This window comes from Pseudomonas sp. NPDC086566, from assembly GCF_050280885.1.
GTDB lineage: Bacteria > Pseudomonadota > Gammaproteobacteria > Pseudomonadales > Pseudomonadaceae > Aquipseudomonas > Aquipseudomonas vlassakiae.
The window spans coordinates 1-56,274 of the sequence record NZ_JBNNWD010000004.1 but is presented as its reverse complement, the minus strand read 5'-3'; the positions used below and the strand labels follow the sequence as shown (position 1 = coordinate 56,274).

General features: G+C 63.2%; 51 protein-coding genes, 1 other RNA gene and 1 pseudogene. 16 read left to right on the top strand and 37 right to left on the bottom strand.

The features are described 5' to 3' along the window. Positions 1-71: 71 nt before the first annotated feature. Complete coding sequence (locus tag ACQKPS_RS10215) at positions 72-1,433, bottom strand: aspartate aminotransferase family protein (protein ID WP_283724649.1); 1,362 nt, start codon at positions 1,431-1,433, stop codon at positions 72-74. 46 nt (positions 1,434-1,479) lie between these two features. After that, complete coding sequence (locus tag ACQKPS_RS10210) at positions 1,480-2,838, bottom strand: glutamine synthetase family protein (protein ID WP_427603886.1); 1,359 nt, start codon at positions 2,836-2,838, stop codon at positions 1,480-1,482. Between the two features lie 50 nt (positions 2,839-2,888). Between ACQKPS_RS10210 and ACQKPS_RS10205 the strand changes: the two genes are divergently transcribed. Beyond that, positions 2,889-3,140, top strand: a complete 252-nt coding sequence (locus ACQKPS_RS10205; RefSeq protein WP_254482567.1) for a hypothetical protein — start codon at positions 2,889-2,891, stop codon at positions 3,138-3,140. A 272-nt stretch (positions 3,141-3,412) separates the two neighbouring features. Beyond that, positions 3,413-4,789, top strand: a complete 1,377-nt coding sequence (locus ACQKPS_RS10200) for a glutamine synthetase family protein (protein ID WP_014592784.1) — start codon at positions 3,413-3,415, stop codon at positions 4,787-4,789. An 89-nt stretch (positions 4,790-4,878) separates the two neighbouring features. Here ACQKPS_RS10200 and argA read toward each other — a convergent pair whose 3' ends face one another. Then, positions 4,879-6,177 (bottom strand): amino-acid N-acetyltransferase, encoded by a 1,299-nt coding sequence (argA, locus tag ACQKPS_RS10195; RefSeq protein WP_254482566.1) that lies wholly within the window; start codon positions 6,175-6,177, stop codon positions 4,879-4,881. 125 nt (positions 6,178-6,302) lie between these two features. After that, on the bottom strand, positions 6,303-7,445 hold the full coding sequence (gene argE / locus ACQKPS_RS10190) for an acetylornithine deacetylase (RefSeq protein WP_427603884.1): 1,143 nt from the start codon (positions 7,443-7,445) through the stop codon (positions 6,303-6,305). A gap of 114 nt (positions 7,446-7,559) precedes the next feature. Here argE and ACQKPS_RS10185 point away from each other — a divergent pair, with 114 nt between their 5' ends. Next, a complete protein-coding gene (locus ACQKPS_RS10185; protein WP_254482564.1) occupies positions 7,560-8,927 on the top strand; it encodes a CYTH domain-containing protein in 1,368 nt (455 codons plus the stop codon). 93 nt (positions 8,928-9,020) lie between these two features. Here the strand turns inward: ACQKPS_RS10185 and ACQKPS_RS10180 are convergent, their stop codons facing one another. Further along, a complete protein-coding gene (locus ACQKPS_RS10180; RefSeq protein ID WP_079230134.1) occupies positions 9,021-9,491 on the bottom strand; it encodes an Lrp/AsnC family transcriptional regulator in 471 nt (156 codons plus the stop codon). Positions 9,492-9,618: 127 nt separating this feature from the next. Here ACQKPS_RS10180 and ACQKPS_RS10175 point away from each other — a divergent pair, with 127 nt between their 5' ends. The 3 genes from ACQKPS_RS10175 (at position 9,619) to ACQKPS_RS10165 (ending at position 12,117) form a co-directional block, all read left to right on the top strand. Beyond that, a complete protein-coding gene (locus ACQKPS_RS10175; RefSeq protein WP_427603881.1) occupies positions 9,619-9,936 on the top strand; it encodes a hypothetical protein in 318 nt (105 codons plus the stop codon). A 99-nt stretch (positions 9,937-10,035) separates the two neighbouring features. Beyond that, on the top strand, positions 10,036-11,712 hold the full coding sequence (locus ACQKPS_RS10170) for a GspE/PulE family protein (RefSeq protein WP_283724645.1): 1,677 nt from the start codon (positions 10,036-10,038) through the stop codon (positions 11,710-11,712). 90 nt (positions 11,713-11,802) lie between these two features. After that, complete coding sequence (locus tag ACQKPS_RS10165) at positions 11,803-12,117, top strand: DUF2388 domain-containing protein (protein ID WP_427603880.1); 315 nt, start codon at positions 11,803-11,805, stop codon at positions 12,115-12,117. An 83-nt stretch (positions 12,118-12,200) separates the two neighbouring features. Here ACQKPS_RS10165 and gcvP read toward each other — a convergent pair whose 3' ends face one another. The 10 genes from gcvP to ACQKPS_RS10115 all read right to left on the bottom strand — a co-directional run bounded on the left by gcvP (position 12,201) and on the right by ACQKPS_RS10115 (position 24,542). Further along, entirely contained in the window at positions 12,201-15,074 is a 2,874-nt protein-coding gene (gene gcvP, locus ACQKPS_RS10160) for an aminomethyl-transferring glycine dehydrogenase (protein ID WP_427603878.1), read from the bottom strand. A gap of 194 nt (positions 15,075-15,268) precedes the next feature. Continuing rightward, a complete protein-coding gene (gene gcvH, locus ACQKPS_RS10155) occupies positions 15,269-15,652 on the bottom strand; it encodes a glycine cleavage system protein GcvH (RefSeq protein WP_254482558.1) in 384 nt (127 codons plus the stop codon). Positions 15,653-15,700: 48 nt separating this feature from the next. Next, complete coding sequence (gene gcvT / locus ACQKPS_RS10150) at positions 15,701-16,783, bottom strand: glycine cleavage system aminomethyltransferase GcvT (RefSeq protein WP_427603876.1); 1,083 nt, start codon at positions 16,781-16,783, stop codon at positions 15,701-15,703. Between the two features lie 123 nt (positions 16,784-16,906). After that, positions 16,907-18,529 carry an ABC transporter permease gene (locus ACQKPS_RS10145; protein ID WP_427603874.1) on the bottom strand — a complete coding sequence of 541 codons (1,623 nt, stop codon included), beginning with the start codon at positions 18,527-18,529 and terminating at the stop codon, positions 16,907-16,909. An 81-nt stretch (positions 18,530-18,610) separates the two neighbouring features. After that, positions 18,611-19,612, bottom strand: coding sequence for an extracellular solute-binding protein (locus ACQKPS_RS10140; protein WP_254482554.1), 1,002 nt, complete (start codon positions 19,610-19,612; stop codon positions 18,611-18,613). Between the two features lie 116 nt (positions 19,613-19,728). Further along, positions 19,729-20,946, bottom strand: a complete 1,218-nt coding sequence (locus ACQKPS_RS10135; RefSeq protein WP_427604245.1) for a 2-octaprenyl-3-methyl-6-methoxy-1,4-benzoquinol hydroxylase — start codon at positions 20,944-20,946, stop codon at positions 19,729-19,731. 9 nt (positions 20,947-20,955) lie between these two features. Continuing rightward, positions 20,956-21,438 carry a DUF4442 domain-containing protein gene (locus ACQKPS_RS10130; protein WP_254482553.1) on the bottom strand — a complete coding sequence of 161 codons (483 nt, stop codon included), beginning with the start codon at positions 21,436-21,438 and terminating at the stop codon, positions 20,956-20,958. Next, entirely contained in the window at positions 21,435-22,634 is a 1,200-nt protein-coding gene (gene ubiH, locus ACQKPS_RS10125; protein ID WP_254482552.1) for a 2-octaprenyl-6-methoxyphenyl hydroxylase, read from the bottom strand. The genes ACQKPS_RS10130 and ubiH overlap by 4 nt, the downstream gene beginning before the upstream one ends. After that, positions 22,631-23,965: a Xaa-Pro aminopeptidase gene (gene pepP / locus ACQKPS_RS10120; RefSeq protein WP_313202453.1), complete on the bottom strand. Its 1,335-nt coding sequence runs from the start codon at positions 23,963-23,965 to the stop codon at positions 22,631-22,633. The genes ubiH and pepP overlap by 4 nt, the downstream gene beginning before the upstream one ends. 22 nt (positions 23,966-23,987) lie before the next feature. Then, on the bottom strand, positions 23,988-24,542 hold the full coding sequence (locus ACQKPS_RS10115) for a YecA family protein (RefSeq protein WP_254482550.1): 555 nt from the start codon (positions 24,540-24,542) through the stop codon (positions 23,988-23,990). A gap of 182 nt (positions 24,543-24,724) precedes the next feature. Between ACQKPS_RS10115 and ACQKPS_RS10110 the strand changes: the two genes are divergently transcribed. From ACQKPS_RS10110 to ACQKPS_RS10095, 4 genes are all read left to right on the top strand, one after another. Next, positions 24,725-24,907: a TIGR02449 family protein gene (locus ACQKPS_RS10110; RefSeq protein ID WP_031322377.1), complete on the top strand. Its 183-nt coding sequence runs from the start codon at positions 24,725-24,727 to the stop codon at positions 24,905-24,907. Then, positions 24,904-25,224, top strand: a complete 321-nt coding sequence (locus ACQKPS_RS10105) for a cell division protein ZapA (protein WP_427603870.1) — start codon at positions 24,904-24,906, stop codon at positions 25,222-25,224. The genes ACQKPS_RS10110 and ACQKPS_RS10105 overlap by 4 nt, the downstream gene beginning before the upstream one ends. Before the next feature lie 17 nt (positions 25,225-25,241). Next, positions 25,242-25,421, top strand: a non-coding RNA gene (gene ssrS, locus ACQKPS_RS10100) — 6S RNA. 56 nt (positions 25,422-25,477) lie between these two features. Beyond that, positions 25,478-26,086, top strand: a complete 609-nt coding sequence (locus tag ACQKPS_RS10095; protein ID WP_254482549.1) for a 5-formyltetrahydrofolate cyclo-ligase — start codon at positions 25,478-25,480, stop codon at positions 26,084-26,086. Between the two features lie 5 nt (positions 26,087-26,091). Here the strand turns inward: ACQKPS_RS10095 and ACQKPS_RS10090 are convergent, their stop codons facing one another. Next, complete coding sequence (locus tag ACQKPS_RS10090) at positions 26,092-26,241, bottom strand: hypothetical protein (protein WP_283724638.1); 150 nt, start codon at positions 26,239-26,241, stop codon at positions 26,092-26,094. A gap of 180 nt (positions 26,242-26,421) precedes the next feature. Between ACQKPS_RS10090 and ACQKPS_RS10085 the strand changes: the two genes are divergently transcribed. Further along, positions 26,422-26,874, top strand: a complete 453-nt coding sequence (locus ACQKPS_RS10085) for an EVE domain-containing protein (protein WP_313202451.1) — start codon at positions 26,422-26,424, stop codon at positions 26,872-26,874. 467 nt (positions 26,875-27,341) lie between these two features. Here the strand turns inward: ACQKPS_RS10085 and ACQKPS_RS10080 are convergent, their stop codons facing one another. Continuing rightward, the gene (locus tag ACQKPS_RS10080) at positions 27,342-27,746 is read right to left on the bottom strand and encodes a flagellar basal body-associated protein FliL (RefSeq protein WP_254482546.1); all 405 of its coding nucleotides are present in this window, start codon (positions 27,744-27,746) and stop codon (positions 27,342-27,344) included. A gap of 156 nt (positions 27,747-27,902) precedes the next feature. Here ACQKPS_RS10080 and ACQKPS_RS10075 point away from each other — a divergent pair, with 156 nt between their 5' ends. Next, entirely contained in the window at positions 27,903-28,880 is a 978-nt protein-coding gene (locus tag ACQKPS_RS10075) for an NADPH:quinone oxidoreductase family protein (RefSeq protein WP_427603867.1), read from the top strand. A 94-nt stretch (positions 28,881-28,974) separates the two neighbouring features. Here ACQKPS_RS10075 and ACQKPS_RS10070 read toward each other — a convergent pair whose 3' ends face one another. The 5 genes from ACQKPS_RS10070 to trxA all read right to left on the bottom strand — a co-directional run bounded on the left by ACQKPS_RS10070 (position 28,975) and on the right by trxA (position 34,286). Then, on the bottom strand, positions 28,975-29,625 hold the full coding sequence (locus ACQKPS_RS10070) for a gamma-glutamylcyclotransferase (RefSeq protein ID WP_283724636.1): 651 nt from the start codon (positions 29,623-29,625) through the stop codon (positions 28,975-28,977). Positions 29,626-29,871: 246 nt separating this feature from the next. Beyond that, a complete protein-coding gene (locus tag ACQKPS_RS10065) occupies positions 29,872-30,840 on the bottom strand; it encodes a CDP-6-deoxy-delta-3,4-glucoseen reductase (protein ID WP_054883902.1) in 969 nt (322 codons plus the stop codon). Further along, entirely contained in the window at positions 30,840-32,306 is a 1,467-nt protein-coding gene (gene ubiD, locus ACQKPS_RS10060) for a 4-hydroxy-3-polyprenylbenzoate decarboxylase (RefSeq protein ID WP_060513169.1), read from the bottom strand. The genes ACQKPS_RS10065 and ubiD overlap by 1 nt, the downstream gene beginning before the upstream one ends. Positions 32,307-32,466: 160 nt before the next feature. Further along, positions 32,467-33,726, bottom strand: coding sequence for a transcription termination factor Rho (gene rho / locus ACQKPS_RS10055; RefSeq protein ID WP_003253661.1), 1,260 nt, complete (start codon positions 33,724-33,726; stop codon positions 32,467-32,469). Between the two features lie 230 nt (positions 33,727-33,956). Next, a complete protein-coding gene (gene trxA / locus ACQKPS_RS10050) occupies positions 33,957-34,286 on the bottom strand; it encodes a thioredoxin TrxA (RefSeq protein ID WP_254482541.1) in 330 nt (109 codons plus the stop codon). A 242-nt stretch (positions 34,287-34,528) separates the two neighbouring features. Here trxA and ppx point away from each other — a divergent pair, with 242 nt between their 5' ends. Beyond that, positions 34,529-36,031: an exopolyphosphatase gene (ppx, locus tag ACQKPS_RS10045; RefSeq protein WP_254482539.1), complete on the top strand. Its 1,503-nt coding sequence runs from the start codon at positions 34,529-34,531 to the stop codon at positions 36,029-36,031. Here ppx and ppk1 read toward each other — a convergent pair. Next, the gene (ppk1, locus tag ACQKPS_RS10040) at positions 36,018-38,249 is read right to left on the bottom strand and encodes a polyphosphate kinase 1 (protein ID WP_254482537.1); all 2,232 of its coding nucleotides are present in this window, start codon (positions 38,247-38,249) and stop codon (positions 36,018-36,020) included. The two genes, ppx and ppk1, sit on opposite strands and share 14 nt — an antisense overlap. Positions 38,250-38,462: 213 nt before the next feature. Between ppk1 and ACQKPS_RS10035 the strand changes: the two genes are divergently transcribed. After that, on the top strand, positions 38,463-39,107 hold the full coding sequence (locus ACQKPS_RS10035; RefSeq protein WP_254482536.1) for a DedA family protein: 645 nt from the start codon (positions 38,463-38,465) through the stop codon (positions 39,105-39,107). 501 nt (positions 39,108-39,608) lie between these two features. Here the strand turns inward: ACQKPS_RS10035 and ACQKPS_RS10030 are convergent. Continuing rightward, positions 39,609-40,178: pseudogene (locus ACQKPS_RS10030) on the bottom strand (sterol desaturase family protein); the annotation flags it as partial. A 170-nt stretch (positions 40,179-40,348) separates the two neighbouring features. Between ACQKPS_RS10030 and elbB the strand changes: the two are divergent. After that, entirely contained in the window at positions 40,349-41,014 is a 666-nt protein-coding gene (gene elbB, locus ACQKPS_RS10025; protein WP_427603862.1) for an isoprenoid biosynthesis glyoxalase ElbB, read from the top strand. Here the strand turns inward: elbB and ACQKPS_RS10020 are convergent, their stop codons facing one another. The 8 genes from ACQKPS_RS10020 to ACQKPS_RS09985 all read right to left on the bottom strand — a co-directional run bounded on the left by ACQKPS_RS10020 (position 41,015) and on the right by ACQKPS_RS09985 (position 49,963). Beyond that, the gene (locus ACQKPS_RS10020; RefSeq protein ID WP_254482535.1) at positions 41,015-41,467 is read right to left on the bottom strand and encodes a YaiI/YqxD family protein; all 453 of its coding nucleotides are present in this window, start codon (positions 41,465-41,467) and stop codon (positions 41,015-41,017) included. Positions 41,468-41,592: 125 nt separating this feature from the next. Further along, a complete protein-coding gene (locus tag ACQKPS_RS10015; protein ID WP_427603860.1) occupies positions 41,593-43,536 on the bottom strand; it encodes an FTR1 family protein in 1,944 nt (647 codons plus the stop codon). A gap of 494 nt (positions 43,537-44,030) precedes the next feature. Beyond that, entirely contained in the window at positions 44,031-45,449 is a 1,419-nt protein-coding gene (locus tag ACQKPS_RS10010; protein WP_254482533.1) for an efflux transporter outer membrane subunit, read from the bottom strand. Continuing rightward, positions 45,446-46,321: an efflux RND transporter periplasmic adaptor subunit gene (locus ACQKPS_RS10005; protein WP_054883917.1), complete on the bottom strand. Its 876-nt coding sequence runs from the start codon at positions 46,319-46,321 to the stop codon at positions 45,446-45,448. Before ACQKPS_RS10005 ends, ACQKPS_RS10010 begins: the two co-directional genes overlap by 4 nt. Then, entirely contained in the window at positions 46,318-46,530 is a 213-nt protein-coding gene (locus ACQKPS_RS10000; protein WP_016392395.1) for a DUF1656 domain-containing protein, read from the bottom strand. The genes ACQKPS_RS10005 and ACQKPS_RS10000 overlap by 4 nt, the downstream gene beginning before the upstream one ends. After that, entirely contained in the window at positions 46,527-48,614 is a 2,088-nt protein-coding gene (locus ACQKPS_RS09995) for an FUSC family protein (RefSeq protein WP_427603857.1), read from the bottom strand. Before ACQKPS_RS09995 ends, ACQKPS_RS10000 begins: the two co-directional genes overlap by 4 nt. Next, the gene (locus ACQKPS_RS09990) at positions 48,611-49,063 is read right to left on the bottom strand and encodes a MarR family winged helix-turn-helix transcriptional regulator (protein WP_176509382.1); all 453 of its coding nucleotides are present in this window, start codon (positions 49,061-49,063) and stop codon (positions 48,611-48,613) included. The genes ACQKPS_RS09995 and ACQKPS_RS09990 overlap by 4 nt, the downstream gene beginning before the upstream one ends. 105 nt (positions 49,064-49,168) lie before the next feature. Continuing rightward, on the bottom strand, positions 49,169-49,963 hold the full coding sequence (locus tag ACQKPS_RS09985) for a tetratricopeptide repeat protein (RefSeq protein WP_283724631.1): 795 nt from the start codon (positions 49,961-49,963) through the stop codon (positions 49,169-49,171). Between the two features lie 206 nt (positions 49,964-50,169). On the opposite strand from ACQKPS_RS09985, the gene ACQKPS_RS09980 reads away from it, so the two are divergent. Further along, positions 50,170-50,724 carry a WYL domain-containing protein gene (locus ACQKPS_RS09980; protein ID WP_283724630.1) on the top strand — a complete coding sequence of 185 codons (555 nt, stop codon included), beginning with the start codon at positions 50,170-50,172 and terminating at the stop codon, positions 50,722-50,724. An 89-nt stretch (positions 50,725-50,813) separates the two neighbouring features. On the opposite strand, the gene ACQKPS_RS09975 is transcribed toward ACQKPS_RS09980, so the two are convergent. The 5 genes from ACQKPS_RS09975 to ACQKPS_RS09955 all read right to left on the bottom strand — a co-directional run bounded on the left by ACQKPS_RS09975 (position 50,814) and on the right by ACQKPS_RS09955 (position 56,144). Continuing rightward, entirely contained in the window at positions 50,814-51,677 is an 864-nt protein-coding gene (locus ACQKPS_RS09975; RefSeq protein ID WP_027919390.1) for an ABC transporter permease, read from the bottom strand. A 12-nt stretch (positions 51,678-51,689) separates the two neighbouring features. Further along, positions 51,690-52,553, bottom strand: a complete 864-nt coding sequence (locus ACQKPS_RS09970; RefSeq protein WP_254482527.1) for an ABC transporter ATP-binding protein — start codon at positions 52,551-52,553, stop codon at positions 51,690-51,692. Between the two features lie 6 nt (positions 52,554-52,559). Beyond that, positions 52,560-53,579: an ABC transporter substrate-binding protein gene (locus tag ACQKPS_RS09965; RefSeq protein WP_186601951.1), complete on the bottom strand. Its 1,020-nt coding sequence runs from the start codon at positions 53,577-53,579 to the stop codon at positions 52,560-52,562. Between the two features lie 17 nt (positions 53,580-53,596). Further along, complete coding sequence (locus tag ACQKPS_RS09960; protein ID WP_283724628.1) at positions 53,597-54,496, bottom strand: TauD/TfdA dioxygenase family protein; 900 nt, start codon at positions 54,494-54,496, stop codon at positions 53,597-53,599. Positions 54,497-54,767: 271 nt separating this feature from the next. Continuing rightward, positions 54,768-56,144, bottom strand: coding sequence for an HlyD family type I secretion periplasmic adaptor subunit (locus tag ACQKPS_RS09955; RefSeq protein WP_427603853.1), 1,377 nt, complete (start codon positions 56,142-56,144; stop codon positions 54,768-54,770). Positions 56,145-56,274 lie beyond the last annotated feature (130 nt).

Here is a 56,274-nt window from a genome sequence, read left to right as displayed (position 1 = left end):
TACAAGGCGCTGTTTCAAGGAAAGCAGCCCCTTGTAACCACTTAATGTCACATCGCTAGCCTAGCAAACGCTCAACGGATCGCTTCGAGGGTCAGGTCGAGGCACTTGCGCGCCTTTTCCACGAGCTCGTCGACTTCCTCGCGGCTGATCACCAACGGTGGCGCGATGATCATGGTGTCGCCCACCGCGCGCATGATCAGGCCGTTTTCAAAGCAGAAGTTGCGGCACACCATGCCCACGCCCTTGCCTTCGTAACGGCTGCGGGTGGCCTTGTCCTTGACCAGCTCGATCGCACCGAGCAGGCCCAGGCCGCGCACCTCGCCTACCAGCGGATGGTCCTGCAGCTCGCGCAGACGCTTTTGCAAGTAGGGTGCCACTTCCGTGCGCGCCTTCTCGATGATCTGCTCGTCGCGCAGGATGCGCAGGTTTTCCAGGCCCACTGCGGCCGCCACCGGGTGGCCGGAATAGGTGAAGCCGTGGTTGAAGTCGCCACCTTCGCTGATCACCTTGGCCACCTTGTCACGTACGATCACACCGCCCATGGGGATGTAACCGGACGTGAGACCCTTGGCGATGGTCATCAGATCGGGCTTGAGATCGTAGTAGTCGGAGCCGAACCACTCGCCGGTGCGGCCGAAGCCACAGATCACTTCGTCGGCGACGAACAGGATGTCGTACTTGGCGAGGATCTCCTTGACCTTCGGCCAGTAGGTTTCCGGCGGAATGATCACCCCACCGGCGCCCTGGATCGGCTCGGCGATGAAGGCGGCGACGTTGTCTTCGCCGACTTCAAGAATCTTTTTCTCAAGCTGTTCGGCGGCCCAGACGCCGAACTCGTCCGGGTTCATGTCACCGCCTTCGCCGAACCAGTACGGCTGAGGGATATGCACGATGCCCGGGATCGGCAGGCCGCCCTGCTCGTGCATGCCGCTCATGCCGCCCAGGCACGCTCCCGCGAAGGTGGAGCCGTGGTAACCGTTGATGCGGCCGATGATGGTCTGCTTGTGCGGCTTGCCCTTCAGCGCCCAGTAATGGCGAACCATGCGCAGCACGGTGTCGTTGCCTTCGGAGCCGGAGCCGGTGAAGAACACATGGGTCATGCCTTCGGGCGCCACGTCGGTGATCGCCTTTGCCAGCTCCAGCGCTGGCGGGTGAGCGGTCTGGAAGAACAAGTTGTAATAGGGCAGCTCGCGCATCTGTTTTTCCGCCGCTTGCACCAGTTCTTCACGGCCATAGCCGACCGCCACGCACCACAGGCCGGCCATGCCGTCGAGGATCTTGTGCCCCTCGCTGTCCCACAAATGCACACCCTGCGCCTTGGTGATGATGCGCGGCCCCTTCGCCTTCAGCTGTTTGTAGTCAGAGAAAGGTGCAAGGTGGTGCTCGCCGCTCAGGGTTTGCCATTCACGGGTTTGCGGGTTGTTGACGCTCATGTGCCTCTCCATTTTCCGGCGGCCGCACCCGCGGCCTCAGGGTTGATCAGACAGCGAACAGCAGGAACTCACGCTCCCAGGAGCTGATGACGCGCTTGAAGTTCTCGTGCTCGGCGCGTTTGGTGGCGACGTAGCCGGTGATGAACTTCTTGCCCAGGTACTGCACCAGCGCACGGCTGTTTTCCATGCGCTCGAGGGCGTCCTCGATGGTCAGCGGCAGGCGCAGGTTGCGGCGCTCGTAGCCACGGCCCTGGACCGGCGCGCTGGCCTGGATGCCCTCGACCATGCCGATATAGCCGCACAGCAGGCTGGCGGCGATGGCCAGGTAAGGGTTGGCATCGGCGCCTGGGAGGCGGTTCTCGACGCGGCGGTTTTGCGGGCCGGCATCCGGTACGCGCAGGCCGACGGTGCGGTTTTCCTCACCCCACTCGACGTTGACCGGTGCCGACGTGTCAGGCAGGAAGCGGCGGAACGAGTTGACGTTGGGGGCGAACAGCGGCAGTGCTTCGGGGATGAACTTCTGCAGGCCACCGATGTGGTGCAGGAACAGTTCGCTCATGCTGCCGTCTTCATTGCTGAAGATGTTCTTGCCAGTGATCACGTCAACCACGCTCTGGTGCAGGTGCATGGCGCTGCCCGGCTCGCCGGTCATCGGCTTGGCCATGAAGGTGGCGGCCACGTTGTGCTTGAGCGCGGCCTCACGCATGGTGCGCTTGAACACCAGGATCTGGTCGGCCAGGTGCAGGGCATCGCCGTGACGGAAGTTGATTTCCATCTGCGCCGTGCCGTCTTCGTGGATCAGCGTGTCGAGGTCCAGGCGCTGCAGTTCGCACCAGTCGTAGACGTCTTCGAAAAGCGGGTCGAATTCGTTGGCGGCTTCGATCGAGAACGACTGGCGACCGGTTTCCGGGCGGCCCGAGCGGCCAACCGGCGGCTGCAGCGGGAAGTCCGGATCTTCGCTGCGCTTGGTCAGGTAGAACTCCATCTCCGGCGCGACGATAGGCTGCCAGCCCTTGTCGGCGTACAGCTTGAGCACTTTCTTCAGGACGTTGCGCGGCGACAGTTCGACCGGGTTGCCTTTCTTGTCGTAGGTATCGTGGATCACCTGGGCGGTCGGCTCGATGGCCCACGGCACCAGGAACACGGCGTCCTGGTCGGGGCGGCAGATCATGTCGATGTCGGCCGGGTCGAGCAGGTCGTAATAGATGTCATCGTCGACATAATCGCCGGTCACGGTCTGCAGCAGCACGCTCTCGGGCAGGCGCATGCCTTTTTCGGCGATGAATTTGTTGGTCGGCGAGATCTTGCCGCGGGTGATGCCGGTCAGGTCGCTGATCAGGCATTCGACTTCGGTGATCTTGTGCTCTTTCAACCAATCGGTGAGCTGGTCGAGGTTGTTACTCATAAATACCTCAGGAGGTAAGGTGGTCCGCGCCCTGATTCTGGATGGAGTAGATGGCTAAAGCAAAAACCCACGCGCAGGCGCACTGTGGATACACTGAAAATGAGCGTGTCCGCAGCGGTTTCAAAGGGCAGATAGACGAGAAGAGCAACGAAAAAGCGTTACGAGGTGTGGTCCGGGTACGCAAAGCGTCAATTATTGCGGCCATGCGGGCCACAGCTCGACTGATGCGTGCGGGAACGGCAGGGATACCCGACTGCACTGCGCAGGCAGCGCATTCAGGTCGCGACAAGCGGACCATGTGACCCTCGTATTATTGTGTTCTGGGTTGAGTCCGAGCTTAGCCTTGTTAATTTTTTTACACAACACCTCCGTAAAAAATAAAACACGGCCGGTCGGAGATAGCCCTTTGCGTGGGAAATAGCGGATAATGGCACGCCCCGATATGCAGCAAATCTGCCGTCGATGTGCCATTTCGAGGCATCATGGGGTTGGCTTGACATCAGTTTGTCTTTTCGATTGACTGGTCCTGCAAGCCCCCCTTGATTGATATTTTTAACAACAAAGGTGTTGCATCATGTCGGTACCCCCGCGTGCCGTTCAGCTTAACGAAGCGAACGCGTTCCTTAAGGAACATCCTGAGGTTCTCTACGTTGACCTTCTGATTGCAGATATGAATGGTGTGGTGCGTGGCAAGCGCATTGAGCGCACCAGCCTCCACAAGGTTTACGAGAAAGGCATCAATCTGCCGGCCTCCCTTTTCGCCCTGGACATCAACGGTTCCACCGTCGAAAGCACCGGGCTGGGCCTGGACATCGGCGATGCTGACCGCATCTGCTATCCAATCCCCGACACACTCTGTAATGAGCCGTGGCAAAAGCGCCCGACCGCGCAGCTGCTGATGACCATGCACGAACTGGAAGGCGAGCCGTTCTTCGCCGACCCGCGCGAAGTGCTGCGTCAGGTGGTGAGCAAATTCACCGATATGGGCCTGACCATCTGCGCCGCGTTCGAGCTGGAGTTCTACCTGATCGACCAGGAGAACGTGAACGGCCGCCCGCAGCCGCCACGCTCGCCAATTTCGGGCAAGCGCCCACAGTCGACCCAGGTGTACCTGATCGACGACCTCGACGAATATGCCGACTGCCTGCAGGACATCCTTGAAGGCGCGAAGGAGCAAGGCATTCCGGCTGACGCCATCGTCAAGGAAAGCGCCCCGGCGCAGTTCGAAGTCAACCTGCACCACGTTGCCGACCCGCTCAAGGCCTGTGACTACGCGGTGCTGCTCAAGCGGTTGATCAAGAACATCGCCTACGACCATGAAATGGACACCACTTTCATGGCCAAGCCCTACCCGGGCCAGGCTGGCAACGGCCTGCATGTGCACATTTCCGTGCTGGACAAAGATGGCAACAACATCTTCACCAGCGAGGATCCCGAGCAGAACGCCGCGCTACGTCACGCTGTCGGCGGTGTGCTCGAGACCCTGCCCGCTTCCATGGCTTTCCTCTGCCCGAACGTCAACTCGTACCGCCGTTTCGGTGCACAGTTCTACGTGCCGAACGCACCGAGCTGGGGCCTGGACAACCGCACCGTGGCCCTGCGCGTGCCGACCGGCTCTGCAGATGCCGTACGTATCGAGCACCGCGTGGCCGGCGCCGACGCCAACCCGTACCTGATGATGGCTGCGGTGCTGGCAGGCGTGCACCATGGCCTGACCAACAAGATCGAGCCAGGCGCGCCCATCGAAGGCAACTCTTACGAGCAGTTGGAGCAAAGCCTGCCGAACAACCTGCGCGATGCCCTGCGCGAGCTGGACGACAGCGAGATCCTGAACAAGTACATCGATCCGAAGTACATCGACATCTTCGTCGCGTGCAAGGAGAGCGAGCTGGAGGAGTTCGAGCACTCGATCTCCGACCTCGAGTACAACTGGTATCTGCATACCGTGTAAACAAAAAACGCCGCCCCGTGGGGCGGCGTTTTTCATTCCGGACCGCGTCGCCTGCTTCGCGGGTTTACCCGCGAAGAGGCAGTACAGGCTTACAGGGATTTCTCGAAAATCTTCGAATTGCGCTGGTAGTTGTACAGCGAAGCCCTTGCCGCCGGCAGGCGCTCGACACTGCTAGGCGCAAACCCGCGTTCACGGAACCAGTGCGCCGTGCGCGTGGTAAGCACGAACAAGGTATTCAACCCCATCTGCTTCGCCCGCCCCTCGATGCGTTCGAGCAGCTCGTCCCCGCGCCCGCCATGGCGGTACTCCGGGTTCACCGCCAGGCACGCCAGCTCACCCGCCTGGGAGTCGGCAATTGGATACAGCGCCGCACAGGCGATGATCATGCCCTCGCGCTCGACCACACTGAATTGCTCGATCTCACGCTCCAGCACCTCACGTGAACGACGCACCAGAATACCCTGCTCTTCCAGCGGGCTGATCAACTCCAGCAAGCCACCGACATCGTCGATGGTCGCTTCGCGCACCACTTCGAACTGCTCCTGCGACACCAGCGTACCGCCCCCTTCGCGGGTGAACAGCTCGGTCAGCAGCGCGCCATCCTCGGCATAACTGACGATATGGCTACGCGCCACGCCGCCTTTGCAGGCCTCGGCGGCGGCATCCAGCAGCTCGCCCTGGTAATCGCTGCCCAGGCGCGCCAGGTGCGGGGCGATCTGCTGTGGGCGCAGTTCACGCACCAGCTTGCCGTTTTCGTCCAGCAGGCCAGGCTCAGCGCCGAACAGAAGCAGCTTGTCGGCGCCTAGCTCGATGGCTGCACGAGTGGCGACGTCTTCGCAGGCCAGGTTGAAAATTTCCCCGGTCGGCGAATAACCCAGTGGCGACAGCAGCACGATGGAGCGCTCGTCGAGCAGGCGGCTGATGCCCTTGCGGTCGACCCGGCGCACTTCGCCGGTATGGTGGTAGTCCACCCCTTCCAGCACACCAATCGGCCGTGCCGTGACCAGGTTGCCGGAGGCGACGCGCAGCCGAGAGCCTTGCATCGGCGAGGCAGCGATGTCCATCGACAGGCGCGCCTCGATGGCCAGGCGAAGGGCGCCGACAGCGTCGATCACGCAGTCCAGGGTGGCGGCATCGGTAATGCGCATGCCCCGGTGGTAATGCGGGGTGAGGCCGCGATCCGCGAGGCGGCTTTCGATCTGCGGGCGCGAACCATGCACCAGCACCAGGCGCACACCCAGGCTGTGCAGCAGCACCAGGTCGTGGACGATGTTGCCGAAATTCGGGTGTTCAACCCCATCGCCGGGAAGCATGACCACGAACGTGCAATCGCGATGGGCATTGATGTAGGGGGAAGCATGACGCAGCCAGTTGACGTATTCGGGCATGACAGGGCCTGTGGATAAAGTGGACGGAGAACGGTGAATGACACGGCGTTCAGGATCATCGTCGGAACAGGCTTGCGGTCACGCGCGGTCTCCTCTAGGCAAGAACGAATCAACAGGGTGGACGTTTAGCTCAGGCAATAATGCCGGATCAGGTCACGCAATAGACGCACGGTAGGCTCGATTCGTGACATTTCAAGGTATTCGCCAGGCTGGTGGGCGCAGGCAATGTCGCCAGGGCCCAGTACGATGGTCTGGCAACCAAGCTGCTGAAGATAAGGCGCTTCGGTACCGAATGCTACCGCTTCGGCGCGGTGCCCCGTGAGGCGCTCGGCCACTTGTACCAGTTCGGCATCGGCGGCCTGCTCGAACGGTGGCACCTCGGGGAACAGCGGCGCGTAGTCGATACGCACTTCATGGCGCTCGGCCACCGGTTGCAGCTTGCCACGGATGGCGGCACGCAGCTGTTCGACATCCATGCCTGGCAGGGGGCGCAGGTCGAACTCCAGGGCGCACTGGCCGCAAATGCGGTTGGGGTTGTCACCGCCATGGATGCAGCCGAAGTTCAGGGTTGGCGTGGGTACGGTGAACTGCGGGTTGCTGAAGGTCGCCTGCCACTGCCGGCGCAGCCCCATCAACTCACCCATCACCTCATGCATGGCCTCCATCGCGCTATGGCCCAGGCTCGGGTCGGACGAATGGCCGCTGCGCCCAAGGATATCGATGCGATCCATGAGGATGCCCTTGTGCATGCGGATCGGCCGCAAGCCCGTGGGCTCGCCGATCACCGCCGCGCGACCGAGCGGCTGGCCAGCAGCAGCCAGAGCGCGAGCGCCGGACATGGAGCTTTCTTCATCACAGGTGGCGAGAATCAGCAGCGGCTGCTTGAAGTCGTGCTCCAACAGCGGGATCACCGCCTCGATGACCAAGGCGAAAAAGCCTTTCATGTCGCAGCTACCCAGGCCCACCCAGCGGCCATCAACCTCAGTGAGCTTGAGCGGGTCGCTGGACCACAGCTGTTCATCGTAGGGCACCGTGTCACTGTGACCGGCCAGCACCAGGCCGCCAGGGCCGCTACCGCGGCTAGCCAGCAGATTGAACTTGCCAGGGCTGACTTGCCGCATGTCACAACTGAAGCCCAGATCGCCCAGCCAACCGGCCAACAGCTCGATGACCTGGCGGTTGGACTGGTCCAGGGCGGCTTGGGTACAACTGACCGAGGGCGCGGCGATCAAGGCGGCAAACTGGTCTTTCAGCGTCGGCAACGGCATGCGCATACTCCTCGGAAGCGTTGCCCATCATAGGGCTATCCGCCGTCTGGAATAAACCGTTGGCGGCCGACTCCTGTAGACTGCCCGGCAACGACGCCCTCCTTCGAGCCTGTGATGCACAAAGAAACCGAACTCAAGCTCCGCGCCAGCCGCGATACCCTGGCCGCCCTGCGCGAACACCCCTTGCTGAAAAAGCGCAACAAGTCCGGATGGCAGACCCGCGAGCTGCTTAACCAGTACTTCGACACCCCCGAGCGCGACCTCTCCGCCGCCCGTGTCGCCCTGCGCCTGCGCCGCGACGGCGAGGAGGTCATCCAGACCCTGAAGTGCCGCGGCCAGAGCGTTGCCGGGCTGTCCGAACGCAACGAATACGAGTGGCACCTGGAAAAGGTCAAGCTGGACCTGAAAAAACTCGACGCCACCTGCTGGCCGGAGCAGCTGGCCGAGCTGGACAAAAAAACCATCAAGCCGCTGTTCACCACCGACTTCACCCGCGAATACGCTGAAATCAGCTGGGGCCGTGGCAAGAGCAAGGTGGTGATCGAGGCGGCGCTGGACCAGGGCTTCGTGATCGCTGGCAAACGCAAGGAAGAAATCTGCGAAGTGGAGCTGGAGCTGCGCGAAGGTGCCCCTGAAGCGCTGCTGGAGCTGGCCGCCGAGTTGGCCGCGAGCCTGCCATTGATGCCGTGCGACATCAGCAAGGCCGAACGCGGCTACCGCCTGCTCGAGCCCGACAGCTACGAGCTGGGCCTGCCGGCGACCGAGCTGAACCCCGAAATGGCCGTGGACGATGCCTTCACCGCACTCGCCTGGCAACTGCTGGGCAGCAGCCAGCGCCTGGCCGAGCAGTACCGCCACAATGGCCACTGGCGCCTGCTGCAGGACTGGGTGCAGTGCCTGGCCGAACTGCGCGCACTGGTCGCCAGCCTGGGCCAGGCCGCTCCACGCGCCACCACCCGCGAACTGCGCGCCAGCCTCGATGCGCTGCTGGAAGACTGGCGCCCACTGGTGCAGGCCGGCAATGACGACGAAGACATCCGCCGTGCGGCGCCCGAGCAGTTCATCGAAGAACTCGAAGACGTACGTTGGGGCCAGTTCTCCCTGGAGACCTCGCGCTGGCTGCTGGCCCGGGCCTGGACCGTGGAGCGCAAGGGCCGTGGCGAGCGCCAGGGCAAGGCGCAGCTGGCCAGCTGGCTGGCACACCTGCTGGGCGATGAAGGCCGCTCGCTGAAGCTGCCGTTGTACACCCAGCGCCCGGAAGACCTGGCCGAGCAGCTGCCGCGTATCGAACAGCTGCTGGCCTGGCTGCACCATGCCCGCCAGGTGCTCGAAGCACCGCAGATGGACCGCCTGTATGGCGACCTGAAAAAGCTGCACGAACTGGCGGAACTGCCGATCAGCGATGAAGTGCTGGAAGCGCGGATCGAGCAGGCTCGGGCCGTGGATCAGAGCCGGGGCTGGAAGCACCTGCTCAAGGCCTGATACCGCTTCGCGGATAAATCCGCTCCTACAGGCCCTGCGCAGCCTTCAGGCTTCGTGCAATCCCTGTGGGAGCGGGTTCACCCGCGAATGCCTTTATCTCGATAGCGGCAAACTGGTAGTAGATTTGATTTCCGACAGCGCCACAATCGAGTTCACTTCCTGAATCCCCGGCACGTTCGATAATTTTTCGAAGAAGAAGCGCTCATAAGCCTCGATATCCGAGGTGACGATGCGCAGCAAAAAATCCACCGCCCCCATCAGTACATAGCACTCCAGCACTTCCGGAAAGCCGCGAATCGCCTCGGTGAATTCAGTGAAGTTGGAGCGGCCGTGGGCGTTGAGTTTCACCTCGGCAAAGATCTGCGTGTTCAAACCGACCTTCTTGCGATCCAGCAGGGTCACTTGCCCGCGAATCACCCCTTCCTCTTTCAAGCGCTGAATCCTGCGCCAGCAGGGCGATTGCGACAGCCCCACACGCTCGGCGATCTGCGCGCTGGACAGCGACGCGTCCTCTTGCAGGAGCTCGAGAATACGCCGGTCGTAGGCATCCAGTTCACCTTGCATGAATAATTCCCCAAAATACACTTGTTCGAATTGATCTATCTGCAACATGCGCAAATCGATGGAATCATAGCGAAAAAATACCGGCTTCGACGTGCAAGAATTTCTCCCACATTCGCGGAGACCCAGCATGAACGTACTCGAACGCCCCCTGCCCCGCAGCGATGCCTGGGCCGCCAACGCCAGCCACAGCACCGTGCGCTATCGCCTGCAGGCCGAAGCCGAGCCAGATACCCTGTGCCGGGTGCTCAACCTGTTTGCCTTGCAGTTCCTCACGCCGCACAGCGTGCAGGTCAGCCAGCAGGACGACTGGCTCGACATCGAGGTCGGCATCGGCGGGTTGAGCTGGCATCGGGCGGAGGTGATTGCGCAAAAACTGCGCAACCTGGTGTGTGTCGGGGACGTGAGCCTTGAAAACCTGGCGCGCCTGGAGCTGGCGGTGATCTGACCTCCGGCGGCGCAAAATCCTGAAAACCTTTCCCGCGCCTCACCCAGCCGGGCCCGGCTAGCCTTGCCCCAGGACTTCCCCGAAGGCACGGACGCCGCTATGTTCCTCCCCAACGAGCAACCCCTCGACCTCAAAAGCCTGTTGGACGCGTTGCAAGCCGACCAGCACCTGAATGCCAACGATTGCTGCCAGGTTCGAGAACAGGCGTCTCGCTACAGTGCTCATCACCCGCTTGAAACCATCGCGGCCGTGGGCCTGGAAGACCGCAGTCAGCCCGGCCGATGGCTGAATCTGGACACCCTCTGCCAATGGTTGGCGCGAAAGGTCGGCCAACCTTACCTGCACATCGACCCCATGCAACTCGACCTGGCCCAGGTCAATGGCCTGATCTCACCCGCCTTCGCGCAACGCCACGGCATCCTGATCGTGGCCAACGACGCCAACGCCATCACCGTGGCCAGCGCCGAACCCTGTCAACAGCTGTGGCAGGCCGATCTGGCGCGCAGTCTGGGCAAGCCCATCCGCCGCGTACTGGCCAGCCCGCAGCAGATCCGCCAACTGGGCCAGTCGCTTTTTCGCCTGGCCCACTCGGTACAAGGTGCGCAGCACCAGCAAGCCGCCAGCCTGGGCGAGCTGGAACACTTGCTTGAACTCGGCAAACGTCAGGCGGAGGCCACCGCAGACGACGCACACATCGTGCATATCGTCGACTGGCTGCTGCAGCACGCCATCGAACAACGCGCCAGCGATATCCATCTGGAGCCGCGTCGCCAACAAGGCCACCTGCGCTACCGCATCGACGGCCTGCTGCACACGGTCTACACCTTTCCGGCCAACGTCACGCTCGCGGTGGTCAGCCGCCTGAAACACCTGGGCCGCATGGATGTTGCGGAAAAGCGCCGGCCGCAGGATGGCCGGGTGAAGAGCAGCCTGCCAGGCGGTAGCGAGGTGGAGCTGCGCCTCTCGACACTGCCCACGCCTTTTGGTGAAAAGCTGGTGCTGCGCTTGTTCGACCCGCGGCAATTACAGGAAGACTTCGATCAGTTGGGCCTGGAGGGCGAACAATTGGCCCAGTGGCAAACGCTGCTGCAACGCCGCCAAGGCATCCTGCTGGTCACCGGGCCTACTGGCTCCGGCAAGACCAGCACGCTCTACGCCAGCCTCAAGCAACTGGCTACGCCACAGGTCAATCTGTGCACCATCGAAGACCCGATAGAACGGCTGGAGCCTGCATTCAACCAGTTGCAGGTACAGCCTGCCCTAGGCCTGGGTTTTGCCGATGGCGTGCGCGCTCTGCTGCGTCAGGACCCAGACATCATCATGATCGGCGAAATTCGCGACCGTGAGACGGCACTGGTGGCAGTTCAGGCTGCACTCACCGGGCACCTGGTGCTATCGACCCTGCACACCAATGACACGTGTAGCGCCATTACCCGCTTGCTGGAGCTTGGCGTGGCCGACTACCTGATCCGTGCGACCTTGGGCGGGGTCATGGCCCAACGCCTGGTGCGCTTGTCGTGCCAAACGTGCCAAGGCCTCCCATCGAGTGATCCTTGCCAGGCCTGTCGGGGGACCGGCTACCGTGGCCGCACAGGCTTGTTCGAATTGCTGACCCCGAGCGAAAGCCTGCGTGCACGGATAAGCGCCAGCAGCGACCTGGCAGAACTGCAGCGACAGGCTCTAGCTGACGGGTTACAGGATCTACGTAGCTGCGGGGAGGCGAAAGCGGCCCGTGGACTGACCCGTCCCGAGGAGGTGATGAGGGTCTGCTCTTGAGCAAAAAACCCTTGTATTCAAGGAACTTGCGCCCGTTTTACGGGATCAAAGCGGCCATCCCCCAACCCTCACCCTTCGAGGTGTTTCATCATGCGTGTCAAAACCGCCATTGCAGCGGCTGCCCTGCTTTCGCTGCCTGTTGGCTCTGCCATGGCCGATACCTTCTGGCGTAACGTAATGACCTCCGGCGCGACCACCGCGTCGAGCTATATCACTTCGCACGATCACAAGCTGGTACTCGCGGCGCAGGATGACGCCGGCAGCTTCGTCGCCAGCGAGGGCGCAATTCGCGGGCCGTTCCTGGAGCAGGCGCTGCAGCAGGTGCGCGCTGAAAACCCAGGCCTTGAGACCTCGGACATGGATCTGGCCAACGCCATCCTGGCCAAGAACGCGGTAGCCGAATAACCGCGCCGCCCGCTCCCACAAGCTTTGCGCAATACCTGTAGGAGCGGGCGCGCCCGCGAAGCATCCCGCACCGATCCCAAGCCTTATCGGTAAGCCTCCACCGGCACGCAAGCACAGAACAGATTCCTGTCCCCATACACATTGTCGACCCGGTTCACCGCTGGCCAGTACTTGTGCAAGCGCACGTGGGCACTGGGCGCAACCGCCTGCTCCAGGCTGTAAGGCCGGGTCCAGGGTGCCAATACATCGGCCAGCGTGTGTGGCGCATGCTTGAGCGGATTGTCTTCTGCCGGCCAGTTGCCCTCCTGCACCTCGGCAATCTCTGCCCGAATCGCCAACATCGCTTCGACAAAACGGTCCAGCTCGGCCTTCGACTCGCTTTCCGTGGGCTCAACCATCAAGGTTCCCGGCACCGGGAATGACATGGTCGGGGCATGGAAGCCATAGTCCATCAGGCGTTTGGCAACGTCCTCCTCGGTAATGCCGGTCTGCGCCTTGAGCGGCCGCAGGTCGAGGATGCACTCATGGGCCACGCGCTGATTGCGCCCTCGATACAGCACCGGGAACGCGCCACCGAGCTGGCTGGCCAGGTAGTTGGCCGAGAGGATCGCCACCTCGCTGGCGTCGGCAAGCTGCGGGCCCATCATGGCGATATACATCCAGCTGATCGGCAGGATGCTCGCACTGCCCCAGGGCGCGGCGCTGACTGCGGTGTTGTTCGGGTCCAGCCCCGGCACCGGGACAACCGGATGGCTGGCGACGAACGGCTTCAGATGAGCACGAATGCCAATCGGCCCCATGCCTGGGCCACCACCGCCATGGGGGATGCAGAACGTCTTGTGCAGGTTCATGTGTGAAACATCGGCGCCAATGTCCGCCGGCCGCGCCAGACCGACCTGGGCGTTGAGGTTGGCGCCATCCATGTACACCTGGCCACCGTGCTGGTGAACCACTTCGCAGATTTCACGGATGCCCTCTTCATACACACCATGGGTCGAGGGATAGGTGATCATCAGGCACGACAGCCCGGCCCCGGCGGCATGGGCCTTGGCCTTGAGGTCTTCGAGGTCGACGTTGCCCGCATCGTCGCAATCGACGATCACCACCTCCATGCCCGCCATCTGCGCCGAGGCCGGGTTGGTGCCGTGGGCCGATGACGGGATCAGGCACAGCGTGCGCTGGGGCTCATGGCGGCTGCGGTGATAACGGGTGATGGCCATCAGCCCGGCGTATTCACCTTGGGCCCCGGAGTTGGGCTGCATGCAGATGGCGTCGAAGCCGGTAATCGCGCACAACCAGCTTTCCAGCTCATCGATCATCGCCTTGTAGCCCATAGCCTGCGTGGCGGGAGCAAAGGGGTGAAGCTGGGCGAAGGCTGGCCAGGTGATGGGAATCATCTCGCTGGTGGCATTGAGCTTCATGGTGCAGGAGCCGAGCGGGATCATCGACTGGTTCAGCGCCAGGTCCTTGTTTTCCAGCTGCTTGAGGTAGCGCAGCATCTCGGTTTCGCTGTGATGCTGGTTGAACACCGGGTGGCTGAGGAACGGCGTGCGTCGCACCAGCGCAGCGGGGATGCCTTCGGGCAGCACCTGCTGGTCGAGCGCGGCGATGTCCAGGCCGTGATCGACGCCCAGGAAAATGTCGAGCAGCCGCAGCACGGTGGCTTCGTTGCAGGTTTCGTCCAGGCTCACGCCCAGGTGGCCACGCCCGAGGATGCGCAGGTTGATGCGGGCGGCCTCGGCGCTTTCAATGATGGCTGCCTGGGCGCCACCGACATCAAGGGTCAGGGTGTCGAAAAAGTGCTGGTTGAGGCGCTTGATGCCTTTGGCCTCAAGGCCTGCGGCCAGCACGAAGGTCAGCCGGTGAACCCGCTGGGCGATGCGCTGCAGGCCCTCCGGGCCGTGATACACCGCATAGAAACCGGCGATGTTGGCCAGCAGCACCTGAGCGGTGCAGATGTTGGAGTTGGCCTTTTCGCGGCGGATATGCTGCTCGCGCGTCTGCAGGGCCATACGCAGTGCAGTGTTGCCACGGGCATCGCGGGACACGCCGATGATGCGCCCGGGCATCGCCCGCTTGTAGTCGTCACGGCAGGCGAAATAGGCCGCGTGCGGGCCACCGTAGCCCATCGGTACGCCAAAGCGCTGGGTCGAACCCAGCACCACATCGGCACCGAGCTCGCCGGGCGGAGTCAGCACCACCAGGCTCAGCAGGTCGGCAGCCACGCAGGCCAAGGCCTGCTGGCTGTGCAACTGGTCGATCAACGGGCGCAGGTCGCGCACCTCGCCGTGGGTATCCGGATATTGCAGCAAGGCACCGAAGACCTGGTGATTGGCGAGGTTATCCACAGCGTCGACGATCAACTGGAAACCAAACCCTTCGGCGCGGGTTTTCAGTACCGACAAAGTCTGTGGATGGCAGTGCTCATCGGCAAAGAACGCGTTGCTCTTGTTGCGCGCCACTCGCTTGGCCAGGGCCATGGCTTCGGCAGCTGCCGTGGCCTCATCGAGCAATGACGCGTTAGCCAGCGCCAGGCCAGTGAGGTCGATGACCATCTGCTGGAAGTTGAGCAGCGCCTCCAGGCGGCCCTGAGCGATTTCGGGCTGATAGGGCGTGTACGCGGTGTACCAGCCGGGGTTTTCCAGCACATTGCGCAGGATGACCGTGGGCGTGACAGTGCCGTGGTAACCCATGCCGATGAGGCTGGTCCACACCTGGTTCTGCTCGGCGAAGCCTGCGAGTTTGGCCAACGCGGCCTGTTCATCCAGGGCCGGCGGCAGGTCGAGGGCGCGGTTGAAGCGGATGCCTGGCGGCACGGTCTGCTCGATCAGCTCGCTGCGGCTGTTGAGGCCAAGGGTGCTGAGCATTGCCTGCTGCTCCGAGGCATCAGGCCCCAGATGGCGGCGCATGAAAGGGTTGAGCTCTTGCAGTTGATGCAGGGATGGCGACTGGGACATGTCGACGCTCTCTTCCTAGCCAGGTCTCATGGAGACTTACAAGTCTAGGAAGGGATCGGCGATGGTGCGGGAAAACTTGTTTCAGCAGGCTCGCCCTCTTCGCGGCTAAAGCCGCTCCTACAGGGGAATCACAGACCTCGGAGGCGACGCTGTACCTGTAGGAGCGGCTTCAGCCGCGAAGCAGACGACGCGGTTTACTCGCCGATAGCGGCTTTGTAGCCAGCGGCATCCAGCAGCTTGTCCAGCTCGGCCGGGTTGCTTGGCTTGAGCTTGAAGATCCACGACGCATAAGGTTCTTCGTTGAGCGATTCCGGGCTGTCGGCCAGCTCTTCGTTGACCGCAATCACTTCGCCGGCAACCGGGGCGTAGATGTCGGAAGCGGCCTTGACCGATTCGACCACGCCAGCAGCGTCGCCAGCAGCGAACACCTTGCCGACTTCGGCCAGCTCGACGAACACCACGTCACCCAGCGCCTGCTGGGCGTGGTCGCTGATGCCGACAGTGACGGTACCATCGGCTTCCAGGCGCGCCCACTCGTGGCTTTCGGCGAAACGCAGATCGGCGGGGATATTGCTCATGTCTTGAATTCCTCGTTTGGGTCAGCGGTTCGGCCCGCCGTTGAATGTTCAGATCAAAATCTTGCCGTGGCGCACGAAGGTCGGTTTGACCACCCGCACCGGGTACCATTTGCCGCGAATCTCGACCTCGGCGCGGTCACCGGTGGCCATGGGCACCCGCGCCAGGGCGATGGACTTGCTCAGCGTAGGCGAGAAACTACCACTGGTGATCTCCCCTTCGCCAATCCCGGCTACACGAACCACCTGGTGAGCCCGCAGAACACCGCGCTCTTCCAGCACCAGGCCAACCAGTTTTTCCTGCACGCCACGCTCGATTTCCGCCAGCAGGCTGGTACGGCCGACGAAATTGCGCTCTGCCGGCTCCCAGGCAATCGACCAGCCGAGGTTCGAGGTCAATGGGGTGTGGTTTTCGTCGATGTCCTGGCCGTACAGGTTCATGCCGGCTTCCAGGCGCAAGGTGTCGCGCGCGCCCAAGCCGCTCGGCGCGATACCGGCGCCGACCAGGTCGTTGAAGAAGGCGACGGCCTGGTCCTCCGGCAGGATGATCTCCAGGCCGTCTTCACCGGTGTAGCCGGTACGGGCGATGAACCAGTCCCCTTCGGCAACGCCTTCGAACGGGCGCAGCTCACGGATCAGCGCGGCACGAGCAGGGCTCAGCAGCGCGGCGACTTTCTCGCGGGCATTCGGCCCCTGGATGGCGAGTATGGCGAGGTCGGGGCGAACTTTGAACGAGACGCTGAAACCGGCGCTCTGCCGCTGCAACCACTCGGTGACCTTGGCCCGGGTGGCCGCGTTGGTGACCAGGCGGTAACCGCTCTGGGTACGGTAAACGATCAGATCGTCGATGACCCGGCCGTCTTCGTTGAGCAATGGGCTGTACAGGGCCTTGCCAGTGCTGTCGAGACGGGCCACGTCGTTGGCCAGCAAACGCTGCAGCCAGGGCGTGGCATCTTCACCGGCGATATCGATGACCGTCATGTGGGAAACATCGAAGACACCGCAGTCGCTGCGCACCTGATGGTGCTCCTCGACCTGCGAGCCATAGTGCAGCGGCATGTCCCAGCCGCCGAAATCGACCGTCTTGGCGCCGAGCGCCAGGTGCAAGTCGTACAAAAGCGTGCGCTGTCCCATGGGTTTCTCCTTCCGGGCGTGGCGAAGCGGCGGCGGTCGATGACGTTTGATCGTCAGCTCTTCTTGTAGGGCCCGTCGCGCGAATGCCGCGCATTGTAGCGGCAAGGGCGCAAGCTGGCATCCTTAGTGACTGTGACCCGGACGACGCGCCGAACGGCGGATCAGCCCGATGACCGGCAACAGCCCTACCAGCACCAACGTCAGCGCCGGCAGCGAGGCACGTGCCCATTCGCCTTCGCTGGTCATCTCGAACACCCTGACTGCCAGGGTGTCCCAGCCGAACGGGCGCATCAGCAAGGTGGCGGGCATTTCCTTGAGCACATCGACGAATACCAGCAACGCGGCGCTCAAGACCCCTGGCACCAGCAGCGGCAGATACACCTTGAAAAACAACCCCACGCCACCGACGCCGAGGCTGCGCGAGGCTTCTGGCAAGGAGGGGCGGATACGTTCCAGGCTGCTCTCCAACGGGCCATGGGCCACGGCGATGAAACGCACCAGGTACGCCAGCAGCAAGGCCGCCAGACTGCCCAACAGCAGCGGCTTGCCTGCACCACCCAACCAGGTGGACAGCGGAATGACCAGCTGATTGTCCAGGTAACTGAACGCCAGCATGATCGAGACAGCCAGCACCGAGCCAGGCAAGGCATAGCCCAGGTTGGCCAGGCCAACGCCAGCGCGAATGCCGGCCGTCGGCGCCTGACGGCGGGCGAAAGCCAGCAGTAATGCCACGCAAACGGTAATCAGAGCGGCCATGCCGCCCAGGTACAGCGTGTGCAGCACCAGGCCGACATACCGCTCGTCCAGGTCATGCCGACCGCGCTGCCAGCACCATACCAGCAACTGCAGCAGTGGAATGACGAATGCGCAGGCGAACACCAGCAGGCACCAGCCGCTGGCGAGCAGCGCCTTGGCCCCGCGCAAGTGATAGAGCGCATGCCCGCGCGGGCGTTCGTTGCCGCTGCGGGTTGCGCCACGGGCGCGGCGCTCGCCGTACAGCACCAGCATTACCGCGAGCAGCAGCAGGCTGGCCAGCTGGGCCGCGCTGGACAGGCTGAAGAAGCCGTACCAGGTCTTGTAGATGGCCGTGGTGAAGGTATCGAAGTTGAACACCGCCACGGCACCGAAATCGGCCAGCGTCTCCATCAGCGCCAGGGCTATGCCCGCGCCGATGGCAGGTCGCGCCATTGGCAAGGCCACCCGCCAGAAGGCCTGCACGGGCGACAGGCCGAGTACCCGTGCGGCCTCCATCAAACCCTTGCCCTGGGCCAGGAACGCCGAGCGCGCCAATAGGTAGACGTAGGGGTAGAACACCAGCACCAGGACGAAGATCACTCCACCGGTGGAGCGCACCCGTGGCAGGCGCATCGGCCCGAACACCTCGCGCAACGCGCTCTGCACAGGGCCGGCGAAGTCGAGCAGGCCGACGAAGACAAAAGCCAGCACGTAGGCCGGGATGGCGAACGGCAGCATCAGCGCCCAGTCGAGCCAGCGCCGGCCGGGGAACTCGCAGAGGCTGGTCAGCCAGGCCAGGCTGACGCCGAGCAGGGTGACGCCGATACCCACGCCGACCAACAGGGTCGCGGTATTGCCCAGCAGACGTCCCATCTGGGTGTCGAGCAGGTGCGACCAGATCTGCAGGTCGACCGACTGCCAGGAAAGCAGCAGGACGCTCAGGGGCAGGAGGACCAGGGCGGCGGTCAAGGTGACTGGGAGGTACCAGCGGCGTTGGGGGACGTGGGGCAAGGTTGAAATCTCGATTGCGATGGCGGCCGCTGCACGGCCGTTCGCGGGTAAACCCGCGAAGAGGCCGTGACGGCCTGCTACTTAATTCCAGCCAGCGCGATCCATCAGGCGAATGGCCTCGGCCTGGCGCTTGCCGGCCACTTCCACGGGAATGCTGTCAGCCTTGAAGCTGCCCCAGGCCGCCACTTCGTCCGACGGTTTGACCTTCGGGTTGGCCGGGAACTCCTGGTTGATGTCGGCAAACAGCTTCTGCGCCTTCTCGCCAGTCATCCATTCCACCAGCTTCGTGGCGGCTTCGGGGTGCGGCGCGTGCTTGGTCAGGCCGATGCCCGACAGGTTGACATGCACACCGCGGTCGCCCTGGTTGGGCCAGAAGATCTTCACGGGCAGTTTCGGGTTCTGGGCGTGCAGGCGACCGTAGTAGTAGGTGTTGACCACACCGACATCGCACTGGCCGGCCTCGATGGCCTGGATAACCGAGTTATCGTCAGAGAACACATCGGTGGCCAGGTTGCCGACCCAGCCTTTGACGATCTGCTCGGCCTGGGCCTCACCGTGGTTCTCGATGAGCGTGGCGGTCAGCGACTGGTTGTACACCTTCTTCGCCGTGCGCAGGCACAGGCGGCCTTCCCAGTGCTTGTCGGCAAGGGCTTCGTAGGTGGTCAGCTCAGCTGGCTTTACCCGTTCGGTGGAGTAGACGATGGTCCGTGCGCGCAGGCTCAGGCCGGTCCAGTCATGGGATGAGGCACGGTACTGCGGCGGGATGTTCTGGTCGATGATGGCCGACTTGATCGGCTGCAGGATGCCCATCTGCTCGGCCTGCCACAGGTTGCCGGCATCGACGGTGAGCAGCAGGTCGGCCACACCGTTCTCGCCCTCGGCCTTGATGCGCTGCATCAGCGGGGCTTCCTTGTCGGTGATGAACTTGACCTTGACCCCCGTCTCGGCGGTGTAGGCGTCGAATACCGGCTTGATCAGCTCATCGATGCGCGAGGAGTACACCACCACTTCGTCCGCCGCCTGAGCGGTGCCGCCGAACAGGGTCAGGGCCAGGGCGGCCAGTAGGGGCTTGCGTGGCAACATGGAAAGCACTCCTCGGATCGTATGAGAGGCGCAAATGGTAGTGAATCCCATTTTCCAGCTCATCATCCGAGCAGTTACCGGATGTTGCAGAGGGGCGCAAAGCGACCCCCGCGGTCTCAAGCCTTGGCCAGTTCAGGCAGGTCCCCGGTCAGCCCCAACGCCTGGCGCACGAACAACGCCTTGGCCTCCGGCATCTGTTCCACCAGCTTCAACCCGCTGTTACGCAACCAGCGCAACGGCAACGGATTGGCCTGGAACAACCGCTCGAAACCTTCCATCGCCGCCATCAACGCAAGGTTGTGCGGCATACGCCGGCGCTCATAACGGCTGAGCACTTTCACATCCGCCAACCGCTCGCCGCGCGAGCTGGCATGTTCCAGCACCTCGGCCAACACCGCAGCGTCGAGGAAGCCCAGGTTGACGCCTTGCCCGGCCAACGGGTGGATGGTGTGTGCGGCATCGCCGATCAGCACCAGCCCTTCGTCCACGTAGCGCTTGGCGTGACGCTGGCGCAACGGCACGCAGACGCGCGGGTCGGCCTCCAGCACCTCACCCAGTCGGCCCTCGAAGGCCCGCTCCAAAGCCTTGAGGAAGGCCGGCTCATCCAGCGCCATGATCTGCTCGGCCTGCTCCGGGGTCGTCGACCAGACGATCGAGCACCAGTCCTGCTTGCCGTCTCGCGACAGCGGCAGAAACGCCAGCGGCCCCTCATCGGTGAAACGCTGCCAGGCGGTGGCCTGATGCGCGGCGCTGCAGCGCACACTGGTGACGATCGCGTGGTGCAGGTAGTCCCATTCCCGCGTCTCGCAACCGGCCAGGCGGCGAACCGCCGAGTTGGCGCCGTCGGCGGCCACCACCAGCGGTGTACGCAGCTGGCGGCCATCAGCCAGGGTCAGCAGCCATTCGTCACCGGAGCGGCGCAGCTGCTCCAGGCGGGCATTGGGCAACAAGCCGATGTCGCTGTCGTGCAGGCGCTCCAGCAGACCGTCCTGCACCACCCGGTTCTCGACGATATGGCCGAGCACCTGGGCATGTACGTTGGCTGCCGAGAAATGAATCTGACCAGTACCGCTGCCGTCCCATACATGCATGTCGGAATACGGCGACACGCGCCGCCCGGCGATGCCGTCCCAGGCCCCCAGGCGTTCGAGGATGCGCTGGCTGGCCGCCGACAGGGCACTGACCCGTGGCTCGAACGGTGCGGCGCCGTCGAACGGTTTGACCGACAGCGGGCCGCCGTCGAGCAACAGGATTTCCAGGCCGCTGTGGCGAAGCGCCAGGGCCAGGGCGCTGCCGACCATACCGGCACCGACAATCAACAGATCTGCGCGCATTTCCATGCCTTACGCCTGCCTCGCTTGCGGCTTGAGCCGCACGTATAGGGTTTTATCGACCCGTGCCACCAGCTCACCGGCTTCGTCACGGATATCGACCTGCACACGCGGCAGGTACTTCTTGCCGGTGGCGGTCTGCTGGCGGATTTCGTCCAGCAGCGCGTCATCGACGTGGAATTCGGCGTACACCGTGCCCTTGCCCGGCGCGATGAAATCGATGCTGGCCGCCTTGTCCCAGACAATGTATTCGCGGCCCAGCTGCTCGATCAGCAGCAACATGTAGAACGGGTCGACCATTGAATACAGGCTGCCGCCGAACTGGGTGCCGACGTAGTTGCGGTTCCAGCGGGTCAGCTTCATGCGTACCTTGACGCTGCGCATGTCCGGGCTGATGTGCTGGATGTGGATGCCTGCGCCCAGGTACGGCGGGTAGAAGTTCAGGAGCCAGCGCAACATGCGCGCCCGGCGCGCCAGCCTGCGCGGGTTGCTCATGCCTGGCCCCGCGGATCGGGGCGGGTCCCGAGGCCCATGGCCTGGCGAGCGAACCAGCTTTTTGCCGGTGGCAGCAGGTCGAGCCCGAGCAGGCCGATATTGCGCCCTGCCGCCAGCAGTGGCTGGTTGCTGCCGAACAGGCGTGTGACCTGGTCGGAGAAGCCGATGGTCAGGGCCTGGTCGAGACGCTGGCGCTGGTGATAAGCCTGTAAAGTAGCGAGGTCGCCCGGGTGCTGTGGGCCGAGCAAAAGCGCGTCGGCCAGCGCCTGCACATCACGCAGCGACAGGTTGAAGCCCTGCCCGGCAATCGGGTGCAGGCTGTGCGCGGCATTGCCCAGCACCACCAGGTGTGGACGGACCTGTTCCTGGGCTTCGATCAGCGCCAGCGGGTAGAGATGCCTGGCACCGACCTGGCGCAGGCCGCCAAGCCGATACCCAAAGGCATCCTGCAACTCACGCAGGAAGCTGCGCTCGTCGATCTCGGCCAGACGCCTGGCATCCATCCCCTGGCGCGTCCAGACCAGCGCGCAGCGGTTTTCCGGTAGTGGCAGCAAGGCCATGGGACCTTGCTCGGTGAAACGTTCGAAGGCTTGGCCGCAGTGGGCCTCGCCGGGTGTGATGTTGGCGATCAGCGCGCTTTGCTCATAGGGCGTACGGCGCACGTGGATACCCAACTGCTCACGCAGGCCGGAGCGGCCGCCGTCTGCCAGCACCGCCAGGTCACATTCCAGGCTGGTGTCGTCGTCCAGCAGCAGGCGGTAGCCACCTTCAATGGCTTGCATCGCCTTCACTTCGGCCGGGCAGCGCCAGCTCACCACCTCGCTGTCCAGCCCTTGCCACAGGCACTGGCCGAGCCAGGCGTTCTCCACCACGTATCCCAGGGCCGGCACGCCTTCTTCCATGGCGTCCAGGCGGGTGGCGCCGAAACGGCCACGGTCGGAAACCTGGATCTGCCGGATCGGCTCGGCGCGCGGGCTGATGGTTTGCCAAAGGCCAAGATGCTGGTAGATCTGCCGGGTGCCGAACGACAGTGCCGAAGAGCGGGCATCGTAGCTGGGCTGGAAGCTGTCGCCGGGGGCGAACGGCTCGATCAGCAGGATCTTCCAGCCGCGCGCCTTGGCACCTGCCTGCAGGGCCAACGCCAGGCTTGCGCCCACCAGCCCGCCACCGATGATCGCCAGGTTGACCCGACTCATGCCGCGTCCTTGCGCGCAGCCTGCATCAGCGCCTCGATCTCGGCAACCGTGCGGGGCACGCCCGAGGTGAGAATTTCACAACCTTGCTTGGTCACTACCACGTCGTCCTCGATCCTGATACCGATGCCGCGCCATTTCTTCGCGACCTCCTGGTTGTCGGCGGCTATGTAAATGCCTGGCTCGACAGTCAGTGCCATGCCGGGCTCCAGCACCCGCCACTCGCCACCGACCTTGTATTCGCCGACATCGTGCACGTCCATGCCCAGCCAGTGCCCGGCGCGGTGCATGTAGAAAGCCCGGTAAGCCTCGCTGTCGATCAGCGCCTGCACCTCCCCCTTGAGCAAACCCAGCTCCACCAGCCCCTCGGTAATGACCCGCACGGTCGCCTCATGGGCGTGGTTCCAGTGCTTGCCCGGGGCGATCTCGGCAAAGGCGGCAGCCTGTGCCTTGAGCACCAACTCGTAGATCGCCTTCTGCTCGGGCGTAAAACGCCCGCTGACCGGGAAGGTACGGGTGATGTCGCTGGCATAGCAATCGATCTCGCAGCCGGCATCGATCAGCACCAGGTCGCCATCCTTGAGCGGAGCATCGTTCTGTTGGTAGTGCAGGATGCAGCCATTGCGCCCGGCGGCGACGATCGAGCCGTAGGCCGGCATCTTCGCCCCGCCCTTGCGGAATTCATAGTCCAGCTCGGCTTCCAGGCTGTACTCGTGCAACCCGGCCCGGCAGGCCTGCATGGCGCGCACGTGGGCGCGCGCTGAAATATCCGCGGCGGCACGCATCACCTTCACTTCCGCTGCCGATTTATACAGGCGCATGTCGTGCAGCAGATGATCCAGCGCAACGAACTCGTTTGGCGGCTGGGCGCCGAGGCGCGCCTTGGAGCGGATCACGTTGATCCAGTCCATCAACCGGCGGTCGAACTCAGCGTTGCTGCCCATGGCGCTGTAGACCCGCTCGCGGCCTTCGATCAGGCCCGGCAGGATCTCGTCGATATCGGTGATCGGGAAGGCATCGTCCGCACCAAAGTCACGGATTGCGCCTTCCTGACCGGCACGCAGCCCGTCCCACTGCTCACGCTCCGGGTTGCGCTCGCGGCAAAACAGCACGTACTCGCCATGCTCGCGGCCAGGGATCAGTGCAATCACCGCCTCAGGCTCGGGGAAGCCGCTGAGGTACTGAAAATCGCTGTCCTGGCGGTATACGTGCTCGACGTCGCGGTTGCGGATGGCAACAGCGGCGGCGGGCAGAATGGCGATGCTGTTGGGGACCATCTGCGCCATCAGCGCCTTGCGCCGACGGGCATACTCGGCCTTGGGTATGTGGCTCATGGGCAGAACTACCCCCGGTTGATCAGTGCAGCGAAGGTTTTGGTGCGGGTGCGGCAGGCGCGGCCAGCTCCGTGTACAGCAGCAGCGGTGCGACGCGCAGGTATTCCATGACTTCCATGTAGTCGTTCTCGCCGTCTTCGGATTCCTCGAGAGCTTCCTGGACCTGGGAAATGGCCACCAGGTCCTGCAGCACTTCCTTGGCTTCGGTAGACAGGTCCTGCCCCCCGGCGTTCAGGCCGAAGCCGGTGATGAAACCCTGGCACCACTGGCCCAGCGCTTCGGCGCGGTCAGCAAGTGCAGCATCGTCGCTCGGCAGCAGCAGGACGATGGCCATGTCTTCGCTGCTCAGCTCGCCCTTGACCATTTCCTGCAGGCCGATCAGGGCATTGCGCACGGCGTCACCGGGTTCGGTTTCCAGCAGTTGGGCGGCATCAGCCAGCCAGGCCTCGGCATCGAAGCCTGCGCCGGCACAGCTGCGGCCGATCAGCAGGCCGTGCAGTTCGGCAGGGGTTACAGGGTGGCCATTGCTGGAAAGGAGCATGGCGAAGGCAACGTAAGGCGATTGAGTATTAGGCATGGTCGGCTAGGCGCCAGACGGCGCATTTGACTAGAATGAAGACCTTGTATCCTAGCACCGGCAGGCGCGCCAAGACCATCGGCACTGGCCGCCGCTGCGCCGGGAGAGGCATCATCGCAGGGTGATTCAACGACGGAGCGAATCGAGTGCAACCCACGCAAGAGAACGACCTGCAAGCGCTGATGAGCCGATTCGAGTTGCTGATTGAACGCATCGAGCAACTAAAACGGCAAAATGCACTCCTAGTAGCTCAGGAAAAATCCTGGCGCGAAGAGCGCGCCCACCTCATCGAAAAGAACGAAATCGCCAAGCGCAAGGTCGAGTCGATGATTTTACGCCTGAAGGCCCTGGAGCAAGACTCATGAGTTCAAGCAATAGCGTCACCGTGCAGATCCTCGACAAGGAGTATTCGATCATCTGCCCGCCGGAAGAGCGCAACAACCTGGTCAGCGCCGCGCGCTACCTGGACGGCAAGATGCGCGAGATCCGCAGCAGCGGCAAGGTGATCGGTGCAGACCGCATTGCGGTCATGGCGGCGTTGAATATCACTCACGAGATGCTGCACCGCCAGGAGGATCGCAGCGATACCCCGGTGAGCGGCACCAGCCGTGAACAGGTGCGTGACCTGCTTGAGCGGGTCGATCAGGCGCTGTCCGACGATGCGGGTACCAAAAACGGCTGAGATTGGTATACTGGCGCCACTCCCTGGGGGATGCGCCAGTCGGTTATGTCCCTGAGCCGATACGCACAACCACGGGGGTTGCACGCTGGGGCCGGTGTGCATGTCCGCCCGACGGAAAGCCTTAACGCCCCCTGCAATCTCCACCTTGAACTTTCGGGTTCAAGGGCTACACCGATAGCGGTCTTATCGGGGAGCCTGATTCCTCCTGCCGAGCGCTCAGCTGGGCAATCCGACACCTGGGATAACCAGTGCCATGACCGAAACTGCGTCGCTTTCCCGCCCCCAGCTTCGTCGCCTGCTTCGCAATGCCCGCCGCGCCCTGACACCCGCACAGCAGCACCAGGCCTCACGCGGCCTGTACCGCCAATTGGCGCAGCACCCCTTGTTCCGCCGCGCCCGGCATATCGCCCTGTACCTGCCCAACGACGGTGAAATCGACCCGAGCCTGCTGCTGCGCGAGGCCCAGCGCCGGGGCAAGCGCACTTACCTGCCGGTACTGCATGCCTGGCCACGCACGCGCATGGTGTTCCAGCGTTTCGAGCAGGGCGAAAAACTCAAGCGCAATCGGTTCCGAATCGCTGAGCCATTGACCGACCGTCGGCGCCAGCGCCCGATCTGGTCGTTGGATCTGATCCTGTTGCCACTGGTCGGCTTCGATGAGGTCGGCGGGCGACTGGGCATGGGCGGGGGTTTCTACGACCGTAGCCTGGCCTACCAGGCACGTCGCAAGACCTGGAAGAAACCATTGCTGCTGGGGCTGGCGCATGAATGCCAGAAGGTCGAGCGACTGGCGCAAGCCAGTTGGGATGTACCACTGCAGGGGACGGTCAGCGACCGCGGCTGGTACCTGGCGCCGAACTGAGCGGCTCAGCGTTTCTGCGGGTTGGCGTCGACCGGCGTCTGATAGGCGGTATCCAGCTTGCGCTCCCAGATACCTTGGGCATAACCGGTGGTGACCACGCCAAGACCAAAGATGAAGACCAGGATCCACAGTAGATCCGGTTTGCGTTGATTCATCGAAGAATGCCCCCCCTAGGCATACGTTCAGGCTCGGCGACCTTCTAGGTGCCGCCGGAGCGTCTAGCTTTAAAATCGGCGCATTTTCCGACAACCTGAGCCGACAACGCAAACGTTGACGCCAACCGGCTGTCGGTTTCGTGCAACAGGTTATTTCAAACCTTTTCAGGAGCAGTACCCATGGCCTATTGGCTGATGAAATCCGAGCCCGACGAGCTCTCGATAGAAGGCCTTGGCCGCCTGGGCGAGGCGCGCTGGGATGGCGTACGCAACTACCAGGCGCGCAACTTCATACGGGCCATGGGCGTAGGCGACGAGTTTTTCTTTTACCACTCCAGCTGCCCGCAGCCGGGCATTGCCGGTATCGCCCGTATCACCACGGCGGCCTACCCGGACCCGACGGCACTGGACCCGGAAAGCCACTACTTCGACGCCAAGGCCAATGCCGAGAAGAACCCGTGGAGCGCAGTGGACGTAGCCCACGTGAAAACCTTCCGCCAGGTGCTGGGGCTGGGTTTGTTGAAGCAGCAGAGTGCGCTGGCAGAGCTACCGCTGGTGCAGAAAGGCTCGCGGCTGTCGGTGATGCCGGTGACTGAAGAGCAGTGGGCGGCGATCATTGCGCTGGCGCGCTGAACCGATTCCACACAGGCCAATAAAGACAAAGGGCGCCTTGCGGCGCCCTACTCACAGACAGGTAGGCTTGTTATCGCCTGTTACCTGCCCGGCTCTGTAATTGCTGGATAGACCAGGATCCGCAGAGTCTCACAAGCCCCTTTCGGGAACGCACTCAGTATGGTGCATCCTGCATGCCACTGACAACTGTCGGCACTGTTGCCGGATGTGTGAAGCCCAGCGCAAAGCTGACAGCTTCCCGTACAGCGGCAAAATGCTCAGGCTGCATCGTCAATACCACATACTCTCGGCCACCACCTCGGCGCGACTTGATGCGACACCTGTCCAATCTGGTTATAGAGACGGTGTAAACCATGTCGCCACTTGGCCCAGCATGCCAAAGCAGAGCCCGGCAGATAACTAGGCAACACGACATGATGCCTGGCCAAGCGCTCAGGCTCCGTCGTACTCAGTGGCACTATGTCAAATCACTGCACAATCAGGTTATTGAACAGAAGATCCTCGACAATCGGCTTGCCCTCTTCCGATTCCATCACCTGCTGCACCTGCTTCAACGCTTCCTGGCGCAGCTTTTCCTTGGCGTCGACGTTGCTCATGCTGTCCACCGTCTGCTGGGTGAACAATGCCACCAGCTGGTTGCGGATCAGTGGCTCCTGGTGCTTGACCGCAGCCGCTGCGGCGTCGCCCGTCACGCGCAGGGCCACATCGGCCTTGTACACGCGCAGCTTGGGGCTGCCATCAAGCGCGTAGTTGCCGACGAAGGGCGGGCTCAGGGTGATGTAGGCAACCTTCGGCTCCCCTTCCTTGGCTTCCTCGGCCATGGCCGCCGCTGGCAGCATCAGCGCCAGTACCATCAAGATCCACGCTTTCACGAATTCGCTCCTCAAAACAATTGGCGCCAGCTTACCCAGCATGCCGTTCAAACCCAAGCCCAGGCTTATGCCAGCACATCAGGGCGGGCCATGCTCGTTGACCCGGCAGACGACCCTCCTACACTTATCGGCCACTACACGCAAAGGAATAGCCCGATGAAAGCTGTGTTGTGCAAAACCCTGGGCCCAGCTCGTGACCTGGTGCTGGAGGATGTGGCCAGTCCGGTACCGAAGAAGAACGAGATCCTGCTCGATGTGCAGGCCGCCGGGGTCAACTTCCCCGACACGCTGATCATCGAAGGCAAATACCAGTTCCAACCACCCTTGCCTTTTTCACCGGGAGGCGAAGCCGCCGGGGTGATCGCAGCGGTTGGCGAACGGGCTGGGGCATTCAAAGTCGGCGACCGGGTGATGGCCCTGACCGGCTGGGGAGCATTTGCCGAGCAGGTGGCGGTGCCGTTCTACAACGTGATGCCAATCCCCGAGCACATGGATTTTGCCACCGCCGCCGCGTTCGGCATGACCTATGGCACGTCGATGCATGCACTGAAACAGCGCGGCCAGCTGCAGCCCGGCGAAACCCTGCTGGTGCTCGGTGCATCCGGTGGTGTTGGCTTGGCAGCGGTAGAAATTGGCAAGGCCATGGGCGCAAAAGTGATCGCCGCAGCCAGCAGCGCCGAGAAACTTGCCGTTGCCAAGGCCGCAGGGGCTGACGAAACGATCAACTACAGCCAGGCCAGCCTCAAGGAAGAGATCAAACGCCTGACCGGCGGCCAGGGTGTGGATGTGATCTACGACCCGGTGGGCGGCGAGCTGTTCGACCAGGCCGTGCGCGGACTGGCGTGGCAGGGCCGACTGCTGGTGGTGGGGTTTGCCAGCGGGACCATTCCGCAGATGGCGGCGAACCTGGTGCTACTCAAGGGGGCGGCAGTGCTTGGGGTGTTCTGGGGGGCGTTTGCCCAGCGCCAGCCCGAGGACAATGCGGCGAACTTCCGGCAGCTGTTTGCCTGGCATGCCGAGGGTAAGTTGAAGCCCTTGGTGTCAAAGACTTATCCACTGGCTGAAGCCGGGGCTGCCATTGAAGCCTTGGGCCAACGGCGGGCTGTGGGTAAGTTGGTGGTATTGGCCCAGTAAGGCAGGCCCGGCCTCTTCGCGGGCATGCCCGCTTCTACAGGATTGTGCGATCCCTGTGGGAGCGGGCATGCCCGCGAATGGGCCGTTAGCTTATTCACAACTCGCGCAGGTTATGGCAGCGCCGGAACCGCGCCTCGAGGTTGCGATCAGGCATCTGATGGCTGCGCAGCGCATTCAGTGTCTGCTCGACATAATCCCGCGTGGTGCCATAGCGCCCCTTGGCACTGGCCAGAATCTGGCTTAGCAAGGTGTCCGGCAGATCACCTGCATAGCATGGCAGGTGCCGCTCCAGCACAAACCCCAGCGCCTGCACCTTGCTGCCATCACCCAGCCGACAGTTGAGCCAGTGCGGCCGATAGGCCGGATAAGGCATCTCCCGCTGCCACAGGGCCATCAGCGAATCATCGAGGTTGCTGTCATCGAGGCGATAGGCAAAGCCGCTACAAGAACCGCCGCGATCCAGGCCAAAAACCAGGCCTGGCGTTTCCGGCGTACCCCGGTGCTCGTGCGACCACAGGTACAACCCGCGGTGATAACCATGCACTCGAGCCCGCTGGCGCTCCACGGAATTGCATTCCGGGCGCCAGATCAACGAACCATAGGCAAATAACCAGACCGGGCCACCTTCATGGCGAGACATGGTGGTTTGCATGGAGTTGAGCAATTGCTCACGGGTCAGTTGCTGGCCGAAGTCGAGCGTCGGTGGATATGTAACTTCCCAGGACAAACTTTCAAGTGCCGACATAAGCTGCCGCCATTATTCCCTGTGCACTACGTATAAAGCTGGAGGCGCTGGTGACGCGGCCTGAGCAGCCGCGCCACGGGCGCTTGCAGTAACCATAGGATACAACCGCAGCAATACTCAAGTCCCATGAACAGTGTTTCACGTACAGTTCCGACGACTGGGAAGTATTGATTCTCTGGGTGCGAAAGTTAATGGTCAAGGCGGTAACAATGACCGCCTTATACCCACTACTTCAAACTTCGGTTATTAAGCGCGTGGTGCGTAGGCAAACACATCGGCGCGCATGCGATGCGCATCCATGCCAGCCTCGACCAGGGCGTCGAGTGTGGCGTAGACCATGTTCGGCGAACCACTGGCATACACATGCACGGTATTGAGGTCTTTCACATCTTCACGCACCGCGTCGTGCAGCATGCCGCAACGCCCTTCCCAGCCACACAGGTCACTGACCACTTTGTGCAAGAACAGGTTGGGCAAGCGCTCCCATTCAGCCCAATGCTCAATGCTGTAGAAGTCTTCGGGGCGGCGCACGCCCCAGTACAGGTGCACCGGGTGCTTGAAGCCCTGGGCGCGGCAATGTTCGACCAGGCTGTGCATCTGGCCCATGCCGGTGCCTGCGGCAATCAGCACCAGTGGCCCGTCAGGCAGCTCGGCAAGGTGGGTATCGCCGAATGGCATCTCGATACGCGCCATGCGGTCACGCTGCAACTGCGCCAGCAACTGCAGCGCGCTAGCCTCGCGGCCCAGCACATGCAGCTCGAGCTCGCGCCCTGAATGTGGCGCAGAGGCCAGCGAAAAGGCCGCCGGCTTGCCGCCCTCGCGCTCGATCATCAGGTACTGCCCAGCATGGTAACGCGGCGGCTTGCCGGCTGGCGCCAGCAGGCGCACGCGCCAGACGTCGCCACCGACCTCGACGCATTCGCTCAGGCTGCACGCCAGTTTGCGCACTGGCAGCTCGCCCGGGGCCAGCACACCATCCCAGAGCAACACACAGTCCTCCAGCGGTTCGGCAATGCAGGTAAACAACTCGCCATGGTCACGGACCTCACCGTCCTGACGCACGCTTCCTTCGACCAACAACGCGGCACAGACATGGCAATTGCCATTGCGGCAGCTATTCGGGCAGTCATAGCCCAGCCGCCGCGCACCATCCAGGATCCGTTCCCCGGGTTCGAGCGCCAGCACCGCCCCGGACGGCTGCAACGTTACCTGCATCAATCTATTCCCAACTGATCCCACAGCTCATCGATACGGCGGGTGACGGCCTCGTCCTTGACGATAACCCGGCCCCATTCGCGTGTAGTCTCGCCCGGCCACTTGTGCGTGGCGTCCAGGCCCATCTTCGACCCCAGCCCCGATACCGGCGACGCGAAGTCGAGGTAATCGATCGGGGTGTTGTCGATCATCACCGTATCACGCTTGGGGTCCATGCGCGTGGTAATGGCCCAGATCACGTCGTTCCAGTCGCGAGCGTTGATGTCGTCGTCGGTGACGATAACGAACTTGGTGTACATGAACTGTCGCAGGAACGACCACACACCCAGCATCACGCGCTTGGCGTGGCCTGGGTACTGCTTTTTCATGGTCACCACCGCCATGCGGTACGAGCAGCCTTCAGGCGGCAGGTAGAAGTCGACGATTTCCGGGAACTGCTTCTGCAGGATCGGCACGAACACTTCGTTCAGTGCCACGCCCAGAATCGCCGGCTCATCCGGCGGCCGGCCCGTGTAGGTGCTGTGGTAGATCGGCTTTTGCCGGTGGGTGATGCGTTCGACGGTGAACACCGGGAAGCTGTCCACCTCGTTGTAATAGCCGGTGTGATCGCCGTAAGGGCCTTCCGGGGCCATTTCGCCTGGATGTATCACGCCTTCGAGGATGATCTCGGCAGTGGCGGGTACCTGCAGGTTGCTGCCACGGCACTTGACCAGCTCAGTACGATTGCCACGCAGCAGGCCGGCAAAGGCGTATTCGGAGAGGGTGTCCGGTACTGGCGTCACGGCGCCAAGGATGGTAGCCGGGTCAGCGCCCAGGGCCACGGCGACCGGGAACGGCTGGCCGGGGTTCTTTTCGCACCACTCACGGTAGTCGAGCGCGCCGCCTCGGTGGCTCAGCCAGCGCATGATCACCTTGTTGCGGCCGATCACCTGCTGGCGGTAGATGCCCAGGTTCTGGCGGTCCTTGTTCGGCCCACGCGTCACGGTCAGGCCCCAGGTGATGAGCGGCGCCACGTCGCCCGGCCAGCAGTGCTGGATCGGCAACTGGCCGAGGTCGACATCGTCACCCTCGACGACCACTTCCTGGCACACCGCGTCCTTGACCACCTTGGGTGCCATCGACACGACCTTCTTGAAGATCGGCAGCTTGGACCAGGCATCCTTGAGGCCTTTCGGCGGCTCGGGCTCCTTGAGGAAGGCCAGCAGTTTGCCGATCTCGCGCAGTTCGTCGACCGACTCGGCGCCCATGCCCATGGCCACGCGCTCTGGCGTGCCGAACAGGTTGCCAAGCACCGGAATGTCGAAGCCGGTGGGCTTTTCGAACAACAAGGCCGGCCCCTTGGCGCGCAGGGTGCGGTCGCAGACCTCGGTCATTTCCAGGACTGGGGAAATCGGAACCTGGATGCGCTTGAGTTCACCGCGCTGCTCCAGGCCACGGATGAAGTCGCGCAAATCGCGATACTGCATGCATGAGCCTCGTGTTGGCCGTATCGGTCGGGGTGCTGAGTGTAGCGCCGTTCGGGCCTTGTTTGGGGGCAAAAATGCATTGGGGCCGCTTCGCAGCCCTTCGCGCCGAACCGCCGCGAAGGGGCGCGAAGCGGCCCCAATCAATTCCGGCTAGAAACGCTTACTTACGCTTCATCGACAGGAAGAACTCGTCGTTGGTCTTGGTTTGCTTGAGTTTGTCGACCAGGAATTCGATGGCGGCGATCTCGTCCATCGGGTGCAGCAGCTTGCGCAGGATCCACATGCGCTGCAGTTCGTCGTCGGCGGTCAGCAACTCTTCGCGGCGGGTACCGGAACGGTTGATGTTGATGGCCGGGAACACACGCTTCTCTGCGATACGACGGTCCAGGGGCAGCTCCATGTTGCCGGTACCCTTGAACTCTTCGTAGATCACTTCGTCCATCTTCGAGCCGGTTTCAACCAGCGCGGTGGCGATAATCGTCAGCGAGCCACCTTCCTCGATGTTACGCGCGGCGCCGAAGAAACGCTTCGGCTTCTCCAGGGCGTGGGCGTCGACACCACCGGTCAGTACCTTGCCGGAGCTCGGGATCACGGTGTTGTAGGCACGCGCCAGACGGGTGATGGAGTCAAGCAGGATGACCACGTCCTTCTTGTGCTCGACCAGGCGCTTGGCCTTCTCGATCACCATCTCGGCAACCTGCACGTGGCGGGTTGGCGGCTCGTCGAAGGTCGAGGCGACCACTTCGCCGCGCACGGTGCGCTGCATTTCGGTCACTTCTTCAGGGCGCTCGTCGATCAGCAGGACGATCAGGTGGCACTCTGGGTTGTTACGAGTGATGTTCGCCGCGATGTTCTGCAGCATGATGGTCTTACCGGCTTTCGGCGGTGCGACGATCAGGCCACGCTGGCCTTTGCCAATCGGGGCGCACAGGTCGATGACGCGACCGGTCAAGTCCTCGGTGGAGCCGTTGCCGGCTTCCATCTTCAGGCGCTTGTTCGGGAACAGCGGCGTCAGGTTTTCGAAGAGGATCTTGTTCTTCGCGTTTTCCGGTCGGTCGAAGTTGATGGTGTCGACCTTCAGCAGGGCGAAGTAACGCTCCCCTTCCTTCGGTGGGCGGATCTTGCCGACGATGGTGTCGCCGGTACGCAGGTTGAAACGGCGGATCTGGCTTGGCGAGACGTAGATGTCGTCAGGGCCGGCCAGGTAGGACGCATCAGCCGAACGCAGGAAACCGAAACCATCCTGGAGAATCTCCAGCACGCCGTCACCCGAGATCTCTTCGCCGCTTTTCGCGTGCTTTTTGAGCAGGGCGAAAATCACGTCCTGTTTGCGCGAACGGGCCATGTTTTCGATGCCCATCTGTTCGGCCATTTCCAAAAGATCGGTAATCGGCTTTTGCTTGAGTTCAGTCAGGTTCATAAGGGGAGTGACGTAATCATGTAAGAAGGGAGAATTAAGCTTTGGCTTAATGAGGCCGCGCCGCTTGATGGCGACAGGATCGCGTACTGATTCGAATTAGGGATGCTTCGGCGACGGCGTGCAGAGGGCACTGAAGAAGCAGTGCGAGGCCGAATGTAACACTTGCTTTTTTCTGCGTCTAGTGCTCTGAAAAAGAAAAAACCCCGCATTTGCGGGGTTTTTTCTTCATATCACAGGTGGGCGTCGAGGAACGCGGCCAGCTGCGATTTGGAGAGAGCGCCGACCTTGGTGGCTTCGACGTTGCCGTTCTTGAACAGCATCAGGGTCGGAATGCCACGTACGCCGTGCTTGGCCGGGGTTTCCTGGTTGTCGTCGATGTTCAGCTTGGCGACGGTCAGTTTGCCCTCGTAGGAGGAAGCGATGTCGTCCAGAACCGGAGCGATCATCTTGCATGGACCGCACCATTCAGCCCAGTAGTCGACCAGCACCGGGCCTTGAGCCTGCAGGACTTCGGCATCGAAGGTGGCGTCGGTGACGTGTTTGATCAGATCGCTGCTCATGGATATCTCCAGGGTCGTAAGCAAAAAAACGTGGCCCATGATAGCGGCACCCAGGCCCTACAGGAAGTCACGGACGATTGAGTGTAACTATAGTTGTGCAAGACGCCACGAATCCAAACTGTCACACAAGTGTCATAGCATGGAATGGCACATTGCCTTGCATCAAGGCCCGGTGCGGTGCGCGTTGGCGTCAGCCAAGGATCGTGGCACGATTGCCGGGTTACCGACCGAGAACACACAGAATGCCGCATACCTCCGCGAAGAACCTGTCCCTGATCGCCGCCATCGACCTGGGCTCCAACAGCTTCCACATGGTCGTGGCCAAGGCTCACCACACCGAAATCCGCATTCTCGAGCGGCTCGGCGAGAAGGTTCAGCTGGCCGCCGGCATCGACGATGAGCGCAAGCTCAGCGAAGAAGCCATGGAGCGAGGCCTGGAATGCCTCAAGCGTTTTGCCCAACTGATCAACGGCATGCCGGCAGGCTCCGTGCGCATCGTCGGCACCAATGCCTTGCGCGAAGCGCGCAATCGCAACGAATTCATCCAGCGCGCCGAAACCATTCTCGGCCACCCGGTGGAAGTCATCTCCGGCCGTGAAGAGGCACGCCTGATCTACCTCGGCGTGTCGCACACCCTGGCCGACACACCCGGCAAGCGCCTGGTCGCCGACATCGGCGGCGGCAGTACCGAGTTCATCATCGGCCAGCGCTTCGAACCGCTGCTGCGCGAGAGCCTGCAGATGGGCTGCGTGAGCTTCACCCAGCGCTACTTCCGCGACGGCAAGATCACCCCGGCGCGCTACGCCCAGGCCTACACCGCCGCACGCCTGGAGCTGATGAGCATCGAAAACGCCCTGCATCGCCTGACTTGGGACGAGGCCATTGGCTCGTCCGGTACCATTCGCGCCATCGGCGCCGCAATCAAGGCCGGCGGCCTGGGCAACGGAGAGGTGAATGCCGAGGGCCTGGCCTGGGTCAAGCGCAAGCTGTTCAAGCTGGGCGAGGCCGACAAGATCGATTTCGAAGGCGTCAAGCCCGACCGGCGTACCATCTTCCCGGCCGGCCTGGCGATTCTAGAAGCCATTTTCGACGCCCTGGAGCTGCAGCGCATGGACCACTGCGACGGCGCCTTGCGCGAAGGCGTGCTGTTCGACCTGCTCGGCCGCCATCACCACGAGGATGTGCGCGAGCGCACCCTCAATTCACTGATGGAGCGTTATCACGTCGACCAGGGCCAGGCGGCACGCGTCGAACGCAAGGCACTGCACGCCTTCGACCAGGTGGCCAAGGCCTGGAAGCTTGAAGAAGGCAACTGGCGCGACCTGCTGGGCTGGGCGGCAAAAATCCATGAAATCGGCCTGGACATCGCCCACTACCATTATCACAAGCATGGCGCCTACCTGATCGAGCACTCCGACCTGGCGGGGTTTTCTCGCGACGAGCAGCAGATGATGGCGCTGCTGGTGCGCGGCCATCGGCGCAACATCCCCAAGGACAAGTTTTCCGAGTTCGGCGACGAAGCCGTGCAGCTGATCCGCCTGTGCGTGCTGCTGCGCTTCGCCATCTTGTTCCACCACATCCGTGGCAACCAGCAGATGCCCAAGGTAGAGCTGCAGGCCGGCGAAGACAGCCTTGAAGTGGTATTCCCTGAAGGCTGGCTGGAACAGAACCAGCTGACCCAGGCCGACTTCGCCAATGAGGCAGAGTGGCTGGCCCGGGTCGGCTTCGTCCTCAGCGTACGTTGAGGACCGGGTTGCTCAGGCGCTCCAGCAGGGTCGCCTGGGCACTGCGTGGGTTCTGGTTGCCGGTCGGGGTGCTGCGCACGTAGCGCCCGTCAGGCTGCAAGGTCCAGGCATGGGTGTTGTCGGTCAGGTAGCCTTCCAGCTCCTTTTTCACCCGCAGCAACAACTTCTTGCCCTCTACCGGGAAGCAAGTCTCGACGCGCTTGTCGAGGTTGCGTTCCATCCAGTCGGCACTGGACAGGTAGATCTGCTCTTCGCCGCCATTGAGGAAATAGAACACCCGCGTGTGCTCGAGGAAGCGGCCGATGATCGAGCGCACCTGGATGTTGTGCGAAACCCCCGGAATGCCTGGACGCAGGCAGCACATGCCGCGTACCACCAGATCGATCTTCACGCCCGACTGGCTGGCCTTGTACAGCGCCTTGATGACCTTGGCGTCGGTCAGCGAGTTGAACTTGGCGATGATGTGCGCCGGCTTGCCATCCAGGGCGAACTGAGTCTCCCGGGCGATCATGTCGAGCATGCCCTTCTTCAGGGTGAACGGCGCGTGCAGCAGCTTCTTCATGCGCAGGGTCTTGCCCATGCCGATCAACTGGCTGAACAGCTTGCCGACATCCTCGGTGAGGGCATCGTCGGAGGTCAGCAGGCTGTAGTCGGTGTACAGGCGGGCGTTACCGGCGTGGTAGTTGCCGGTACCGAGGTGCGCATAGCGCACGATCTCGCCCTGCTCGCGGCGCAGGATCAGCATCATCTTGGCGTGGGTCTTGAACCCGACCACACCGTAGATCACCACCGCACCAGCTGCCTGCAGGCGGCTGGCCATCTGCAGGTTGGACTCCTCGTCGAAGCGCGCGCGCAATTCGATCACCGCAGTGACCTCCTTGCCGTTGCGCGCCGCATCCACCAAGGCGTCGACGATTTCCGAGTTGGCCCCCGAACGGTACAGGGTCTGGCGCACGGCGAGCACGTGCGGGTCCTTGGCGGCCTGGCGCAGCAGGTCGATCACCGGGGTGAAGGACTCGAACGGGTGCATCAGCAGGATGTCCTGCTTGCCGATCACGCTGAAGATGTTGTCTGCGTTCTGCAGCAGCTTGGGAATCGCCGGGGTGAACGGCGTGTACTGCAGCTCCGGGTGGCTGTCGAGGCCAGTGATGCTGAACAGGCGGGTCAGGTTGACCGGGCCGTTGACCTGGTAGAGCTCGCTCTCGCTCAGGCTGAACTGTTTGAGCAGGTAGTCCGACAGGTGTTTCGGGCACGTGTCGGCAACTTCCAGTCGCACGGCATCGCCGTAGCGGCGCGAGAACAGTTCACCGCGCAGGGCACGGGCAAGGTCGTCGACCTCTTCGGAGTCCAGCGCCAGGTCGGCGTTACGGGTCAGTCGGAACTGGTAGCAGCCCTTCACCTTCATGCCCTGGAACAGGTCATCGGCGTGGGCGTGGATCATCGACGACAGGAAGACATAATTGTCGCCTGGGCCGCCTACGTCCTCCGGCACACGAATGACGCGCGGCAGCAGGCGTGGCGCCGGGATGATCGCCAGGCCGGAATCGCGGCCGAAGGCGTCGACCCCTTCGAGCTCGACGATGAAGTTCAGGCTCTTGTTCACCAGCAGTGGGAACGGGTGGGTCGGGTCGAGGCCGATCGGGGTGATGATCGGCGCGATCTCGTCGCGGAAGTAACGGCGCACCCAGGCCTTGAGCTTGGGCGTCCAGTAGCGGCGCCGAATGAAGCGGATGGCGTGCTTTTCCAGTTCCGGCAGCAGCACATCGTTGAGGATCGCGTACTGGCGCTCGACCTCGATGTGCACCAGCTCACTGATACGTGCCAGTGCCTGATGCGGCTGCAAACCATCGGCACCGGCCAGTTCGCGGGCGAAGTTGATCTGCTTCTTCAGGCCGGCGACGCGAATCTCGAAGAACTCGTCGAGGTTGCTGGAGAAGATCAGCAGGAATTTGAGGCGCTCGAGCAGCGGGTACGATTCGTCCAGCGCCTGTTCCAGCACACGGATGTTGAATTGCAGCTGGGAAAGTTCGCGATGAATGTACAGGCTGCTGTCGTCCAGGCTCGGGACGGCGATGGCCGGCGTCGGCGCCGGGGCCGGAGCGGCGACTTCGACCACCGGCTCGACGACCTCGGGCAGGTCTGGCGGGGTCTGTACCATCTGTTCGGGGACTGCCTGGGCATCCTTGATCGCGACAGGGGTTAGCACTTCATTATTCATCTGACGTTCCTGAGGACGTTAACGCCCTATGATCAATTGAGCGGCAAGATAAGCGCCCATTATGACGGCTGTGTTACCGCCTCGCGCAAGCCGCGACTTAAGGCTGCCGGTATTGTCCGTGTAGGAATTGTTCACGTCGAGACACATTTGGACACTTTCACGAATGCGCGCGAAGGGGTAGGCTGCGCGTTCATTTCGCCAGCACCTCAGAAAATGCTCCAACAATTCCTGCAGGATTTCGGCTACTTTGCCCTTTTTCTAGGCACCTTCTTCGAAGGCGAGACCATTCTGGTACTTGCGGGATTCCTTGCGTTCCGTGAGTACATGGACATCAAGCTGGTGGTGCTGGTGGCCTTCTGTGGCAGCTACGCTGGCGACCAGCTGTGGTACTTCATGGGCCGACGCCACGGGCGCAAGATCCTTGCGCGCAAGCCGCGCTGGCAGGCAATGGGTGACCGCGCGCTGGAGCACATCCGCCGCCACCCGGACATCTGGGTGCTGAGCTTCCGCTTCGTCTACGGCTTGCGCACGGTGATGCCGATCGCCATCGGCCTGTCTGGCTACCCGCCGCGTCGCTACCTGCTGCTCAACGGCATCGGCGCCGCCGTCTGGGCCCTTGTATTAGGCTTGGCGGCCTATCACTTCGGCGCCATCCTCGAAGGCATGCTGGGCAGCATCAAAAAGTACGAGCTATGGGTGCTCGGCGGCCTGTTGCTGCTCGGTGGCCTGCTCTGGCTGCGCCGGCGCTTTCGCACCCTGCGCGCCGAACGCCGCGCGGCGGCAGAAGAGCAGCCCACCAGCGCTGAACAGCAGGTAACAACCGAGAAGCAGCCAGAACACGGGCACGACCACCGCTAAGCCCAGCGTGCCGGCCAGGTACAGCGCCGGCACCAGCGTCAGCAGGCGCGCCAGCTCCAGGCGCACCGCCCACGGCCGATTTTCCAGGGCCGCGCCCAGCACGAACAAGCCAAACGCCATCAGCGACCAACCCAGCACCAGCGCGGCGCTTGGCACACGCTCGGCCACGTCCATCAGGTAGCTGCCCAACGCGATGTAGACCGCGAACTGCGCCGCCACGTACACCTGCCACGCCCGGCCCAGGGCAATCTCGAACTTGCGGAACAACGCCAGGTTCTGCTTCGCCTGTGGATAAGCTGCCGCGACATCTGCCGGGCGCCAGCCAGTGGGCATGAACCAGATGCGCAGCTTGTCCTTCCAGCTGCGCGTGCGGCGGGCATCGCTGTACAGCTGGGCGTAGAACTGCAGGTTGGCCCACAGCGGATTCCAGCTGGCCAAGGGCGTGGTCACACCGAACACGACCGGCTCGGCCGGGTCTTCCTCCTTGAACGTGCCGAACAGACGGTCCCAGATAATGAACACGCCGCCGTAGTTGCGATCCAAGTAAACAGGATTCTGCGCATGGTGGACGCGATGGTTGGAGGGCGTGATCAACACCCACTCGAGCCAGCCAAGCTTGGGGATGTGCCGGGTATGTACCCAGAACTGATACAGCAGGTTCAGCGACGCCACGGTGATGAACACCACGGGCGGCACGCCAATCAGCGCCAGCGGCACGTAGAAGAGCCACGAGAAGATGAAGCCACTGCTGGTCTGGCGCAGGGCGGTGGTGAGGTTGTACTCCTCGCTCTGGTGATGCACCGAGTGCGCCGCCCACAGGATGTTGCGCTCATGGCCCAGGCGGTGCAGCCAGTAGTAGCACAGGTCATACAGCACGAAGGCCAGCAACCAGACCCACAGGGCGTTCGACGGCAGACGCAACAGCGCCAGGTGCTCCCAGGCCAGCGCATAGGTCAGCAGCCCGACGCCTTTGGTCAACAGGCCGGTGCTGGTGGACAGCGCGCCGGTGCTGAGGCTGTTGATCGAATCGGCGAGGGTGAAGTTGCGTTGGCCACGCACGCGGTCGGCCATCAGCTCTACAGCGATCAGCACGAAGAAGAACGGCACGGCCAGCAGAATCAGGTCCATGGGCAACGCTCGATAGGGTTATCCACAGAGATTAGGATGCGCCCGGCGTAATCCCTATGGCCACATCTGCCAAACTAGACGACATTTAGCGCCTCGAAAATGGAGTAATGAGCATGACCAAGAAAGTAGCGGTGATTCTTTCCGGCTGTGGCGTGTACGACGGCGCGGAAATCCACGAAAGCGTGATCACCCTGCTGCGCCTGGACCAGCGCGGCGCACAAGTGCAGTGCTTTGCGCCGAACATTGCGCAGATGCACGTGATCGACCACCTGACCGGCCGGGAAATGCCCGAGTCGCGCAATGTGCTGACCGAGTCGGCGCGAATCGCCCGTGGCGAAGTAAAGGACATCCGTGAAGCCAGGGCCGAGGATTTCGATGCGCTGATCGTGCCCGGCGGCTTCGGCGCGGCGAAGAACCTGTCCAACTTTGCCGTGGAAGGCACCGAATGCACGGTGAACCCGGACGTGCTGAGCCTGGCCGAAGCTTTTGCCGAAGCCTGCAAGCCGATCGGTCTGATCTGCATCTCGCCGGCGCTGGCGGCGAAAATCTATGGCCCGGGCGTGGTCTGCACCATCGGCAATGACGCGGGTACCGCGGCGGCGGTGGAAAAGATGGGCGGCAAGCACGAAGTCTGTGATGTGCATGACATCGTCGAAGACCCCCAGCGCAAGCTGGTGACCACCCCGGCCTACATGGTGGCCAAGTCGATCAGTGAAGCCGCCAGTGGCATCTACAAACTGGTGGATCGGGTGCTGGAGCTGACCCACGAAGGGGAGTGATCAGCCTTTGCTCAGGCGGGTGAGGATACGGTCCAGAGCGTTGGCGAACGCCTGCTTCTCGCGGTCGCCATAGGGCGCCTGCCCTCCCCCGACCTGGCCCTGTTCACGCAGCTCGGTGAACAGGTTGCGCACCGCCAGGCGCTCGCCCATGTTGCGTTCGTCGAACTCGCGGCCACGCGGATCCAGCGCGGCCACGCCCTTCTTGATCAGGCGGTCCGCCAGCGGTACGTCGCTGCAGATCACCAGCTCGCCAGGCACAGCGTGCTCGACCAGGTAATCGTCGGCCGCGTCCATGCCGCTGGGCACCACGATCAGGCGGACGATCGAGAAGGCCGGCTTGGCAACGGCCTGGCCGGCAACCATGATGACCTCGAGCTGGCGCTTGAGGGCGAATTTGACGATCAGGTCCTTGGCTGCCTTGGGGCAGGCATCGGCGTCGATCCAGATGCGCATTGCATTTTTCCTCGAGAAAGCTGGGAGGGCTTTGCCCTCCTTTCGCGACACGGCCGCTCCTACAGGGAACGCGATCGTCTGTAGGAGCGGCCTTGCGTCGCGATGGGCCGCGCAGCGGCCCCCAATCAGTTAGCTGTTGCCCGACGCTTCTCGCTCAGGCGACTACGCCCATACAACACCAGAATCGCCAGCAACGCCACCGCCTGCGCACTCAGCGAGTAAACATCGGGGTGAATCCCCAGCCAGTCGAACTCGAAGAACGCCATCGGCCGCGTGCCCAGCACGCCCGCCTCCTGCAGCGCCTTCACGCCATGCCCGGCGAACACGACCGACAGGGCACACAGCAGCCCGGCGTTGATGCTGAAGAACAGCGACAGTGGCAGCTTGGCCGACCCGCGCAGGATCACCCACGCCAGGCCCACCAGCAGCACCAGCGCAGTGGCCCCTCCGGCGAGCACCGCCTGGTGACCCGCCGGGCCAGCCTGCAGCCACAGGGTTTCGTAGAACAGGATCACTTCGAACAGCTCACGGTACACCGAGAAGAACGCCAGCACGGCAAAGCCGAAGCGCCCGCCGCCACTGACCAGGCTGCTCTTGATGTAGTCCTGCCAGGCAGCCGCATGACGTCGGTCGTGCATCCACACGCCCAACCACAGCACCATCACGCTGGCAAACAAGGCCGTACTGCCTTCCAGCAGCTCACGCTGGGCACCGCCGACGTCGATCACATAGGCCGCCACGGCCCAGGTGGCAAAACCCGCAACCAGCGCCAGGCCCCAGCCGATGTTGACGCTGCGTATGGCCGACTGCTGGCCCGTGTTGCGCAAGAAGGCCAGCACAGCGGCCAGTACCAGGATGGCTTCCAGGCCCTCACGCAGCAAGATCAGCAGGCCGGAAATGAAGCTCAGCGACCAGCTCAAGCCATCACTGCCCAGCAGCCTGGCAGCCTGGTCGAGCTTGGTTTTCGCTTCGCTCAGACGTTGCTCGGCCTGGGCCACCGGGAGGCCGTCCTGCAGTGACTGGCGGTAGGCCATCAGGGCCTTTTCGGTGCTCTTGCGCGCTACGGTATCGATGTTGTCCAGCGAGCTTTCAACCAGTTCGAAGCCTTCCAGATAAGCCGCTACCGACAGGTCGTAGGCCTGATCACGATCGCCTGCACGGTAAGCCGCCAAGCTCTTGTCCAGCGTGCTGGCAGTGTAAGCGAGCAACTGCGACGGGCCGCGCTTGACCTGCGGCGGCTGGGCACGCTGAGCGCGGAACGCCTCGACCGACGCAGCGCCTTCGTTGGCGGCGACTTCGGCCGGGGTCTGGCGGGCCAGATCAGCGATGTTCCAGGTCTTGTCGCCCTTGGCGGCTTCCGGCTTGGCCGTAAAACTGGCGACGTAGGCGGCCACGTCCCAGCGCTGGCGCTCATCCAGCTGATCGGCGAAGGACGGCATTTCTGTGCCGTCGATCCCCAGCGCCAGGGTGTTGTAAAGGTCGAACAGGCTCAACTGGTCGAGGCGTGCGGTGTCCCGCAGGTTGGCCGGTGCGGGTTCCAGGCCCACACCTGCCGGGCCATCACCGGCGCCGGTATCACCGTGGCAGATCGAGCAGTTCTGTGCATACAGCGACGCACCTCGGGCGGGGTCCGGAGTGATTACCGGGGCCTGGCTGACCTCGTAGGCCACCGCCAGGCGCGCACCCAACTGGCGGGCCTGCTTGGCTACCGCAGCGCCGTCCTGGCGCTGGTCGATGGCCTGGCGCAGCGCTTGCACGCCCTGCTGAAGCCCGGCTTGTTCGGCGTTGGCCGGCAGGCCTTTGACCAGGTCGGCCAGGACCGTGCTGAATTCCTGCTGCTCGCGGTATTCGCCGTCGTCGATGACCTTGCCGTTTTCCACGGTTGGCGGATAGTCGGCACCAATGTAGTCCAGTAAATGCAGGGCTTTGGCGGCCTCAGCGGGTGCTTCGGCCTGCGCCAGGGTGCTGCACAGCGCCAGCACCGGGCCGAGCAGTACAGCTGGCAACCAGGCGAGCAGACGGGAACGGGTTTTCATGGCCAGTCTCGGAGGGAATGCGAAAGAGAACATTGTTCACTTCCACTTTGCTTCACTCAAGGGCTGGGGGTGGATTTCATGAAATATCTTGAGACTAATCAGATGAAGTGGGGAAAGGGATGTCGGCTGGGGAGTGCAGTGGATTCTTGAGGTTCCTGGCGGAGATTGGGTGGGGGCTGACAGGTGATTGCCGACAGATTTGCAGCGCCTGTGAGATCGAGCGCCGCCCGCGCGGCGCATCGCGGATAAATCCGCTCCTACATCTGTTTCGGGCCAGTCACTCCTGCACCATTGGCGCGCGCGCCCTTGGCGTATGGCAGGAGATAGGTGGAGCGGCACCAGCGATACCTTAAATTGCGAATGGGACACCCAAGGCGGACAGCGGTGATCTCACAGAATGGACTGGCCCGAAACAAACTGTAGGAGCGGATTTATCCGCGATGCGCCGCGCGGGCGGCGCTCGATCTCACAGGCGCTGCAAATGCCAAGGCAAGCACCTGTCAGCCTCCCCCAAATCCCTTGCACCCTCACCGCGTCCCAGCCTCCTTCCACCCCCCACCCAACGCCAGGAACACGCCAATCTGCCCCAACGCCACCTGGCTGTTAGCCGCCGCCAGCTGCGAGCGCATGTCGGTGTAAGTCCGCGTCGCCTGCAAATCCGCCAGGAACGACTCACGCCCTGCCTGGTAATACCGGTGCGTCTGGTCCGCCGCTTCCTTCGCCGACTTCTCCGCCTCGGCCAGCGCATCACGCCGGTCAAGCAAGGCGCTGTACTGCGCCAAACGGGTCTGGGTTTCGCGAATGGCGTTCAACACCACCCCATCAAAATGCGCCAGCGCCGCCTGGGTCGAGGCTTCGGCCATGCGAATGCGGGCGCGGGTGCCGTTGGTCGGGATGCTCCAGCTGATCTGCGGGCCAAAGCCCCAGCGGTTTGTCGACGGATCACCGAGGTCCTCGAGGATACCGATGGTGCCGACCTGAGCCCCGATGCTGATATCCGGATACAGCGCACCGGTCGCCACACCGATCTCGGCGGTGGCCGCCGCCAGCTGGCGTTCGGCCTGGCGCACGTCGGGGCGGCGCTTGAGCAGCGCCGCACCGTCGCCAACCGGCACCAGCTGGTTCAGCTGTGGCAGCTCGGCGCAGTCAGCGGTGCCGGCAGGTAACTTATCCACAGGCTTGGCCAGCAGCGCTGCCAGGGTGTACAGGCCGGTCTCGCGCTCGGCTTTGAAGCGCGGCAGTTCGGCACGCAACGACTTGAACTGGGTCTGCGAGCGGGTGACTTGGGTTTCGTCGCCGCGGCCGGCGTCACGCAGGCGCTGGTTGAGCTTCACGCTCTGCTCCTGCAGGTCGAGCGACTCACGGGCGATGTGATATTCTTCGTTGGCCGAGCACACCTGGGTGTAGGCCTTGACCACGTCGGCCACCAGGGTGATGCGCGCGGTGTCGGCCGCGGCCTGCACCGCGTCAGCGTTGGCCTTGGCGGCCTCGGTGCCGCGCTTGAAGGTGCCCCACAGGTCGAACTGGTACGAGGCACTGATGATCGCCTCGCCGATGTTGGCCACCGGCACCTTCTCCGGCAGCAGGAAGGCTTGGCCGGACTCCTGCAGGCGCTGGGCGCCGGCCTTGATGCCGCCGTTGAAGCCGCCCTGGGATTCTGCCACTTCGACCTGTGCACGGGCCTTGGCGATGTTGGCTGCAGCGACGCGCAGCTCTGTGTTGGCGCTCAGCGCCTGGTGCACCAGTTCGTTGAGGCGTTGATCCTGATACAGCTGCCACCAGTCCTCGGGCACCGGAGCCGACACCACGCTGTCGGCATCCTGGCGCAGCGGGCCGTTGAGGTCGCTGCGTTGCACCGCCGCGTCCTTCGGCACTTCGTAGTCGGGGCCGACCATCATGCAGGCCCCCAGGGACAGGCAGAACCCCGCCAGGATCAGCTGCTTCATGGGCGCTGGCCCTCGAGGATCGACACGGTGGCCGTGCGCCCGGCGATCATGCGGAAGTCTTCCGGCACTTCGTCGAAGGCGATGCGCACGGGAATACGCTGGGCCAGGCGCACCCAGCTGAACGCCGGGTTGACGTTGGGCAGCAGGTTGGCACCGCTGCTGCGGTCACGGTCTTCGATGCCGGCAGCGAAGCTCTGCACATGGCCGCGCAGTCGCGTGTTGTCGCCCATTACGCGGATGTCCACGGCGTCGCCGATGTGAATGCCACCCAGCTTGGTTTCCTCGAAGTAGCCATCGACGTGGTACGAGGCGCTGTCGACCACCGACAGCACAGGCCGCCCCGCGCTGACGAATTCGTGGTCGCGCGGTGCGCGGTCGTTGAGATACCCATCCACCGGGCTGCGCACCACCGAGCGATCCAGATTGAGCTGGGCAGTGTCGACCGCCACCTGGGCCTCGCTGACCGCCGAGCGGGCGCGGGCCTCGCGGGACTGGCTCTCTTCCAGCTGCTCGGCCGCCACCAGGTTGCCGAGCTTGCGGTTACGCTGCGCTTCGCGGGACGCCTGAGCCAGGGTTTCCTGGCGCTCGCCGAGGGTCGCCTTGGCCTGGCGCAACGCCAGGGTGAAGCGGTCCTGGTCGATGGTGAACAGCACGTCGCCGCGTTTGACGGTCTGGTTGTCGCGCACCTCGACTTTCTGGATCAGGCCGGACACGTCCGGGGCGATCTGGATCACATCGGCGCGGATGTGCCCGTCGCGGGTCCAGGGGGCGAACATGTAGTACACCACCATCTGCCACACGAGCACGGCGGCGAAGGTCACTACCAGCAAGGTCAGGACCACACGGCCCAGGGTCAGCAAAGGTTTTTTCATGGCAGCATCAGGCTTCGGCAAAAGTGGTCGACCGCGCCCAGCAGCACGGCGTACAGGGCAACGTTGAACAGCGCCCGGTGCCAGACCAGGCGGTAGAAATGCAGGCGCACCAGCACCGCGTGCACCCCCAGGAACAGCAGGTAGGTGCCAAACATCATCACCAGCAGCGTGGGCAGGAATACCCCGCTGATATCCAGTTCACCGATCACAGGGGCGCTCCGTCCAGGCCGGGGGGCAGTTGCGGTTGTTCGGCAGGCTCGAGCATCACCTCGACACCCGGCAGCAGCGCCAGGCGCAGGCCTGCCAGGGCATGCAGCAAGTGGGTGCGGGCATCGCCGCGTTCGTACAGTTCATCCAGGTTCAGCGACAGGCGCGCCCGTTCCATGTTGCGCAGCAATGCGGCTGGCGCATGCAGGCGCTCACCTGCACGCAGGCAGGCGGCGTAGTGCGCGCCGACCTCCTCGATCACCGTACCCAGGCGTTCGCGGGCCTGCTGACCGGCCCGCGGCAGGTAGGCCAGCAGGTCGAGCAGGTTCAGGCCGACGCGCAGGTCGCGCAATGCCACTCCGCTGTCCTGGCCGGTCTGCGACAGGCGGGGCAGGTGCTGCATCAAGCGGTCGAGCATCTGCACACCGAGCTGGCGGTGCTCGGCCAGAGTCGCCGGTTCGGTCATTTCGACGATGTCACGCCAGGCAAAGCGAGTCATGCGCTTGGCCGCCAGCTCCACGCCGAACGGGCGCATGACCAGGGTCCAGATGAAAGCGAACAGCAGGCCCGCCGGGCCCGCCAGGTTGGAGTTGAGGAAGGTCAGGAAGTCGGCGTCATAGGCACCCTGGATGCTGATGAAGGTCGAGGTGTTGACGATGGTCAGCAAGGTGCCGAGGTAGAAGCGCGGCTGCACGGTCAGGGTGCCGACACAGATGAACGGGATCGCGAAGGCCAGCACCAGCATCGGGAAGTCGTGCAGGTTGGGCAGCACCAGGAACAGGTACAGGCTGGAGAAGATCACCGACATCAAGGTCCAGAAGAAGAACCGGTAGATCTGCGGTGCCGGGTCGTCCATGGCGGCAAAGAAGCTGCACGACACCGCGGCGAGGATCACCGCACTGGCGCCATCGTTCCAGCCCAGGCCGATCCACAGCCCGCAGGCGACGACGATCGCCAGCACCGTGGAGACCACCGAGTAGAGCATCAAGCCGCGGTCGAAGAACGCGGTCAGCCGGCCCAGCCGCCAGTGGCGGTACACCGCGCGCCAGGGTTTGGGGTCGTCGCTGCGCAGGGCATGCTGCAGGGTGCAACAGTCCTGCCACAGGTCGGCCCATTCCGTCAGGCGGTAAAGAGCGTTGGACAGCAGCAGCTCGGCACGTTGATCGAGAGCGGCGGCGCCGGGCTGCAGGCGGTCGATCTGCTCGTGCAGAGCCGTCCAGCGGATGACAGACGCGCTGTCGGCGGTGCCCTTGAGCCATTCGCGGGCGGCATCCAGCACTGGCTGGAGCTGCGCGTATTGGAGCGGGGCGCGGCCTTCGAGGGCGATCAAGGCGTCGTCGAGGGCGTCAATCACCGGCAACAGGTGGATCATTCGCCCGCGCAACTCGCGGGCGTTCTTCAGCGTATGTGGGCCGGCACCTTCGTGGCCGAGCTGGCCGATCATCAGCTCCAGCGAGTTGAACGTGGTGACCATCGCCGCACGCATGCCTCCGACCTTCTCGGCGCTGGCTTCACGGGCGAGGTAAATGTCGCTGTAGCGGATCGCTTCGGTGAACCAGTTGCCGGTGGCACCTACCACCACAGGGGCCAGCCGGCGCGGCCAGAAAATCGCACCGACCACCGCCGCGCAGACGATTCCCAGGCAGATCTCCTGGGCCCGGGAGGACGCCACGTCGAACACTGCCAGCGGGTTGTCGACCACCGCCAGGGCAATCATCGGCAAGGTGTAGCCGGCCAGCATCAGCACGTAGTTGTTGGCCGTGCGCACGTTCAGCGAGAGGAACAGCAGGGTGCCGGTCCACAGGGCGATGGCGATGCTCAGCAACAGCGGTGACTGCACCAGCGGCGGCACGAAGAAAATCGCCCCGGCAGCACCGAGCAGCGTGCCCACGGCTCGATACAGCGCCTTGGAGCTGGTTGGGCCGACGAACGGGCTGGAGACAATGTAGACGGTGGCCATCGCCCAGTACGGACGCGGCAACTGCAGCAACAGGGCGATGTACAAGGCAATCATCGACGCGGCGAAGGTGCGCACGCCGTAGAACCAGTCGCGGGCAGGTGGCACCGAGCTGAAGAAACCGTTCATGCCACCCCGCCCGCAATACCCAGGCCAGCGGCCTCGAAAGCACGCAGCACGCGCAACGCGGCCAGCAGGTCCGCCTCGTCGATGCCCTGCAGCACGTCATGGCGCACGCGCACCAGTTCGGCTTCGATCGCTTCGGCCAGGCGACGGCCTTCGGCAGTCAGGCTCAGGCCCTTGGCGCGGCGGTCCAGCGGGTCCTCGCTGCGGCAGACCAGGCCAGCCTTGCACAGTTGATCGAGCAGGCGCACCAGCGACGGGCTTTCCAGGCCGGCAGCCTGGGCCACGGCGACCTGATGCACGCCATCGCCCAAGCGCACGATCATCAGCAACGGTGCGGCGCAGGCCTCGGAGATACCGTAGCCGATCAGCGCGTTGTGGCAGATGCGCCGCCAGTGGCGAGCGGCAACTACCATGCCGCTGCTGACTTGCAGACGCAGGGAGTCAATGGACATGTGGGAAACCAAGGATATTCATAGTTTGCTAACTATCAATATACGCCTGTGCCGCCCCCTGTCGTCAACCGTGCACGACGGAGGGCCTCATGAATTCATGTTCATTCAGGGCTGAACCTGGTCTTCCAGCTTCATGGTCAGGGCCAACGTGCTACCCATCTGCACAGCCCGGTCACGCCAATCCAGATAGCGCGCTTCATCGCGGCTGCTGAAATGCACCGCCAACTCTTCGGCCGCCTGCATGACCCCGGCGGCAGCCGCCAGTTCCAGCCAATACAACCCGGCCTTGATGTCAGCGTCCACATGCAGACCATGCAGCAACCGGTAGCCCACCTCGAACCGGCAGCGCGCCTCACCCCGTTCGGCGCCGCGCAGAAACCATTGATAGGCCTGGACCAGGTTCACCTGCCAATCCAGCGCGGCATCGCAGACCTCTTCTTCGTACAGATCACCCAGCGCGGCAGCGGCATGCAGCATGCCGCGTTCGAACGCTTGGCGGTAACATTCCTCGGCCTGGACATAGGAAGTTGCGACCCCCTTGCCGAAGTAATGCTGCTGCCCGAGGTTGAACCACGCCGCCGCACTGCCCTGCAGCGCTGCCATGCGCAGCAGGTGCCCGGCCAGCGCGGTGTCGGCGCGCCAGTACTTGCCATTGAGCCAGATCCAGCCGAGGTCATTGAGCGCAGCCACATTGCCGGCCAATGCCTGCTGGCGCAGGTCGAGGTATACCGCCTGCAGGTCGTGCGCTTCGTCCAGGCGGTTGACCAGCAACGCACGCTGGCTGGGCTGCCCTACCCCGGCGAACAGCCGCTGTCGCCTGCCGGCGGGTGTCGGTGGGCAAATGACCTGCTCAGGCAGAAGACGGGCGAGCAGCGAATGGATATTGCTGACAGCAGACATGTTCATCCTCATTGAACGACCCACAGGCCCGACCGCGGCTGTGATGAGGCGTGATTCTGCGCGATGTCACGTCAAAACCTGTCGCGAACGATTCGAGGCAAGGCAACCAATTGCGCATTCCTTGATCTGAACGAGTTATGGCTAATTGCCATGACCCGTTCGAGCCGCCATCCTGTTGCGGCAAGCCTAGACAAGGACGTTACCTTTTGCCGTTCGCCACAACCCGCGCCACCCTCAGCCGTCAATGGGCGCTGCTGCGCCAGTTACCCAGCCGTTCTCCAGGTATCACCAGTGCCGAACTGGTGTGGCGCCTGCGCGATGTCGGCTTCAACGTCAGCAAACGCACGGTGGAACGGGACCTCAACGAACTGTCGCTGATCTTTCCGCTGGACCGCAATGACAAAAGCATTCCGTTTGGCTGGCACTGGTCGGCGAACGTTGCTGGCGAGTTGCGGGGCAATTTCGATTTGCAGGGATTTTTGCGTGGTGATTCGCTTCAGCCTGGGCAAGGTGCAGGAATCGAGATGCAAGCCTGGGTCAGCGATCCATTGGCCAAGCAGTTGCGTGAAGCGCCGTTGAGCGTGGACATGCAATTGACGGCACTGGACCAGGGGCATCGGCTGCGTGCCACGGTGGAAGACGGCGGGCCATTGCGCTGGTGGGTGCTGAGCCAGGGCGACGCCGTGGTGATCGAAGAACCGCCGGCACTGCGCGAAGAGATCGCCAGGACCTTGAGCAATGCGGCGGCACAGTACAATTAGTCGCTTGTGCCGGCCTCTTCGCGGGTAAACCCGCTCCTACAGGTACGGCGCAGCATTCAAGCCTGCGCTAAGAGGCCGGCACAGGAAAACTAACGCTGCATCCCCCACCGCCGAACGGTCAACCGCTCCAGGGTATTGAACACCAACCCCTCGACCAGCAGACCAATCAGGATCACCACCGCCAACCCGGCAAACACTTTGTCGGTATACAGCTCGTTGCGGTTCTGGAAGATGTACCAACCCAGCCCGCCCTTGCCGCTGCTGGCGCCGAACACCAGTTCGGCGGCAATCAGGGTGCGCCAGGCGAACGCCCAGCCGATCTTCAGCCCCGAGAGGATCGACGGCAACGCGGCAGGTACCAGGATGTGCAGGACCAGGCGCAGCCCTTTCAGGCCGTAATTGCGCCCCGCCATGCGCAAGGTTTCCGACACCCCGAGAAAACCCGCATAGGTGTTCAGTGCCAGCGCCCACAGCACCGAATGCACCAGCACGAAGATCAGGCTGTTGTCACCCAGCCCGAACCACAGCAACGCCAACGGCAGCAGGGCTATCGCCGGCAACGGGTTGAACATCGAGGTCAGGGTACCGAGCAGATCGCGACCAAGCTGGGTCGACACTGCCAGGCTGGTGAGGCCGAAGGCCAGCACGATGCCCAGCAGGTAACCCTTGAGCAGGATCACCAGCGACACGCCGACCTTGGCCGGCAGTTCGCCACTGAGCAGGCCGTCCCACAGTGCCGCAGCCGTCTGCAGGAAGGTCGGCAGCAGCAGGTCGTTGCCCTGGTAGCGGGCGATCGCTTCCCACAAGGCGGCGATCACCACCAGGATCACCGCCTTGCGCAGCCAGCCGTGCTGCCACAGGCGTTGGGCCAAGGGTAGATTGCGTTCCACAGGCACACTGAGCAAAGGCTCCAGCTGCACCTCGTATTCCTGGCGTACAGGTGTAGGGGTCATGGCTGAAGCTCCTCAGTAGGCGATGCGGATGTCGTTGAAGCCCAGGTCATCGGCCGGCTCAGGGGCTTCGGCCTCGTCGAACAGCAAGCGATGGATGCGCCGCGCACTGGCCTGGAAGTCTGCAGCGCCGAGGCTGCCAAGGTCGTACTGGTGGCTGTGCACCTCCGCTCGCACCCGGCCCGGGTGGGGCGACAGCAGCAGGATGCGGTTGCCGACCACCAGCGCCTCCTCGATGGAATGGGTGACGAACAGCAAGGTGAAACGCACTTCCTCCCACAGCAGCAGCAACTCTTCCTGCATCTTGCGACGGGTCAGCGCATCCAGCGCGGCGAACGGCTCGTCCATCAGCAGGATCTTCGGCTGGGTCGCCAGCGCCCGGGCGATCGCCACGCGTGCCTTCATCCCGCCCGACAGCATGTGCGGGTAGACATCGGCAAAGGCGGCCAAGCCGACCTTGTCCAGGTAATGCAAGGCCCGCTCCTCGGCCTCGGCGCGCTTGAGCTGGCCGGACACCAGCAGCGGGAACATGATGTTCTCTTTCACCGTCTTCCATGGCGGCAGCTGGTCGAACTCCTGGAACACCACGATGCGGTCAGGGCCGGGGCCGTTGACCGGTTGGCCCTGCAGCAGGATCTGCCCTTCCTGGGGAGCGATGAAACCGGCCACGGCCTTGAGCAAGGTGGACTTGCCGCAGCCTGACGGGCCCAGCAGGACAAAGCGGTCAGCGCGGTCGACTTCGAAGCTGACCTGGTGGGTGGCCCGCACCACGCGCTGCGCGGTGCGGTATTCGAGGCTCAGGTTGTCCACCTTGAGCAACGGGGGTGTAGCGACACGGCTCAGGTTGCTGGCCGTGTGGCCTGGCAATGGGGCGGTCATGGTCGGTCAGCTCCCTTGCAGCGGGCGTTCATCCTGGAAGAAGTAGTCCTTCCACGATGCCGGCTTGTGCTTGATGGCGCCAACCCGATACAGGAACTCGGCCAGCTTGTAGGTGTTCTTCGGCGTGACGGTGAACTCGTACTGCGGGTTGTCGATCAGCTTGATCAGCGCGTCGCGGTCGATCTTGGCCTTGGTCACGCGGATGTAGGTATCCGCTGCAGCGGCCTTGTCGTTCTGGGCGAAGTCCGCCGCCTCGGCCAGTGCGTCGACGAAGGCCTTGTAGGTCTTGGGGTTGTCGTTGCGGAATTTCTCGGTGGCGAACAGCAGGGTCGGCGAGTTGGGGCCGAGCAGGTCATAGCTGTTGAGCACCACATGCACGTTCTTGTTGGCCAGCGCCTGGTCCTGGAACGGCGGGTTGGAGAAGTGCCCGTTCAGTTCGGTACCGCCGGCCAGCAGCGCGGCGGTGGCATCCGGGTGCGGCACGGCCAGGGTGTACTTGTCGAGGCGGTTGTATTCCTTGTCGCCCCACTGCTGGGCGGCGGCGTATTGCAGGAAGCGGGACTGCACCGAAACACCTACAGCAGGTACCGCAATCCGGTCCTTGTCGGAAATGTCGGCAATGGTCTTCACGTTCGGGTTGCTACTGACCAGGTAGTACGGGAAGTTGCCCAATGAGGCCACGGCCTTGACGTTCTGCCGGTCCTTGGTACGGTCCCACACGGTCAGCAGCGGGCCGACCCCGGCACCGGCGATGTCCACCGAACCGGACAGCAGCGCGTCGTTGATCGCCGAGCCGCCGGACAGCTGGGCCCAGTCGACCTCGATGTCGATGCCCTGCTGCTTGCCGTGCTTCTCGATCAGGTGCTGGTCACGCACCACGTTGAGCAGCAGGTAGACGATGCCGAACTGCTCGGCGATGCGGATCTTGCCTTCGGCTTGTGCCACGGCGGGGGCCGCCAGGCTGCCGACGACCAGGCTGGCGCCCAGGCCGATGCTTGCCGCCAGGCGGCTGATGGATTTGCGCATGATGAATTCCTCAGTCGTCAGAACGGGGCATCGCCCTGGATGGTGGTGCGGAACAGTTTGCGGCGCAGGTGCGCGGGGCAACCGGTGGCCAGGTGGATCAGTGAACGGTTATCCCAGAACACCAGGTCATGGGGCTGCCACTGGTGGCGGTAGATGTTCTGTTCGAGCACGCTCAGCGCGTACAGCTGTTGCAGCACGTCGCGGCTTTCATCCTCCGGCAGGCCGACGATGCGGGTAGTGAAGCCTTCGCTGACGAACAGTGCCTTGCGGCCGTTTTCCGGGTGGGTACGCACCACCGGGTGGATGACTTCCTTCACCTGCGCGAGCTGCTCGGCGGTCAAGGTCGGGCGCCAGTTGCCTTCGAATTTGGTTTCGGCGTAACGGGCGGTGTAGGAGTGAGCGGCACTGCGGCCCTCGACCACTTTGCGCAGAGCTTCGGGTACCGCATCCCAGGCTTTGTGCATGTCAGCGAACAGGGTGTCGCCGCCTTCGCTGGGAAGCTCCTGGGCATGCAGCATGGAGCCGAGGCTCGGCAGCTCCTTGTACGACAGGTCCGAGTGCCAGAACTTGCCGGCATCGCCGAGGCCGATATTCTGACCGTTCTCGATGATGTTGGAGACGATCAGGATTTCCGGGTGGCCGGCGAGCAGAAACTGCTTGAGCACATGGATCTGCAACTCGCCAAAGCGGCGGCTGAAGGCAATCTGTTGTTCCGGGCTGATGCGCTGGTCACGGAACACCAGCACATGGTGGTCGAGGTGGGCGCGATGAATTCGGGTGAAATCCTCGGCGGTAACCGGCTTGGCCAGGTCCAGGCCAATGATCTCGGCGCCGACGGCACCAGAGAACGGGCGGATTTCGAAGGTTTGCGACTGGGCGCTGTCGATGGACGACAAGGCGTTCGAGGCGGCTGGCATGTGTCACTCCCACGCAGTGCGCGACTTCAATGGCGCGCAACGATCAGAAACGCACGGGGATTACCCGTGTGGGTTCAAGTCGTGCGGCGCATCGATTGGTCGACGGGTACGCAGTGGGAGCGACTATAAATGCATAAGAAGAATAATTTAAATATCTTTAATGAATAAAGATATGAAGGGTTGTTGTGCCTGATTTTGGTGCTCGAACCATGCACTGCCCTTGTAGGCGCGACACAAGGCCGCTCCTACAGGGGCGCGCGCCTGCGTCGGGCTATCGCTCGCGCAAGGCCTCGTCACGGGCCTTCATGATCGGCTTGAGCAGGTAGCTCATGATGGTTTTCTTGCCGGTCATGATGTCTACCGTGGCGACCATCCCGGGGATGATCAGCAGCGGCTTCTGGTCGGTGCCCAGGTGGCTCTTGTCGGTGCGCAGCTTGATCAGGTAGTAAGTGGTCTTCTTGTCTTCGTCGGTGATGGTGTCGGCGCCGATCTGTTCAAGCTTGGCCTTCAGCCCACCGTAGATGGTGTAGTCATAGGCGCTGAACTTGATGGTCGCTTCCTGCCCCGGGTGAAGGAAGGCGATGTCCTTGGGCAGGATCTTCGCCTCGATCACCAGCGTATCGTCCAGCGGCACGATCTCGATGATGTCGCTGCCCGGCTGGATTACACCACCAATTGTGTTGACCAACAGCTGCTTGACGATGCCGCGCACCGGCGAAGTGACCAGGGTACGGTTGACGCGGTCGTCCAGCGCCTTGCTGGTAGCGGTGGCCTTGTTCAGCTCGGTGCGGGCTTCGTTAAGCTTGGTCAGGGCCTCGCTGCGGAACTTGCCGCGGGTCTCTTCGATCTTGCTCTCGACTTCCTTGATGGCCGCTTCCGCACGCGGGATGGCCAGCGCCGTGGACTCCATCTGGCCACGGGTTTCCACCTCGGAGCGACGCAGGCGCAGCACCTCTACCTGGGAGACCGCGCCCTGGGCCACCAGCGGCTCGGACATGCCGATCTCCTGGCGCAGCAACTGCAAACTGTTGGCGTACTGGGCGCGCTTGGAGGTGAACTCCCGCAGCTCCTGTTGCTTCTGCACCAACTGCTGTTGCAGGCCAGCCAGTTCGTCCTGCAACTGCTGGCGGCGGCTCTGGTACAGCGACTGTTCGTTCGCCGCCTGGCTGGGCGCGGCCTTGCGCAGTTCTTCGTCGATTTTCAGCGGGCGGTCCTCAACCTCGGCACTCAGACGCTCGACACGCAGGGCCATGGCCAGGCGGTCGGCTTCGGTTTCACCGACATTGGAGGCAAAACGGGTCTCGTCCAGGCGCAGCAGCGGTTGGCCAATCTCGACCACCTGCCCTTCCTTGGCGAAGATCTCGGCGACGATGCCGCCTTCGAGGTTCTGCACCTTCTGCACCTTGGACGAGGGAATGGCCTTGCCCTCGCCACGGGTGACTTCGTCGATGGGCGCGAAGCTGGCCCAGACGATCAGGAACAGGAAGAACGCGATTACGCCCCAGATGGTCAGACGCACGACGCGCGGGGCGTCTTCGATGAGCGCTTTGTTGACCTCGGGCAGCGGCTGCCCGTGCAGCGAGTCGGAGCCCTTGAAATAGCGGCGCAGGTTGTCCTTGAACTGTCCGATATCGAGCTTATGCAACACTGATCTGCCCCTTCTTCAGTGCATCCATGACGGAAGCTTTAGGGCCATCGGCAACCACCTGGCCGCGGTCGATGACGATCAGCCGGTCGACCAGGGTCAGCAGCGAGGCCCGGTGGGTCACCAGCAGCAC

Bases quoted from the DNA above. Each gene is read 5' to 3' on its own strand.
- ACQKPS_RS09960 (WP_283724628.1), bottom strand. From the start codon at position 54,496: ATGCCAGCCGCCTCGAACGCCTTGTCGTCCATCGACAGCGCCCAGTCG.
- ACQKPS_RS10215 (WP_283724649.1), bottom strand. From the start codon at position 1,433: ATGAGCGTCAACAACCCGCAAACCCGTGAATGGCAAACCCTGAGCGGC.
- ppk1 (WP_254482537.1), bottom strand. From the start codon at position 38,249: ATGAATAATGAAGTGCTAACCCCTGTCGCGATCAAGGATGCCCAGGCA.
- ACQKPS_RS10115 (WP_254482550.1), bottom strand. From the start codon at position 24,542: ATGCCTAATACTCAATCGCCTTACGTTGCCTTCGCCATGCTCCTTTCC.
- ACQKPS_RS10105 (WP_427603870.1), top strand. From the start codon at position 24,904: ATGAGTTCAAGCAATAGCGTCACCGTGCAGATCCTCGACAAGGAGTAT.
- ACQKPS_RS10205 (WP_254482567.1), top strand. From the start codon at position 2,889: ATGGCTAAAGCAAAAACCCACGCGCAGGCGCACTGTGGATACACTGAA.
- ACQKPS_RS09970 (WP_254482527.1), bottom strand. From the start codon at position 52,553: ATGACCGCCCCATTGCCAGGCCACACGGCCAGCAACCTGAGCCGTGTC.
- ACQKPS_RS10095 (WP_254482549.1), top strand. From the start codon at position 25,478: ATGACCGAAACTGCGTCGCTTTCCCGCCCCCAGCTTCGTCGCCTGCTT.
- ACQKPS_RS09965 (WP_186601951.1), bottom strand. From the start codon at position 53,579: ATGCGCAAATCCATCAGCCGCCTGGCGGCAAGCATCGGCCTGGGCGCC.
- gcvP (WP_427603878.1), bottom strand. From the start codon at position 15,074: ATGTCCCAGTCGCCATCCCTGCATCAACTGCAAGAGCTCAACCCTTTC.
- ACQKPS_RS10070 (WP_283724636.1), bottom strand. From the start codon at position 29,625: ATGTCGGCACTTGAAAGTTTGTCCTGGGAAGTTACATATCCACCGACG.
- ACQKPS_RS10035 (WP_254482536.1), top strand. From the start codon at position 38,463: ATGCTCCAACAATTCCTGCAGGATTTCGGCTACTTTGCCCTTTTTCTA.
- ACQKPS_RS10210 (WP_427603886.1), bottom strand. From the start codon at position 2,838: ATGAGTAACAACCTCGACCAGCTCACCGATTGGTTGAAAGAGCACAAG.
- ACQKPS_RS09995 (WP_427603857.1), bottom strand. From the start codon at position 48,614: ATGAACGGTTTCTTCAGCTCGGTGCCACCTGCCCGCGACTGGTTCTAC.
- ACQKPS_RS10135 (WP_427604245.1), bottom strand. From the start codon at position 20,946: ATGCGCGCAGATCTGTTGATTGTCGGTGCCGGTATGGTCGGCAGCGCC.
- ACQKPS_RS10175 (WP_427603881.1), top strand. From the start codon at position 9,619: ATGAACGTACTCGAACGCCCCCTGCCCCGCAGCGATGCCTGGGCCGCC.
- ACQKPS_RS10180 (WP_079230134.1), bottom strand. From the start codon at position 9,491: ATGCAAGGTGAACTGGATGCCTACGACCGGCGTATTCTCGAGCTCCTG.
- argA (WP_254482566.1), bottom strand. From the start codon at position 6,177: ATGCCCGAATACGTCAACTGGCTGCGTCATGCTTCCCCCTACATCAAT.
- trxA (WP_254482541.1), bottom strand. From the start codon at position 34,286: ATGAGCAGCGATCTGATCAAACACGTCACCGACGCCACCTTCGATGCC.
- ACQKPS_RS10165 (WP_427603880.1), top strand. From the start codon at position 11,803: ATGCGTGTCAAAACCGCCATTGCAGCGGCTGCCCTGCTTTCGCTGCCT.
- ACQKPS_RS10010 (WP_254482533.1), bottom strand. From the start codon at position 45,449: ATGAAGCAGCTGATCCTGGCGGGGTTCTGCCTGTCCCTGGGGGCCTGC.
- ACQKPS_RS10075 (WP_427603867.1), top strand. From the start codon at position 27,903: ATGAAAGCTGTGTTGTGCAAAACCCTGGGCCCAGCTCGTGACCTGGTG.
- ACQKPS_RS10090 (WP_283724638.1), bottom strand. From the start codon at position 26,241: ATGAATCAACGCAAACCGGATCTACTGTGGATCCTGGTCTTCATCTTT.
- ACQKPS_RS10200 (WP_014592784.1), top strand. From the start codon at position 3,413: ATGTCGGTACCCCCGCGTGCCGTTCAGCTTAACGAAGCGAACGCGTTC.
- ubiD (WP_060513169.1), bottom strand. From the start codon at position 32,306: ATGCAGTATCGCGATTTGCGCGACTTCATCCGTGGCCTGGAGCAGCGC.
- rho (WP_003253661.1), bottom strand. From the start codon at position 33,726: ATGAACCTGACTGAACTCAAGCAAAAGCCGATTACCGATCTTTTGGAA.
- ppx (WP_254482539.1), top strand. From the start codon at position 34,529: ATGCCGCATACCTCCGCGAAGAACCTGTCCCTGATCGCCGCCATCGAC.
- elbB (WP_427603862.1), top strand. From the start codon at position 40,349: ATGACCAAGAAAGTAGCGGTGATTCTTTCCGGCTGTGGCGTGTACGAC.
- ubiH (WP_254482552.1), bottom strand. From the start codon at position 22,634: ATGAGTCGGGTCAACCTGGCGATCATCGGTGGCGGGCTGGTGGGCGCA.
- ACQKPS_RS10170 (WP_283724645.1), top strand. From the start codon at position 10,036: ATGTTCCTCCCCAACGAGCAACCCCTCGACCTCAAAAGCCTGTTGGAC.
- ACQKPS_RS09990 (WP_176509382.1), bottom strand. From the start codon at position 49,063: ATGTCCATTGACTCCCTGCGTCTGCAAGTCAGCAGCGGCATGGTAGTT.
- ACQKPS_RS09985 (WP_283724631.1), bottom strand. From the start codon at position 49,963: ATGTCTGCTGTCAGCAATATCCATTCGCTGCTCGCCCGTCTTCTGCCT.
- ACQKPS_RS10015 (WP_427603860.1), bottom strand. From the start codon at position 43,536: ATGTTCTCTTTCGCATTCCCTCCGAGACTGGCCATGAAAACCCGTTCC.
- ACQKPS_RS10185 (WP_254482564.1), top strand. From the start codon at position 7,560: ATGCACAAAGAAACCGAACTCAAGCTCCGCGCCAGCCGCGATACCCTG.
- ACQKPS_RS10020 (WP_254482535.1), bottom strand. From the start codon at position 41,467: ATGCGCATCTGGATCGACGCCGATGCCTGCCCCAAGGCAGCCAAGGAC.
- pepP (WP_313202453.1), bottom strand. From the start codon at position 23,965: ATGAGCCACATACCCAAGGCCGAGTATGCCCGTCGGCGCAAGGCGCTG.
- ACQKPS_RS10140 (WP_254482554.1), bottom strand. From the start codon at position 19,612: ATGTTGCCACGCAAGCCCCTACTGGCCGCCCTGGCCCTGACCCTGTTC.
- ACQKPS_RS10065 (WP_054883902.1), bottom strand. From the start codon at position 30,840: ATGCAGGTAACGTTGCAGCCGTCCGGGGCGGTGCTGGCGCTCGAACCC.
- argE (WP_427603884.1), bottom strand. From the start codon at position 7,445: ATGCCGTTGCCGACGCTGAAAGACCAGTTTGCCGCCTTGATCGCCGCG.
- ACQKPS_RS10130 (WP_254482553.1), bottom strand. From the start codon at position 21,438: ATGAGCAACCCGCGCAGGCTGGCGCGCCGGGCGCGCATGTTGCGCTGG.
- ACQKPS_RS09975 (WP_027919390.1), bottom strand. From the start codon at position 51,677: ATGACCCCTACACCTGTACGCCAGGAATACGAGGTGCAGCTGGAGCCT.
- gcvH (WP_254482558.1), bottom strand. From the start codon at position 15,652: ATGAGCAATATCCCCGCCGATCTGCGTTTCGCCGAAAGCCACGAGTGG.
- ACQKPS_RS10005 (WP_054883917.1), bottom strand. From the start codon at position 46,321: ATGAAAAAACCTTTGCTGACCCTGGGCCGTGTGGTCCTGACCTTGCTG.
- gcvT (WP_427603876.1), bottom strand. From the start codon at position 16,783: ATGGGACAGCGCACGCTTTTGTACGACTTGCACCTGGCGCTCGGCGCC.
- ACQKPS_RS10085 (WP_313202451.1), top strand. From the start codon at position 26,422: ATGGCCTATTGGCTGATGAAATCCGAGCCCGACGAGCTCTCGATAGAA.
- ACQKPS_RS10110 (WP_031322377.1), top strand. From the start codon at position 24,725: ATGAGCCGATTCGAGTTGCTGATTGAACGCATCGAGCAACTAAAACGG.